The organism is Sphingomonas sp. ABOLE (assembly GCF_003950455.1).
Taxonomy (GTDB): domain Bacteria; phylum Pseudomonadota; class Alphaproteobacteria; order Sphingomonadales; family Sphingomonadaceae; genus Sphingomonas; species Sphingomonas trueperi.
The window spans coordinates 57,672-115,342 of sequence record NZ_QQWY01000010.1 but is presented as its reverse complement, the minus strand read 5'-3'; the positions used below and the strand labels follow the sequence as shown (position 1 = coordinate 115,342).

45 protein-coding genes (2 of these 45 cut by a window edge) are annotated in these 57,671 nt (G+C 68.7%); 27 read left to right on the top strand and 18 right to left on the bottom strand.

Going from position 1 to position 57,671, the window contains the following annotated elements; translation table 11 throughout:
* A protein-coding gene (locus tag CA234_RS08370; protein WP_126001358.1) for an error-prone DNA polymerase crosses the window boundary here: on the top strand, window positions 1–3,346 show its 3' portion. 113 nt of this gene lie to the left of the window's left edge; only the last 3,346 of its 3,459 coding nucleotides appear in the window; its start codon lies beyond the left edge, outside the window; the stop codon is at window positions 3,344–3,346.
* 42 nt (window positions 3,347–3,388) lie between these two features.
* On the opposite strand, the gene CA234_RS08365 is transcribed toward CA234_RS08370, so the two are convergent.
* The gene (locus tag CA234_RS08365) at window positions 3,389–4,396 is read right to left on the bottom strand and encodes a fumarylacetoacetate hydrolase family protein (RefSeq protein ID WP_125974984.1); all 1,008 of its coding nucleotides are present in this window, start codon (window positions 4,394–4,396) and stop codon (window positions 3,389–3,391) included.
* A 124-nt stretch (window positions 4,397–4,520) separates the two neighbouring features.
* On the opposite strand from CA234_RS08365, the gene CA234_RS08360 reads away from it, so the two are divergent.
* The gene (locus tag CA234_RS08360) at window positions 4,521–7,883 is read left to right on the top strand and encodes a PAS domain-containing protein (RefSeq protein WP_241213370.1); all 3,363 of its coding nucleotides are present in this window, start codon (window positions 4,521–4,523) and stop codon (window positions 7,881–7,883) included.
* Between the two features lie 142 nt (window positions 7,884–8,025).
* A complete protein-coding gene (locus CA234_RS08355) occupies window positions 8,026–9,315 on the top strand; it encodes an adenylosuccinate synthase (RefSeq protein ID WP_126001357.1) in 1,290 nt (429 codons plus the stop codon).
* Between the two features lie 95 nt (window positions 9,316–9,410).
* On the opposite strand, the gene CA234_RS08350 is transcribed toward CA234_RS08355, so the two are convergent.
* From CA234_RS08350 to CA234_RS08340, 3 genes are all read right to left on the bottom strand, one after another.
* Window positions 9,411–9,740, bottom strand: coding sequence for a hypothetical protein (locus CA234_RS08350; protein ID WP_126001356.1), 330 nt, complete (start codon window positions 9,738–9,740; stop codon window positions 9,411–9,413).
* A gap of 124 nt (window positions 9,741–9,864) precedes the next feature.
* On the bottom strand, window positions 9,865–10,935 hold the full coding sequence (gene aroC / locus CA234_RS08345) for a chorismate synthase (protein ID WP_125974992.1): 1,071 nt from the start codon (window positions 10,933–10,935) through the stop codon (window positions 9,865–9,867).
* A 123-nt stretch (window positions 10,936–11,058) separates the two neighbouring features.
* Window positions 11,059–11,835, bottom strand: a complete 777-nt coding sequence (locus tag CA234_RS08340) for a crotonase/enoyl-CoA hydratase family protein (protein ID WP_126001355.1) — start codon at window positions 11,833–11,835, stop codon at window positions 11,059–11,061.
* A 79-nt stretch (window positions 11,836–11,914) separates the two neighbouring features.
* Here CA234_RS08340 and CA234_RS08335 point away from each other — a divergent pair, with 79 nt between their 5' ends.
* On the top strand, window positions 11,915–12,367 hold the full coding sequence (locus CA234_RS08335) for a PaaI family thioesterase (protein WP_125974996.1): 453 nt from the start codon (window positions 11,915–11,917) through the stop codon (window positions 12,365–12,367).
* Window positions 12,364–12,741: a PaaI family thioesterase gene (locus tag CA234_RS08330; RefSeq protein ID WP_126001354.1), complete on the top strand. Its 378-nt coding sequence runs from the start codon at window positions 12,364–12,366 to the stop codon at window positions 12,739–12,741. The genes CA234_RS08335 and CA234_RS08330 overlap by 4 nt, the downstream gene beginning before the upstream one ends.
* Window positions 12,742–12,927: 186 nt before the next feature.
* Here CA234_RS08330 and CA234_RS08325 read toward each other — a convergent pair whose 3' ends face one another.
* Window positions 12,928–14,208 (bottom strand): PQQ-dependent sugar dehydrogenase, encoded by a 1,281-nt coding sequence (locus CA234_RS08325; protein WP_126001353.1) that lies wholly within the window; start codon window positions 14,206–14,208, stop codon window positions 12,928–12,930.
* Window positions 14,209–14,432: 224 nt separating this feature from the next.
* Between CA234_RS08325 and rimP the strand changes: the two genes are divergently transcribed.
* The 6 genes from rimP (at window position 14,433) to CA234_RS08295 (ending at window position 21,677) form a co-directional block, all read left to right on the top strand.
* A complete protein-coding gene (rimP, locus tag CA234_RS08320) occupies window positions 14,433–14,981 on the top strand; it encodes a ribosome maturation protein RimP (protein ID WP_125975002.1) in 549 nt (182 codons plus the stop codon).
* A gap of 6 nt (window positions 14,982–14,987) precedes the next feature.
* Window positions 14,988–16,607: a transcription termination factor NusA gene (gene nusA / locus CA234_RS08315; RefSeq protein ID WP_126001352.1), complete on the top strand. Its 1,620-nt coding sequence runs from the start codon at window positions 14,988–14,990 to the stop codon at window positions 16,605–16,607.
* A 57-nt stretch (window positions 16,608–16,664) separates the two neighbouring features.
* Complete coding sequence (locus CA234_RS08310; RefSeq protein ID WP_126001351.1) at window positions 16,665–17,369, top strand: DUF448 domain-containing protein; 705 nt, start codon at window positions 16,665–16,667, stop codon at window positions 17,367–17,369.
* 4 nt (window positions 17,370–17,373) lie between these two features.
* The gene (infB, locus tag CA234_RS08305) at window positions 17,374–20,280 is read left to right on the top strand and encodes a translation initiation factor IF-2 (RefSeq protein ID WP_126001350.1); all 2,907 of its coding nucleotides are present in this window, start codon (window positions 17,374–17,376) and stop codon (window positions 20,278–20,280) included.
* A 350-nt stretch (window positions 20,281–20,630) separates the two neighbouring features.
* Window positions 20,631–21,032 carry a 30S ribosome-binding factor RbfA gene (rbfA, locus tag CA234_RS08300; RefSeq protein WP_125975010.1) on the top strand — a complete coding sequence of 134 codons (402 nt, stop codon included), beginning with the start codon at window positions 20,631–20,633 and terminating at the stop codon, window positions 21,030–21,032.
* A 60-nt stretch (window positions 21,033–21,092) separates the two neighbouring features.
* Window positions 21,093–21,677, top strand: coding sequence for a thymidine kinase (locus CA234_RS08295; protein WP_126001349.1), 585 nt, complete (start codon window positions 21,093–21,095; stop codon window positions 21,675–21,677).
* Window positions 21,678–21,760: 83 nt separating this feature from the next.
* On the opposite strand, the gene CA234_RS08290 is transcribed toward CA234_RS08295, so the two are convergent.
* On the bottom strand, window positions 21,761–24,031 hold the full coding sequence (locus tag CA234_RS08290; RefSeq protein ID WP_125975014.1) for a TonB-dependent receptor: 2,271 nt from the start codon (window positions 24,029–24,031) through the stop codon (window positions 21,761–21,763).
* Between the two features lie 209 nt (window positions 24,032–24,240).
* Between CA234_RS08290 and truB the strand changes: the two genes are divergently transcribed.
* The 5 genes from truB (at window position 24,241) to CA234_RS08265 (ending at window position 29,454) form a co-directional block, all read left to right on the top strand.
* Complete coding sequence (truB, locus tag CA234_RS08285; RefSeq protein WP_125975016.1) at window positions 24,241–25,251, top strand: tRNA pseudouridine(55) synthase TruB; 1,011 nt, start codon at window positions 24,241–24,243, stop codon at window positions 25,249–25,251.
* A 23-nt stretch (window positions 25,252–25,274) separates the two neighbouring features.
* On the top strand, window positions 25,275–25,544 hold the full coding sequence (rpsO, locus tag CA234_RS08280; RefSeq protein ID WP_010544825.1) for a 30S ribosomal protein S15: 270 nt from the start codon (window positions 25,275–25,277) through the stop codon (window positions 25,542–25,544).
* A gap of 181 nt (window positions 25,545–25,725) precedes the next feature.
* Window positions 25,726–28,077, top strand: a complete 2,352-nt coding sequence (pnp, locus tag CA234_RS08275; protein ID WP_126001348.1) for a polyribonucleotide nucleotidyltransferase — start codon at window positions 25,726–25,728, stop codon at window positions 28,075–28,077.
* 156 nt (window positions 28,078–28,233) lie between these two features.
* A complete protein-coding gene (locus CA234_RS08270; protein WP_126001347.1) occupies window positions 28,234–28,671 on the top strand; it encodes a hemerythrin domain-containing protein in 438 nt (145 codons plus the stop codon).
* A 96-nt stretch (window positions 28,672–28,767) separates the two neighbouring features.
* Window positions 28,768–29,454: a DUF805 domain-containing protein gene (locus tag CA234_RS08265; protein ID WP_164521749.1), complete on the top strand. Its 687-nt coding sequence runs from the start codon at window positions 28,768–28,770 to the stop codon at window positions 29,452–29,454.
* Window positions 29,455–29,535: 81 nt separating this feature from the next.
* Here CA234_RS08265 and smc read toward each other — a convergent pair whose 3' ends face one another.
* Genes smc through CA234_RS08245 form a run of 4 tightly spaced genes read right to left on the bottom strand, consistent with a single transcriptional unit; the run spans window position 29,536 to window position 34,976 of the window.
* Entirely contained in the window at window positions 29,536–32,943 is a 3,408-nt protein-coding gene (smc, locus tag CA234_RS08260) for a chromosome segregation protein SMC (protein ID WP_126001345.1), read from the bottom strand.
* A gap of 13 nt (window positions 32,944–32,956) precedes the next feature.
* Window positions 32,957–33,718: a thioredoxin domain-containing protein gene (locus CA234_RS08255; RefSeq protein WP_126001344.1), complete on the bottom strand. Its 762-nt coding sequence runs from the start codon at window positions 33,716–33,718 to the stop codon at window positions 32,957–32,959.
* 24 nt (window positions 33,719–33,742) lie between these two features.
* Window positions 33,743–34,438, bottom strand: coding sequence for a thioredoxin domain-containing protein (locus CA234_RS08250; RefSeq protein ID WP_126001343.1), 696 nt, complete (start codon window positions 34,436–34,438; stop codon window positions 33,743–33,745).
* 1 nt (window position 34,439) lies between these two features.
* Window positions 34,440–34,976, bottom strand: coding sequence for a DciA family protein (locus CA234_RS08245; RefSeq protein WP_125975028.1), 537 nt, complete (start codon window positions 34,974–34,976; stop codon window positions 34,440–34,442).
* A gap of 28 nt (window positions 34,977–35,004) precedes the next feature.
* Between CA234_RS08245 and CA234_RS08240 the strand changes: the two genes are divergently transcribed.
* The 3 genes from CA234_RS08240 to nudC are packed head-to-tail and all read left to right on the top strand — an operon-like array spanning window position 35,005 to window position 38,182.
* The gene (locus CA234_RS08240; RefSeq protein ID WP_125975030.1) at window positions 35,005–36,048 is read left to right on the top strand and encodes an A/G-specific adenine glycosylase; all 1,044 of its coding nucleotides are present in this window, start codon (window positions 35,005–35,007) and stop codon (window positions 36,046–36,048) included.
* The gene (locus CA234_RS08235) at window positions 36,045–37,316 is read left to right on the top strand and encodes a serine hydrolase domain-containing protein (protein WP_125975032.1); all 1,272 of its coding nucleotides are present in this window, start codon (window positions 36,045–36,047) and stop codon (window positions 37,314–37,316) included. The genes CA234_RS08240 and CA234_RS08235 overlap by 4 nt, the downstream gene beginning before the upstream one ends.
* On the top strand, window positions 37,313–38,182 hold the full coding sequence (gene nudC, locus CA234_RS08230) for an NAD(+) diphosphatase (protein WP_126001342.1): 870 nt from the start codon (window positions 37,313–37,315) through the stop codon (window positions 38,180–38,182). Before CA234_RS08235 ends, nudC begins: the two co-directional genes overlap by 4 nt.
* Window positions 38,183–38,234: 52 nt before the next feature.
* Here nudC and CA234_RS08225 read toward each other — a convergent pair whose 3' ends face one another.
* Entirely contained in the window at window positions 38,235–39,125 is an 891-nt protein-coding gene (locus tag CA234_RS08225; protein ID WP_125975036.1) for a prephenate dehydratase, read from the bottom strand.
* A 102-nt stretch (window positions 39,126–39,227) separates the two neighbouring features.
* Between CA234_RS08225 and CA234_RS08220 the strand changes: the two genes are divergently transcribed.
* Window positions 39,228–39,905 (top strand): cytochrome c family protein, encoded by a 678-nt coding sequence (locus CA234_RS08220; protein WP_125975038.1) that lies wholly within the window; start codon window positions 39,228–39,230, stop codon window positions 39,903–39,905.
* A gap of 59 nt (window positions 39,906–39,964) precedes the next feature.
* On the opposite strand, the gene prsR is transcribed toward CA234_RS08220, so the two are convergent.
* The 3 genes from prsR to CA234_RS08205 are packed head-to-tail and all read right to left on the bottom strand — an operon-like array spanning window position 39,965 to window position 44,744.
* On the bottom strand, window positions 39,965–41,317 hold the full coding sequence (gene prsR / locus CA234_RS08215) for a PEP-CTERM-box response regulator transcription factor (RefSeq protein ID WP_125975040.1): 1,353 nt from the start codon (window positions 41,315–41,317) through the stop codon (window positions 39,965–39,967).
* A complete protein-coding gene (gene prsK, locus CA234_RS08210; protein ID WP_125975042.1) occupies window positions 41,314–43,356 on the bottom strand; it encodes an XrtA/PEP-CTERM system histidine kinase PrsK in 2,043 nt (680 codons plus the stop codon). The genes prsR and prsK overlap by 4 nt, the downstream gene beginning before the upstream one ends.
* On the bottom strand, window positions 43,356–44,744 hold the full coding sequence (locus CA234_RS08205) for a TIGR03013 family XrtA/PEP-CTERM system glycosyltransferase (protein ID WP_126001341.1): 1,389 nt from the start codon (window positions 44,742–44,744) through the stop codon (window positions 43,356–43,358). The genes prsK and CA234_RS08205 overlap by 1 nt, the downstream gene beginning before the upstream one ends.
* Before the next feature lie 159 nt (window positions 44,745–44,903).
* Here CA234_RS08205 and CA234_RS08200 point away from each other — a divergent pair, with 159 nt between their 5' ends.
* Entirely contained in the window at window positions 44,904–45,962 is a 1,059-nt protein-coding gene (locus tag CA234_RS08200) for a mannose-1-phosphate guanylyltransferase/mannose-6-phosphate isomerase (RefSeq protein ID WP_206431128.1), read from the top strand.
* 91 nt (window positions 45,963–46,053) lie between these two features.
* On the opposite strand, the gene CA234_RS08195 is transcribed toward CA234_RS08200, so the two are convergent.
* Entirely contained in the window at window positions 46,054–46,392 is a 339-nt protein-coding gene (locus tag CA234_RS08195; protein ID WP_164521748.1) for a PEPxxWA-CTERM sorting domain-containing protein, read from the bottom strand.
* A gap of 55 nt (window positions 46,393–46,447) precedes the next feature.
* On the opposite strand from CA234_RS08195, the gene CA234_RS24285 reads away from it, so the two are divergent.
* Window positions 46,448–46,672: a hypothetical protein gene (locus tag CA234_RS24285; protein WP_164521747.1), complete on the top strand. Its 225-nt coding sequence runs from the start codon at window positions 46,448–46,450 to the stop codon at window positions 46,670–46,672.
* Between the two features lie 41 nt (window positions 46,673–46,713).
* Here the strand turns inward: CA234_RS24285 and CA234_RS08190 are convergent, their stop codons facing one another.
* The gene (locus CA234_RS08190) at window positions 46,714–47,349 is read right to left on the bottom strand and encodes a trimeric intracellular cation channel family protein (RefSeq protein ID WP_126001340.1); all 636 of its coding nucleotides are present in this window, start codon (window positions 47,347–47,349) and stop codon (window positions 46,714–46,716) included.
* An 81-nt stretch (window positions 47,350–47,430) separates the two neighbouring features.
* On the opposite strand from CA234_RS08190, the gene CA234_RS08185 reads away from it, so the two are divergent.
* Complete coding sequence (locus CA234_RS08185) at window positions 47,431–48,102, top strand: YoaK family protein (RefSeq protein ID WP_126001339.1); 672 nt, start codon at window positions 47,431–47,433, stop codon at window positions 48,100–48,102.
* 4 nt (window positions 48,103–48,106) lie between these two features.
* Here the strand turns inward: CA234_RS08185 and CA234_RS08180 are convergent, their stop codons facing one another.
* The gene (locus CA234_RS08180; RefSeq protein WP_241213368.1) at window positions 48,107–48,910 is read right to left on the bottom strand and encodes an oxygenase MpaB family protein; all 804 of its coding nucleotides are present in this window, start codon (window positions 48,908–48,910) and stop codon (window positions 48,107–48,109) included.
* Window positions 48,911–49,024: 114 nt separating this feature from the next.
* Between CA234_RS08180 and ppc the strand changes: the two genes are divergently transcribed.
* The 4 genes from ppc to CA234_RS08160 all read left to right on the top strand — a co-directional run bounded on the left by ppc (window position 49,025) and on the right by CA234_RS08160 (window position 56,736).
* Complete coding sequence (gene ppc, locus CA234_RS08175) at window positions 49,025–51,691, top strand: phosphoenolpyruvate carboxylase (RefSeq protein ID WP_126001338.1); 2,667 nt, start codon at window positions 49,025–49,027, stop codon at window positions 51,689–51,691.
* 111 nt (window positions 51,692–51,802) lie between these two features.
* Complete coding sequence (locus tag CA234_RS08170; protein ID WP_241213367.1) at window positions 51,803–53,479, top strand: hypothetical protein; 1,677 nt, start codon at window positions 51,803–51,805, stop codon at window positions 53,477–53,479.
* Window positions 53,476–54,987, top strand: a complete 1,512-nt coding sequence (locus CA234_RS08165) for a hypothetical protein (RefSeq protein WP_126001336.1) — start codon at window positions 53,476–53,478, stop codon at window positions 54,985–54,987. The genes CA234_RS08170 and CA234_RS08165 overlap by 4 nt, the downstream gene beginning before the upstream one ends.
* A 63-nt stretch (window positions 54,988–55,050) precedes the next feature.
* Window positions 55,051–56,736 carry a hypothetical protein gene (locus CA234_RS08160; RefSeq protein WP_125975058.1) on the top strand — a complete coding sequence of 562 codons (1,686 nt, stop codon included), beginning with the start codon at window positions 55,051–55,053 and terminating at the stop codon, window positions 56,734–56,736.
* Between the two features lie 18 nt (window positions 56,737–56,754).
* On the opposite strand, the gene CA234_RS08155 is transcribed toward CA234_RS08160, so the two are convergent.
* A protein-coding gene (locus CA234_RS08155; protein WP_126001335.1) for a GNAT family N-acetyltransferase crosses the window boundary here: on the bottom strand, window positions 56,755–57,671 show its 3' portion. Its footprint extends 223 nt past the window's final position; the window shows 917 of its 1,140 coding nt (coding positions 224–1,140); its start codon lies off the right edge, out of view; it ends in the stop codon at window positions 56,755–56,757.

Sequence of the window (57,671 nt, the reverse complement as noted above, 5' to 3'; positions counted from 1 at the left end):
CGATCACAACAGCGTCGGCGGCATCGTCCGCGGGCTGGTCGCGGCGGAGGCAACCGGCGTGCGGCTGGTCACCGGCTGCCGGCTGGACCTGACCGACGGCAGCGGGGTGCTGGTCTGGCCCGAGGATCTCGCCGCCTGGTCGCGGCTCACCCGGCTGCTCAGCATCGGCAAGGCGCGGGCGGATGCGCAGCATGGCGAGAAGGGGCAGTGCTTCCTCCATTGGGAGGATGTCGCGGGGCATGCCGACGGACTTGTCGCCGCGCTGGTGCCCGGCATGGCGGATAGCGGCGACCCGGCGGCGCTGCGCTGGATGGCGGATGTGTTCGGGGAGCGCGGCCATGTCACGCTCACCCGCCATCGCCGGCCGCAGGAGGCGATGCGGCTGCATGGCCTGGCAGAGGCCGCCGCCGCGCATGGCCTTACCCCGCTCGCCACCGGCGACGTGCTCTATCATCATCCGGACCGGCGGATGCTGCACGACGTGATGACCGCGATCCGCCACACCAGCACGGTCGACGATCTCGGCTTCCGCCGCGCCCGCAGTGCGGATCGGCACCTCAAGCCCCCGCACGAAATGGCACGCCGCTTCGCCGCCTGGCCCGAGGCGCTGCAGGCGGTGGAGGCGATAGTCGAACGCTGCGCCTTCAATCCCCGCGAGCTCGGCAAGCTCTATCGCTACCCGGACGAAGTGGTGATGTCCGGCCGCAGCCCGCAGGCGGCGCTGGCCAAGCTCGCCCGCGATGCGCTCGCCGCGAAGTTCCCGGAAGGGCCACCGGTCGAATATGCCGAACTGCTGGAGAAGGAACTGCGGCTGGTCGAGAAATGCGGCTACGCGCCCTATTTCCTCACCGTCCACTCGATCGTCCGCTTCGCCAGCGCGCAGGAGATTCTGTGCCAGGGGCGCGGGAGCGCGGCCAATTCGCTGATCTGCTTCCTGCTCGGCGTCACCTCGATCGATCCGGTGGTGCACAAATTGCTGTTCGAGCGATTCATCTCCGAGGACCGCGACGAGCCCCCCGATATCGACGTCGATTTCGAGCATGAGCGGCGCGAGGAAGTGATCCAGTGGATCTACGAGACCTATGGCGAACGCCATGCCGCGCTCACCGCCGTGGTCAGCCGCTATCGTACGAGGGGGGCGGTGCGCGAGGTCGGCAAGGCGCTGGGGTTGCCCGAGGACGTCACCGCCGGGCTGGCGGGGCAGGTCTGGGGCTGGTCGAACGAAGGCGTGAGCGAGGCCGATGCCGCCGCGCTCAACCTCGACGCCAGCGAACCGCGCCTCGCGCTGACGCTCGACCTTGCCCGCCAGCTGATCGGTACGCCGCGCCACCGTTCGCAGCATCCGGGCGGCTTCGTGCTGGCCCAGGCCAATCTCGACGAGATCGTGCCAATCGAACCGGCGGCGATGGTCGACCGGCGGGTGATCGAATGGGAGAAGGACGATATCGAGGAGCTCGGCCTGATGAAGGTCGACATTCTTGGGCTCGGCATGCTCGGCTGCATGCGGCGCGCGTTCGATCTGCTCGAGCAGCACAAGGGCGTTAAGCTGACGCTCGCTTCGGATGCGATGCAGGAGGACGATCCCGCGACCTTCGCGATGATCCAGAAGGCCGACACGCTCGGCACCTTCCAGATCGAGAGCCGCGCGCAGATGTCGATGCTGCCGCGGTTGAAGCCCAAGGAGTTCTATGACCTCGTCATCCAGGTCGCGATCGTGCGGCCGGGGCCGATTCAGGGCGACATGGTGCATCCCTATCTGCGCCGGCGCGAGGGCAAGGAAGCGGTCGAGTATCCGAGCGAGGAACTGCGCGACGTGTTGGAGAAGACCTTCGGCGTGCCGCTGTTCCAGGAACAGGCGATGAAGGTCGCCATCGTCGGCGCGGGCTTCAAGCCGGCCGAGGCCGATGCCCTGCGCCGCGCGATGGCGACGTTCAAGTCAACCGGCGGCGTCACGCATTTCAAGGAGAAGATGATCAGCGGGATGCTGGAGAAGGGCTATACCCAGGACTTCGCCGAGCGCACCTTCAAGCAGATCGAGGGCTTTGGCAGCTACGGCTTTCCCGAGAGCCATGCGGCGAGCTTCGCCAAGATCGCCTATGCGTCGAGCTGGATGAAGTGCCACCATCCCGACATCTTCTGCGCGGCGCTGCTCAACGCGCAGCCGATGGGCTTCTATGCCCCGGCGCAGATCGTCCGCGATGCGCGGGAGCATGGCGTCGAGGTGCGCGCGGTATGCGTCAACGACAGCGACTGGGATACGCGGGTGTTGGGGGCCACCATTCCTCCCCGGGCGAAGCTCGGGGAGGGGGACCATGTGCGCCAGCACATGGTGGAGGGGCCGCCGCGCCAGCGGCGGTGGGACGACGAGGTCGGCGAGACCCGCGCCTTCGGCGCGGCCCCTCCACCCCTCGGCTCCGCCGAGCGGTCCCCCTCCCCCAGCAAGCTGGGGGAGGATCTTGGGTTGCTCCCCCTTCGCCTCGGCATGCGGGTGGTGCAGGGCCTCTCCGCCCGCGATGCCGAGGCGATCCTCGTCGCGCGCGCCGAGCGGCCCTTCACCTCGATCGAGGATGTGTGGCGCCGCGCCCGCGTCTCCCCCGCCGCGCTGGAGAAGCTCGCGCGCGCCGATGGCTTCCGCTGCTTCGGCCAGGATCGCCGCCAGGCGCTCTGGGCGATCAAGGCCCTCGACCAGACGCCGCTGCCGCTGTTCGCCGGGATCGAAGGCCCGATCCAGGCGGCCGAGCCCGCGGTGACGCTGACCCCGCTCACTGCCGGGCGCGAGGTGGTGGAGGACTATCGCGCTACCCAGCTGAGTCTCCGCGCGCACCCGCTGCACTTCCTCCGAGGGACGCTCGCCGCGCGGCGGATCCGGCCGTGCGGCGACCTCAGGACGCTCAAGGACGGTGCGCGCGTGGAAGTTGCAGGTATCGTCCTCGTCCGCCAGAAGCCGGGCAGCGCCAAGAGCATCTTCCTGACGCTGGAGGACGAGAGCGGAATCGCCAATGCGATCGTCTGGCCGGCGCGCTTCGCGCTCTACCGCCCGATCATCCTCGCCGCGCCGATGATTGCGGTGCGCGGCCGGCTCCAGCGTGAGGGCGAGGTGCTGCACCTGATCGCCGAGACGATCACCGACCTGACCGACCTGCTGCGCAGCGTCGGTGCGCTCGACCTGCCGCGGATGACGATGCCGGGCGACGGCGCGACGCATGGCGGCACGATCGACTCGCGTGATCGGAAGGTCATCCGCGCCACCGATCCCGCCCATGCCTATCCCAAGCAGCGGACCCCAGAGAGCTGGCCATCGCGGCGCGAGGACCTCATTCCCATCAAGTCGCACGATTTCCACTGATGGCGGGAGCGGCTTTCCCGCTGGAGACCGCTCCCGCGCAGATCAGTCCGCCACCACCGTCTGCTCGATCGTGCCGAAGATCGGGTGGTGCTTGTCGTCCTCTGCCCAGATGCGGATCGTGTCGCCCGCCTTGAGGAACGGCGTCTCGGCCGCGCCGCGCAGGATCGTCTCGACGGTGCGCACCTCGGCGAGGCAGCAATAGCCCTTGCCGCCCTCGCCGATCGGCTTGCCCGGGCCGCCATCGGCGTCGCGGTTGGAGACGGTGCCCGATCCTATGATCGTGCCTGCGCCCAGTGCGCGCGTCTTGGCGGCATGGGCGATCAGCGTGCCGAAATCGAAGGTCATGTCCTCGCCCGCCGCGACACGGCCGAAGGGCTTGCCGTTGAGGTCGACCATCAGCGTGCGGTGGAGCTTGCCGTCCTGCCACCAGTCGCCCAGTGCGTCGGGCGTCACGAACACCGGCGAGAAGGCGCTGGCCGGCTTGGACTGGAAGAAGCCGAAGCCCTTGGCGAGTTCGCCGGGGATGAGGTTGCGCAGGGACACGTCGTTGGTGAGGCCGATCAGCCGCACCCCCGCCAGCGCCTCTTCACGGCTGGCCCCCAGCGGCACGTCGCCGGTCACGACCACCACTTCGGCTTCGAGGTCGCAGCCCCAGCTCTCGTCCTTCAGAGGAATCGAATCGCGCGGGCCCAGGAAGCCGTCCGATCCGCCCTGGTACATCAGCGGATCCTGCCAGAAGCTCTCGGGCAGCTCGGCACCGCGCGCCTGCCGCACCAGCGCGACATGGTTCACATAAGCCGAGCCGTCCGCCCATTGATAGGCGCGGGGCAGGGGTGCCGATGCCTGGCGCTCGTGGAAGCGCATCATCGGGATGGTCTCATGCTCGAGATCGGTGGCGAGATTGCGCAGATCGCCTTCCACCCGCGCCCAATCGTCGAGCGCGGCCTGCAGCGTCGGGGCGATGTGGCTGGCGTCGGCGCACCAGGCGAGATCGTTCGAGACGACGACGAGCTTGCCGTCGCGGCCCTGCTTGAGGCTGGCTAGTTTCATTTGACACCATCTCCTTCGGCGGTCGCCATAGGGCAACTTCGCTCGCCACGGAACCGTACCCCGTTGCTACGTATTTTGCCCAGTCGCATTGACTTAGGGGCGGGCCATGATCAACGAATTGCACATGGCCGCCCCGCTTCGCTTTTTGGATCATAGCGGCGAGATGGCCGAACGCCTCCGCACGTTCGACTGGTCGCGCCATCCGTTCGGTGCGCCCGACACCTGGTGCGAGCCGCTGCGCATCACCGTCGACATGATGCTCGCCTCGCGTTTCCCCAAAGCGCTCTATTGGGGGCCCGAGTTCCGCCTGCTCTACAACGATGCCTGGGCGCCGATCGCGGCGGATCGCCATCCCTGGGCGTTGGGGCGTGCGGGAGGCGAGGTCTGGGCGGAGATCTGGGACGTGGTCGGCCCGCAGATGGAGGACGTGGTCGCCACCGGTCGCGGTTTCGCAGTCTACGACCAGCTGCTGCGGATGGCACGCGACGGCGTGCCGTGCGATACGTGGTGGAACTACAGCTTCACGCCGATCCGCGACGCCGAGGGCCGCGTGCTCGGCATTCTCAACCAGGGCAACGAGACAACGCGGGTGGTGCTCGCCGAGCGCGCCCAGCAGGCCGAGATCGAGCGGCTGCGCGACTATTTCGCGCAGGCGCCCGGCGCGGTGGCGCTGCTCGACGGGCCGGAGCATCGCTTCGTCCTCGCCAATCCCGCATATCTGGACCTGATCGGCCGCGAGGCGGTGGTGGGGCAATCGGTTGCCGAGGCCCTGCCCGAGGTGGTCGAGCAGGGCTATGTCGCGATCCTCGACCAGGTCTATCGCAGTGGCGAGCCCTATCGCGCGCTCGGCCGCGAGATTTTGCTCCAGCGCCGGCAAGGCAGCCCGCCCGAGCGCCGCGTACTCGATTTCGCCTATCAGCCGATCAAGGATTCGCTCGGCGCCTGCACCGGCATCTTCGTCGCCGCCGCCGACATCACCGAGCGCGCCGCCGCCGAAGAAGCGTTGCGGCGGAGCGAGGAGCGGCTGCAGCTCGCGCTCAACGCATCGACGGGGATCGGTACCTGGGACTGGACGGCGGAAAGTGGCCGGGTGACCGGCGACGAGCGTTTCGCCGCGCTGTTCGGCATCGACCCGGAGCGCGTCGCCCGTGGCGGCGCGTTCGATGCGGTGCTCAACTTCATCCATCCCGACGATCGCGCGCGCATCGCGATGGAGGTACGCCAGTCGATCGCCGACCGCGCACCGCTCAAGCTCGAATTCCGCGTATTGCGGGCCGATGGCGAGGTGCGCTGGCTGCTCACCCAGGGGCGCTGCACCTTCGATGCCGAGGGGCATCCGGTCCGCTTCCCCGGCGTCAGCTTCGACATTACCGACCGCAAGCTTGCCGAGGAAGCCGCGCAGGACGCCGCAGACGATCTGCGCTCCGCAACCGAGTCGCAGTCCTTCCTGCACGGCCTGGCCGAGCGTCAGCGCGCGCTCGACATGCCCGACGCGATCATGGAACTCACCGCGGCCGAACTGGGGGCCAGGCTGGGCCTCGCGCGTGTCGGATTCTACCGGGTGGCGGGCGAAGTGATCCACCTGGGCCCGTGCTGGACCGACGGCAGCCTGCCCAAGCTCGCGGGCCAGTGGCGGCTGGATGCGGTGGCGCCGCTGGTCGAGCGCTATCGGCAGGGCCGCACCATCACCTTCGACGACAGCAGCACCGAATTCCCGCATACCGAGCTGAGCAAGCTTTCGCCCTCGGCGATCGGCGTGCCGTTGCTGCGCGGCGGGCAGTGGGTGGCGACCTTCTACGCCAATGGCGCGGGGCCGCGGGCTTGGCGGCCGGAGGAGATCGCCTTCGTCGAGACAGTGGTCGAGACCACCTGGGATTCGGTCGAGCGCGCCGGTGCGGTGCTGGCGCTGCGCGAGAGCGAGGCGAAGTTCCGCGCGATCACCAATTCGATCGATCACATGGTCTGGTCGGCCGATGCCGAAGGCGCGGTCGATTTCTACAATGATCGCTGGTACGATTATACCGGCGTCGAGCGCGGCAGCACCGATGGCGATGCATGGGGGACGGTGCTTCACCCCGGCGACCAGCGCCGCGCGGCGGCGGCGTGGCAGCATTGCGTTCAAACCGGCGACCTCTATCGCATCGAATATCGCATGCGGCACCATAGCGGCATCTATCGCTGGGCGCTGGGCCGCGCGCAGCCGCTGCGCGACGAGACCGGCCGCATCGTGCGCTGGTTCGGCACCAGCACCGACATCCAGGACATCGTCGACGCGCGCGAAGTGCTCGCCCGCTCGCGCGAGGAACTGGAGGCCGCCGTGCGCGAGCGGACCGAGCGGCTGATGGCCGCCGAGGCGCAGCTTCGCCAGGCGCAGAAGATGGAGGCGGTGGGGCAGCTGACCGGCGGCATCGCGCATGATTTCAACAATATGCTCGCGGTGGTGATCGGCGCGCTCGACCTGATGGAGCGCCGCGTCGCGCAGGGGCGGACCGATATCGACCGCTATCTCGTCGCGGCGCGCGACGGGGCGAGCCGCGCGGCGGCGCTGACCCAGCGGCTGCTCGCCTTTTCGCGCCGCCAGCCGCTGGCGCCGACCGCGCTTGACGTCAACGACATGCTCGGCGGGATGATCGAGCTGCTGGTGCGCACGCTGGGCGAAGGCGTGGTGATCGAGACGCAGTTCGCCCGTCGGCTCGATCCTGTGGTGGCAGACCGCAACCAGCTGGAAAATGTCGTGCTCAACCTTGCGGTCAACGGCCGCGATGCGATGCCCGAGGGCGGCACGCTGACGATCGAGACCGAGCAAGTGGCGATCGGGGCCGACGAGGCTGGCCGCTACGAGATCGCCGCGGGCGATTTCGTCGAGATCCGCATTCGGGACACGGGCGTGGGCATGCCGCCCGAGGTGGCGGCGCGCGCCTTCGATCCGTTCTTCACCACCAAGGGCGTCGGCAAGGGCACCGGGCTGGGGCTCAGCCAGGTGTTCGGCTTCGTCCGCCAGTCGGGCGGGCATGTGACGATCGAGAGCGAACCCGGTAAGGGTACCTGCGTGCGGGTGCTGCTGCCGGCGCAGCCCGAGGCGGTGCCTACGCCCGCCGCAAGCGGCGTCACGCGCGAGCTTCCGCGCGGGCAGTCCAGCGAAGTGATCCTCGTCGTCGAGGACGAGGACCGCGTGCGCACCTATTCGGTCGAGGCGCTGCGCGAGCTCGGCTACGGCGTGGTCTTCGCGCGCGACGGGATCGAGGCGCTGCGGCTCCTCGAGCGCGGGCAGAAGGTCTCGCTGCTGTTCAGCGACGTGGTGATGCCCGAGATGAGCGGCCGCGAGCTGGCGACGCGCGTGCGCGAGCGCATGCCCGAGTTGAAGGTGCTGCTCACCAGCGGCTATGCCCCCGATTCGCCCGATCCGGGTGCCGACGAGAACATCCTGCCCAAGCCGTTCGACATCGCCGCGCTGGCCACCGCGATCCGCGCCGCACTGGACGGCTGACGGCAGGAAAGGCTTGACCTTCGGGCGTGCGTTCGCCATTCGCGCCGCGGCTTCGGGCGACGCGTCCGGTTGACCAGTCCCTGCCGCCGAGTCCTGTCGAAGGGCGGCCAGGGTCCGCCCGGCAGGCGGAGGACGTGTATCCATGGCAAATGTGGCAGTGATCGGCGCCCAATGGGGTGACGAAGGCAAGGGCAAGATCGTCGACTGGCTCGCCGAGCGCGCCGACGTGGTCGTCCGCTTCCAGGGCGGGCACAATGCCGGCCACACGCTGGTGATCGGCGAAAAGGTCTACAAGCTCTCGTTGCTCCCCTCGGGCATCGTCCGCGGCACGCCGAGCGTGATCGGCAACGGCGTGGTGCTCGATCCCTGGGCGCTCAAGGCCGAGGTGGAGAAGCTGCGCGAGCAAGGGGTCGACGTGACCCCGGACACGCTCAAGATCGCGGATACCTGCCCGCTGATCCTGCCCTTCCACCGCGATCTCGATGCGCTGCGCGAAGATGCCAGCGGCGCCGGCAAGATCGGCACCACCCGCCGCGGCATCGGCCCCGCCTATGAGGACAAGGTCGGCCGCCGCGCGATTCGGGTGTGCGATCTCGCCAATCTCGACTTGATCGGGCCGCAGGTCGATCGCCTCGCCGCGCACCATGATGCGCTGCGCGCCGGCTTCGGCCAGCCGCCGATCGACCGCGAGGGCCTGCTCAACGAGCTGCGCGGCATCGCCGGCTTCGTGCTGCCCTTCGTCCAGCCGGTGTGGAAGATGCTCAACGAGGCGCGGTCGCGCGGCCGCCGCATCCTGTTCGAAGGCGCGCAGGGCGTGTTGCTCGACATCGACCACGGCACCTATCCGTTCGTCACCTCGTCCAACACCGTGTCGGGCACCGCGGCGAGCGGCAGCGGCATGGGGCCGGGTGCGGTGGGCTTCGTGCTCGGCATCGCCAAGGCCTATACCACCCGCGTCGGATCGGGCCCGTTCCCGACCGAGCAGGATAACGACGTGGGCGAACGGCTCGGCACGCGCGGCCACGAGTTCGGCACCGTCACCGGGCGCAAGCGCCGCTGCGGCTGGCTGGATGCGGTGCTGCTGCGCCAGTCGGTCGCGGTCTCGGGCATTACCGGCATCGCGCTGACCAAGCTGGACGTGCTCGACGGGTTCGAGGAGATCCAGGTCTGCACCGGCTATCGGCTGAACGGTGAGGTTCTGGATTACTACCCCGCCAGTGCGCCCGACCAGGCGGCGGTGGAGCCGATCTACGAGACGATGGAAGGCTGGTCCGAATCGACCTTCGGTGCGCGCAGCTGGGCCGATCTGCCGGCGCAGGCGATCAAGTATATCCGCCGCGTCGAGGAGCTGATCCAGTGCCCGGTGGCGCTGGTCTCGACCAGCCCCGAGCGCGAGGACACGATCCTCGTCCGAGATCCCTTCGCCGACTGACGCGAAAACGCCCGGCCCTCGAGGGAGGGCCGGGCGTCTCGGAGCTCGAGGCGAGGGGCTGAAAGGGGGAAAGGCCCCGCGCCGAACTACGCTGATTAGCGCGGACGCTTGCGCTTCGGCTTGTCGCCGGTCTGGTCACCCATGGTCGAATCCGTGGTGGTCGTGCTCGGATCGGTGGGCGAGGTCGTCGTCGTGGTCGACGAATCCGGCGTGCTCATCGTGCCCGAACCGGTCGTGCCGCCCGGCGTCGTCGTGGTCGACGGGTTCATCGACGGATCGGTCGGCGATGTCGACGGCTGGCCCGGCGTGGTGCTCTGGTCCATGGTCGAGCCGCCCGGCGTCGTCTGGCCCGGCGTGGTCTGCTGCGCGAAGGCGGCCGGTGCGGCGATCAGCGTAGCAGCGGCAAGAATGGTCTTGATGTACATTACACGGCATCCTTCTGTTGATTATGCCAACGGAAGGTTAACCATCAAATGCCCAAGAAGTCTCATCGGTTGATTTCGATTAGCCGATAAAAGCGAACGTGTCAGGGCCGAGTCGAGCGCAAGATCAGCCGACCTGCGCCCGATGCAGCAATTTCTGATCCGCCAGTACCAGCGCGACCATTGCTTCGACCACAGGTACGCCGCGGATGCCGACGCACGGGTCGTGGCGGCCCTTGGTGCGGATCTCGCTGGCCTCGCCCTCGCGGGTGACGGTCTCGACCGGGATCAGGATCGAGCTGGTCGGCTTGAACGCGACGCGCATCCGCACCGGCTGGCCGGTGGCGATGCCGCCTGCGATGCCGCCTGCATGGTTGGCGAGGAAGTCGACGCCGCCATCGCCGCGCGGCCGCATCGCATCGGCATTCTCCTCGCCGCGCAAGCCTGCCGCCGCGAAGCCGTCGCCGATCTCGAAGCCCTTCACGGCGTTGATCGACATGCAGGCCGCCGCCAACTCGCTGTCGAGCTTGGCGTAGAGCGGCGCGCCCCAGCCGGCGGGCACGCCGGTGGCCTCGCAAGTGACGACGGCGCCGAGCGAGGAGCCGTCCTTGCGCGCGGCATCGACCAGCGCTTCCCAGCGGGCGGCCGCCTCCGGATCGGGGCAGAAGAAGGGGTTGTTGGCGATCTCGGCCGCGTCGAACTTCGCATAGTCGATCGCGTCACCGCCGATCGCTTCGACCCAGGCGGTGATCGTCACCTCCGGGATCACCAGCCGCGCGACCGCGCCCGCTGCTACCCGCGCCGCGGTCTCGCGCGCCGAGGAACGGCCGCCGCCGCGATAGTCGCGGAAGCCGTATTTCTGGTCATAGGCAAAGTCGGCATGGCCGGGGCGATAGGCCCTGGCGACCTCCGAATAGTCCTTGGAGCGCTGGTCGACATTGTCGATGTGCAGCGCGATCGGGGTACCGGTGGTGCGCCCCCCGAACACGCCGGAGAGGATGCGGACCTGGTCCGGCTCCTGCCGCTGCGTGGTGAAGCGCGACTGGCCGGGGCGGCGGCGATCGAGAAAGGGCTGGATGTCGCCCTCGCTCAAGCTCAGCCCCGGGGGGCAGCCATCGACCACCGCGCCGAGCGCGGGGCCATGGCTCTCGCCCCAGGTGGTGAAGCGGAACACGCGACCGAAGCTGTTGAACGACATCGGCGCACGCCCTCCGTCTGGGTTGAAACCGCGGGCCGTTTCGCAGGTGTCGCGTGCGGCTGCAACCCGTTCGGCGGGGGCGGGGCGAGCAGCGCGAGCTTTTGAAGTTGCGGTATGGGCGTGTTAGTCGCGGAACTGGGGGCTGCGCTTCTGCAGGTTGGCTGTCACCGCCTCGATCTGGTTCGGCGTGCGGAGCAGCGCCGCCTGCTCGACGCTCTCGGCCAGCAATACCGCGGCTGCGTCGCCTTCGTGATTGGCGAGGCGCTTGGCGGCGCGGATCGCGTCCGGATTGCGAGCGGCGATCGCATGGGCGAGCGTCATTGCTTCGGCATGCGGATCCTCCGCCAACCGGGTGACGAAGCCGAACGTATGCGCGTCCGCCGCATCGAACTCGCGGGCGGTATAGGTGAGCTCGCGCAGCACGTCGTCGCGCACGGTGCCGCGCCAAAGCACGAAGCCGCCCATGTCCGGCACGATGCCCCATTTCAGCTCCATCACCGACAGCCGAGTCTCGGGTGCGGCGACCCGGATGTCGGCACCGCTCGCAATCTGCAGCCCGCCGCCGAATGCGACGCCGTGCACCGCCGCGATCACGGGCACTGGCAGCGTCCGCCAGCCCCAGGCGACCTGTTGGAAGCTGTTGGCCAGTCCGTGCGTCCGCGCCGCGATGTCGACGCCCGCGCCGACATTGGCCATGCTCGCCATGTCCAGCCCCGCGCAGAAGGCGCGGCCTTCGCCGGAAAGGACCGCCGCGCGCAGGCCGGCGGTCTGGCCGAGCGTGTCGATCGCCGTCAGCAGTCCTTCGATCATGGCGGGATCGAGCGCGTTCATCTTTTCCGGCCGGTTCAGCCGCACATCGGCGACGCCGCCCTCGATGGTCCAGGTCACGCGCTCGCTCATTCCGGCATCCTCTCTTGTTGCCCGCCAATGTGCGGCGAAGCATTTGCGCGGGCAAGATGGTGGCGCTAGAAAAACGGGTATGTCCCAGTCCAGCGATCCCCCGGCGCCGCCCCGGTTCGATCCGCGCGCCTTCTTCGCGCTCCGCTTTCCCAACCATGGCAGCCGCCTGGGTGTCGCGCACCGCGATCATGGCGACGACTGGTCCGAGCTGGAGCTGCCCTGGCGCGCCGACCTGGTGGGGCAGGAGGAGACCGGCGTGCTCGCCTCGGGGCCGATCCTGGCGCTGATGGACATGGCGAGCAGCGTCGCCGTGTGGCTCAAGGTCGGCAAGTTCCTGCCGCATGCGACGCTCGACCTCCGGATCGACTATCTGCGGCCGGCGCGGACGGGCCAGACGGTGATCGGGCGCTGCGAATGCTATCGGCTGACGCGTTCGATCGCGTTCGTCCGCGGGCAGGCGCATGACGGCGATCCGGCCGATCCGCTCGCGCATGTCGCCGGCACCTTCATGGCGGCGGAGGGATACTGGTGAAGCTGCCTCCTTATGCCGAGCTGCTGGGGCTTACCGTCGAGCCGGGCGCGGATGCGCCGGTATTGGTCATGCCCTTTTCCGGCGATGTCGTCGGGCGACCGGGGTTCCTGCACGGCGGTGCGATCGGCGGGTTGCTCGAGATGGCCGCGGTCGGCGCGCTGCTCCAGGCGCTGGAGGCGGAAGGCGGGGCGAAGGTGAAGCCGGTCAACGTCACCGTCGATTACATGCGCGGCGGGCGCGAGAAGGAGACGCGGGCCAGGGGCACGGTGACGCGGCTGGGCAACAGGGTGGCGAATGTCAGCGCGGTGGCGTGGCAGGACGAGGAAGACCGCCCGATCGCCGCCGCGCGGATGAACTTTTTGATCGTGCGGTAATGCAAATCCTCCCCCGGCGGGGGAGGGGGACCGCGCTGCGCAGCAGCGTGGTGGAGGGGCCGCGCCGCCAGGCGCGCTTCGCCTTGGCATTGAGCGGAAACCGCCGCTTGCGCGGCGGCCCCTCCACCACCGCCTGCGGCGGCGGTCCCCCTCCCCGAGCTGCGCCCGGGGAGGAATGTCACGGCTTCACTTCTTCGGAGTCACCCGCATCAGCCAGCCGCCATCGCCCTTGGCGCCGTCCTGCAGCAGCCAGAGCGAGCCGTCCGGCCCCTGCGCCACGTCGCGGATGCGCATGTCGAGGTTCCACTGGTCGGCCTTGCGGGCATTGGTGCCGTCGAGCGCGATGCGGATGAGGGCTTGGCCGGACATCGCGCCCATCAGCAGCGAGCCCTTCCACTGCGGGAACTCGCTCCCGGTGTAATAGATCAGCCCCGAGGGCGAGATCGACGGCGCCCAGTGGAGCTTGGGCAGCTCATAGCCGTCGCCCGCCTTGGGCTTGGGGATCGGCTTGTTGTTGTAATTCTCGCCGAACGAGACGTTGGGCCAGCCATAGTTGCGACCCTTGACGATCAGGTTTAGCTCGTCGCCGCCCTGCGGGCCCATCTCGTGCTCCCACAGATTGCCCGACGCATCGAAGACGAGGCCATAGGGATTGCGATGCCCGCTGCTCCAGATCGCGGCCGGCGCCGGGTTGGGGCCGTCGAAGGCGAAGGGGCGGCCCTTGGCGGTCTTGGCGGCTTCGGTGTCCTCGGGGGGATCGATAACCTGCACGCTGGTGGCGCCAACCTTGCCCGCATCCGGATTGTCCGAGGCCGGCTTGCCGTCGAGCGTCAGGTGCAGGATCTTGCCGATCGCCTGGTTGGGATCCTGCGCGGGGGTGAAGCGCTGGCGCTCGCCCGAGGAGAGGAACAGCGACTTGCCGTCGGGTGCGAAGGCGATCACCGCGCCGAACTGGCCGCCGTCGCCGTCCGCGCCCGAGCGGAACAGCACCTCCACATTGTCGAGTCGCGGCGCCATCGCCTTGCCGCGGGTAAGCTTGGCGCGGGCGAGCGCGAGCGCGCTGCCGTTGGCGCGCGGCTCCGAATAGGTGAAGTAGATGGTGTTGCTGCTGGCGAAGTCCGGTGCGGGCGCCACGTCGAGCAGGCCGCCCTGGCCGCCGGCGGCGACCTTGGGCACCCCGGTCACCGCCTGCGCCTTCTGGTTGACCTCCCAAACTTGCAGCTGCCCGGCCTTCTCGGTCACGAGTGCGGCGCCGTCGGGCAGGAAGGCGAGCGCGAAGGGCGAATCGAAATCGGCGACGCGGATCGCGGTGAACGGCACGCCCTCCGGCAGCGGGGCGGGCGTGCCGCTCGGCACCGGCAACGGTGTCGGCGTGTCGGCCGTCCCGGTCGGCTGCTGGGCATTGGAGCCGGGCGACGAGCAGGCGGTGGCGAACAATATCGGTATCAGCAACAGCGAACGGGGCATGGGGAATCCTCTCCGGCGATGGTTCGGTCGCGAACGCAGCCGGTTTTACAGCGCGTTGCAACGACTTTCGTTCGCGAAAAGATGCAAGGTGCGAGGCGCCCCCTTGCTCCGGCGCACGTGATTGCGTATATCGCGGATGCTTTCTCGGACATCGTCAAACATGATCGAGGTCGGCGCCGCCAGGCACCGGCACCGAAGCTGCTTGATTTCAACCGGAGACGTGTGTGGCGAATCTCGCCGAACTGGCCAAGATGATCGAAACCGAAGCGCAGGCGCTGGGCTTTGCCCTGGTGCGCGTGAAGATGTTCGGCGGCCAGAGCGATCCCACGCTGCAGATCATGGCCGAGCGTCCGGATACGCGCCAGCTGACGATCGACGATTGCGCCGATCTGTCGCGCCGCATCTCGGACCTGCTCGACCGGCTGGAAGCCGAGGGTCGCGATCCGATCGACCATGCCTATCGGCTGGAAGTCAGCTCGCCGGGCATCGACCGGCCGCTCACCCGGCTGCAGGATTTCGAGGACTGGAAGGGCCATGAGGCCCGCATCACGCTCGCCGAGAAGCTTGACGGGCGCAAGCAGTTCAAGGGCGATCTCGCCGGCATCGACAAGGACGCGGGCACCATCACGATCGTGACGCAGGACGAGACGCACCATGTGCTCCCGTTCGCGGCGATCGAGGATGCCAAGCTGACGATGACCGATCGCCTGATCGCCGCCACCGCGCCGCTCTCTGCCGAGGGCGCCGACAAGATTATCGAAGTAGAAGGATAAGCCCGGATGGCCACCGCCATTTCTGCCAACAAGGCCGAGCTGCTCGCGATCGCCGATTCGGTCGCGAAGGAAAAGCTGATCGACAAGGCCATCGTCATCGAGGCGATGGAAGACGCGATCCAGCGCGCCGCGAAGAACCGCTACGGCGTCGAGAACGACATTCGCGCGAAGCTCGATCCGGTTTCGGGCGATCTGCGCCTGTGGCGCGTCGTCGAAGTGGTCGAGCAGGTCGACGATTATTTCAAGCAGGTCGACCTCAAGGGTGCCGAGAAGCTCCAGAAGGGCGCGAAGGTCGGCGACTTCATCGTCGATCCGCTGCCCCCGATCGAGTTCGGCCGCATCCAGGCGCAGGCCTCGAAGCAGATCATCTTCCAGAAGGTTCGCGACGCCGAGCGCGAGCGCCAGTATGACGAGTTCAAGGACCGGGTGAACGAGATCATCACCGGTGTGGTGAAGCGCGTCGAGTTCGGCCATGTCGTCGTCGACCTGGGCCGCGCCGAAGGCGTGATCCGCCGCGACCAGCAGATCCCGCGCGAAGTGGTGCGCGTCGGCGATCGCGTCCGCTCGGTGGTGCTCAACGTCCGCCGCGAGAATCGCGGGCCGCAGATCTTCCTGAGCCGGGCGCACCCCGAGTTCATGAAGAAGCTGTTCGCGCAGGAAGTGCCTGAAATCTACGACGGCATCATCGAGATCAAGGCCGCCGCCCGCGACCCGGGCAGCCGCGCCAAGATCGGCGTGATCAGCCATGACGGCTCGATCGATCCGGTCGGCGCCTGCGTCGGCATGAAGGGCAGCCGCGTGCAGGCCGTCGTGCAGGAGATGCAGGGCGAGAAGATCGACATCATCCCCTGGTCGCCGGACACCGCCACCTTCGTCGTCAACGCGCTGCAGCCGGCGAACGTCAGCCGCGTCGTGATCGACGAGGAAGAGGACCGCATCGAAGTGGTCGTCCCCGACGATCAGCTGAGCCTGGCGATCGGCCGTCGCGGCCAGAATGTGCGCCTGGCGTCGCAGCTGACCGGCAAGGCGATCGACATCCTCACCGAGGCGGATGCGAGCGAGAAGCGCCAGAAGGAATTCGTCGAGCGTTCGGAGATGTTCCAGAACGAGCTCGACGTCGACGAGACGCTGGCCCAGCTGCTGGTCGCCGAAGGCTTCGGCGCGCTGGAAGAAGTCGCCTATGTCGAGATCGAGGAGCTCGCGACCATCGAGGGCTTCGACGAGGACCTCGCGCAGGAACTCCAGAACCGCGCCCAGGAAGCGCTGGAGCGCCGCGAGGAAGCCAATCGCGAGGCACGCCGCGCGTTGGGCGTCGAGGACGCCCTCACCACCATGCCGTACCTCACCGAAGCGATGCTGGTCACGCTCGGCAAGGCGGGCATCAAGACGCTCGACGACCTCGCCGACCTGGCGACCGACGAGCTGGTCGAGAAGAAGCGCGCCGAGCCGCGTCGCCGCGGCGACGACACCCCCCGCAAGGAGCCCAAGGGCGGCATCCTGGCGGAGTATGGCCTGAGCGACGAACAGGGCAACGAGATCATCATGGCGGCCCGCGCCCATTGGTTCGCCGATGAAGAACCTGCGGAAGCAGGCGAGGAGGACGCAATTGCGGACTCCGAACAATGATACGCGCCGACTGACATTGGCACCGGTCATCCCCTCTCTCGGCAACGGGAGGGGACGATGACCGACGCGGTTCGCACCTGCATCCTGTCGCGCGAGGAATCGCCGCGGGAAGGGCTGATCCGACTCGTGCTTTCGCCCGAGGGCGAGGTGCTGCCCGACATTCGTGCCAAGGCCCCCGGCCGCGGCGCCTGGATCTCCGTCGACAAGGCGGGGCTGGCGGCGTCGCGCGACAAGGGCAAGCTGAAGGGCGCCCTCTCGCGCAGCTTCCGCACCGGCGAGATCCGCATTCCCGACGATCTGGAAGACCGGATCGCCGCCCAGCTGCAGCGCGCCGCGCTCGACCGGCTGGGGCTGGAGGCGAAGGCTGGCTATGTGGTGATCGGCGCCGAGCGGATCGAAAAGGCCGCGCGCAGCGGCCGACTCCATCTGCTGCTCCACGCATCCGACGCCCGCGACGACGGCAGCCGAAAGCTGGCCCAGGCGTGGCGGGTTGGCTCGGATCGGGAAGGTTCTGCCCTCAAGGGCTTAACATTGCCGGTCTCGCGCACCATATTGTCCTTGGCGTTAGGCCGCGAAAATGTGGTACACGCCGGACTCATCGACGCCCGGGCGGCGCAACGGACGAGCGAAGCGCTCGATCGCTGGCTGCACTTTATCGGACCCGAACCTGATCCCGTGTCTTGCGATTCCGAATCGCAAGGCGCATCGGCTTTGCCGTCCGCCGTGCCATTGACGACGAACATTATCGAGGAACTTGAGTAGCCGCATGAGCGACACCGAAAACGACAAGCCGAAACTGGGCATGCGCGCACCGCTGGGTCTGAAGCGCACGGTGGAAACCGGCAAGGTGAAGCAGAGCTTCAGCCATGGCCGTTCCAACACCGTGGTCGTGGAGGTCAAGCGTCGCCGTGTTCTCGGCCCGCAGGGTGCGCCGATCGACGAGTCGACGCCGGCCCCTGCCGCTGCGCCCGAGGCTCCGGCTGCTCAGGCTCCCCGTCCCGCTGCCCCGCAGCAGCAGGCGCCGCGTGCCGCTGCCCAGCCGCCGCGCAAGCCGATGGACAATCTCTCCCCGCAGGAGCGTCAGGCCAAGCTGCTCCGCGAGGCCGAGGAACAGCGCATGCAGGCGCTGGAGGAAGCGCGTCGTCGCGACGAGCGCCTCCGTGCCGAGGCGCAGGAAGAAGAGCGTCGCCGCGCCGAAGAGCGTGCCCGTGCCCAGACCGAGGCGGCTGCCGCCCCGGTTGAAGCCGCCGCACCCGAGCCGACGCCGGCTCCTGCGCCCGCCCCGGAACCGAAGCCGAACGTGGTAGCGGAGGCTCCGGCCCCCGCGCCCGCTCCGACGCCGGAACCGACTCCCGCGCCCGCGCCTGCTCCGGCGGCACCTCCTGCCGCTGCCCCGCAGCAGCCGGCGGCGCCCAAGCCGGCCCAGCCGCAGGCCGCAGCGCCGAAGCCTGCCGCGCCCGCGCAGCCGCCGCGCCGTCCGATCCCGCAGGGTCCGATCACGCTGCAGCTCGATGCGTCGCTGCCCGCGCCGCGCCGCTTCACGCCGGTCGTGCGTCCGGAAATTCCCAAGCCGCAGCCCAAGCCCGAGCCGCAGCAGGCAGCCCCTGCCGCGACCCAGCAGACGCAGCAGGCACCGCAGCAGAACCAGAACCAGCAGCGTCCCGCCGCTGGCGCCGGTGCCGCGCGTCCGGCCCCTTCGGGTCCCGGCGCTGCGCCGCGCCGCCCGGGTGCCGATCCGGCCAAGCCGTCGCGCGACCGCAAGGGCGACGATCGCCGCCAGTCGGGCAAGCTCACCGTTACGCGTGCGCTCGGTGGCGACGATGGTGCGCGTGCGCGTAGCCTCGCGGCGCTGAAGCGCGCCCGTGAGAAGGAGCATCGCCGCTCCTATGGCGGCCCGCGCGAGCCGCAGGTCAAGCAGGTCCGCGACGTGGTGGTGCCCGAGGCGATCACCGTGCAGGAACTCGCCAACCGCATGGCCGAAAAGGGTGCGGACCTGGTGAAGGCCCTGTTCAAGATGGGCATGATGGTCACGGTCAATCAGTCGATCGACCAGGATACCGCCGAACTGCTGGTCACCGATTTCGGTCACAACGTGCAGCGCGTCAGCGAGAGCGACGTTGATCTCCAGATCGATACCGAGCTCGATCCCGAGGACAAGCTGCAGCCGCGCCCGCCGGTCGTCACGATCATGGGTCACGTCGACCACGGCAAGACCTCGCTGCTCGACGCGCTGCGCGGCACCGATGTGGTGCGCGGCGAAGCCGGTGGCATCACCCAGCATATCGGCGCCTATCAGGTCACCCTGAAGGACAAGTCGAAGATCACCTTCCTCGACACGCCGGGCCACGAAGCCTTCTCGGAGATGCGCGCACGCGGTGCCAACGTCACCGACATTGTGGTGCTGGTGGTGGCCGCGAACGACGGGCTGATGCCGCAGACGATCGAGGCGATCAATCACACCAAGGCGGCTGGCGTGCCGATGATCGTGGCGATCAACAAGGTCGACCTCGACAGCGCCAACCCGCAAAAGGTGCGCGAGCGCCTGCTCGAGCACGAGGTGATCGTCGAGGAGATGGGTGGCGACGTCCAGAACGTCGAAGTCTCGGCGCTGAAGAAGATCGGCCTCGACGCGCTGATCGAGAAGATCCAGCTCCAGGCCGAACTGCTTGAACTGCGCGCCAACCCCGATCGCGAGGCCGAGGGCACCGTGATCGAGGCCAAGCTCGACAAGGGCCGCGGCCCGGTCGCGACGATCCTCGTCAACCGCGGCACGCTGCGCGTGGGCGACGTGTTCGTCGTCGGCGCGGAGAGCGGCAAGGTCCGTGCGATGATCGACGACAAGGGTCGCCAGATCAAGGAAGCGGGCCCGGCGATGCCGGTCGAGGTGCTCGGCATCTCGGGCGTGCCGTCGGCCGGCGATCCGATGCAGGTGGTCGAGAGCGAAGCGCGTGCCCGCGAGGTTGCGGAATATCGCCAGGGCGTGCTGCTCCAGAAGCGCACGACGCAGGCACCGGCGAGCCTGGAGAGCATGTTCTCCGCGCTCAAGGACAAGCAGGCGATCGAATATCCGGTGGTGGTCAAGGCCGACACGCAGGGTTCGACCGAAGCGATCGTGGGTGCGCTCGGCAAGCTGGGCAATGACGACATCCGCGTGCGCATCCTGCACTCGGGCGTGGGCGGCATCACCGAGAGCGACGTTTCGCTGGCAGCGGCCAGCGGTGCGCCGATCATCGGCTTCAACGTCCGTGCCAACGCCAAGGCGCGCGAGATCGCCGAGCGGAACAAGGTGGCGTTGAAGTATTACGACGTCATCTACGACCTTACCGACGAGATCCGCGCCGGCATGGCGGGCGAGCTGGGTCCGGAAGCGTTCGAGACCGTGGTGGGCCGTGCCGAGATCAAGGAAGTCTTCTCGGCGGGCAAGCACGGCAAGGCAGCCGGTCTGCTGGTCGTCGACGGCTTCATCCGCAAGGCGCTCAAGGCACGCATCACGCGCAACGACGTCATCATCTACACCGGCGAGATCGCTTCGCTGCGTAGGTTCAAGGACGACGTCGCCGAAGTACGCGCAGGTCTCGAGTGCGGCGTGACGTTCACGCAGAACTTCGTGGACATCAAGGCCGGCGATTACCTCGAAACCTACGAAGTCGAGCTGCGCGAACGTACGCTGTAATCGGGCAGGCCGTCGATGGACACCTTTTGTTCCTCGACAGCTTTGCCTGTGATACGCTTCCTTTTCGGCTGAACCTGCGGCCGAAAAGGAGGTGGTTCATGTGCCAATAGAAGCAGTTGCAGGTCTGGTTCTGGGTTTCGCGACGTTCACCGTCGCGTTGCTCGGATTGGTGGCGAAGCTCATTGAGCTAAGCCGCAAGTAACCCAGTGCGGGCTCCCGGTGCTGGAACGCCGGGAGCCCAAAATGCTTTGAGCCCGGGCGCTGGAACACCCGGGCTCAGGAGGTGACGTTGTACCAACGGTCACAGTTGCAGTGCTCTTTAGATAGCGAAAACCGGTCAGAATCACAAGATGCGCCAGAACGACACCGATGAAACCCGCTCCGTCCGCGTGCTGCGCGTGGGCGAACAGGTGCGTCATATCCTCAGCGAGATCCTCCAGCGCGGTGACGTGCATGACGAGGTGCTGGCCAAGCACATGGTCTCGGTGACCGAGGTTCGGATGTCCCCGGACCTGCGCCATGCGACGGTGTTCGTGAAACCGCTGCTCGGCAAGGACGAGGAAGCGGTGCTCAAGGCGCTGCGTACCAACACCGCGTTCCTCCAGCGCGAAGTCGCGCACCGGGTGAAGATGAAGTACGCGGCAAAGCTCAAGTTCCTGGCGGACGAGAGCTTCGACGAGGGCAGCCATATCGATCAGCTGCTGCGCGCGCCCAACGTGGCACGCGACCTGGGCGACAGCGAGCAGGACTGATCCGGCCGCCCGCACCCGCGACGCACTGGACATCGGCGGCACTTTCGGTGTGATGCCGCCATGGCCAAGCTCTATTTCTACTATGCCTCGATGAATGCGGGGAAATCGACCACGCTGCTGCAGGCCGATTTCAACTATCGCGAGCGCGGCATGCGCACCTTGCTGTTCACCGCCGGCGTGCACGATCGCGGCGGGCATGGCGTGATCGACTCGCGGCTCGGCATCCACGCCGATGCCATTCCGTTCGAAGCCGCGACGGACCTCCGCACCATCGTCCAGGACGCGCATTTCGCGGCGCCGCTCGCCTGCGTGCTGGTCGACGAGGCCCAGTTCCTCTCCGCTGCGCAAGTGCGGCAATTGGCCGCCGTGTGCGACGAGGACGAGGTGCCCGTGCTCTGCTACGGCCTGCGCACCGATTTTCGAGGGCTGCTGTTCGAAGGCGCGGCGGCGCTACTGGCGATCGCTGACTCGCTCGTGGAGATCAAGTCGGTCTGCGAATGCGGGCGCAAGGCGACGATGAACCTGCGCGTCGATGCCGAGGGCCGCGCCGTGCGCGAGGGCGCGCAGCGCGAGATCGGCGGCAACGATCGCTATGTCGCGCTCTGCCGCCGCCATTTCGTCGAGCGACGCGGCGCGATCGGCTGACATAGCAAAAGGGCGCCGCGAGGATCCCTCGCGACGCCCCTGGAACCGAATGCGCGGCCGGGAGCCAACCACCGCGCCTCCGATCAGAAATGGAACCGGATCTCGCCGCCGATGATGCGCGGCTCGTTGATCATGCCGGTCAGGTTGTTGAAGTCGATCGCGCTTTGCGCGCGGATTTGGTTGAGGATGTTGCGGGCGAACGCCGCCACCTCATAGCCTTCCGGCGCGCGATAGCCGATGCGCAGCCCGCCCTCGACCAGTGAACGCCCGCGGAACTCCTTGGCCTCGTAGAGGAAGTAGTTGATCTCGCTGCGATACGCCCAGTCAGTATAGGCATAGACCTCGCCGCCATTGGCCAGCGGCACGCCGTAGCGGGCGGTGGCGTTGAGCACGAAGCGCGGCGCCTGGGGCAGGCGGTTGCCGTCGATCCGCGCGAAGGTGCTGGTGCCGACGGTGAAGGTCGGATCGGTCATCGTGCACAGCGAACCGCACGCCGCCACGACCAGCTTGGGATCGCGGATTTGGGTGAAGTTGTAGCTGCCGCTGGCGGTGAGATCGAGACCGCGCACAGGACGGTAGCTGAACTCCGCCTCGACGCCATAGCCGTTGACGTGATCGGCCGAGAGCAGCTGGTTGGCGTTGCTCGCGCCGCCCACCGCAGTCAGCTGCAGATCGTCGGTGCGGAACCAGTAGCCCGTCAGCGCATAGTTGAGCCCCTTGGCCGGCAGCGCGCCCTTGACGCCGGCTTCGGCCGACTTGGTGAACTGCTTGCCCGCGGTGGTCGGCACCGAGCCGAAGGTCACGCGGTCCTGGATCGCCGGGCCGAGATAGCCCGTGGCGAAGCGCGCATAGACGTTGACATCGGGGGTCAGCGCGTAGGTGGCGCTGGCATCCCAGGTCACCGCCTCGCCCTGCACCTTGGTCTGCAGCGGCAGGGTGAGGCCGCCGGTCAGCGGGCCGAAGCCGAAGATCACGTCGTTCTTGCGATCGTGCGAGTAGCGCACGCCGGCGCGCAGCGTCAGTGCGTCGGTCGCCTTGAATTCGCCCGAGGCGAACACGCCGAGATTCTCGTTGATGTTGCGGTGGCCGATATTCTGGGTCTGCGCGCCGCCGCCCAGGTCATAGCCATATTCGCTATAGTCGAGATTCTGGTCGAAATAATAGACGCCCGCCTGCCCGCGGAACGCGCCGAACTGGTCGGTCGCGAAGCGCAGTTCCTGGCTGAACTCCTTCGGGCTGGTGATGCCGCCGGTGTTCGACGGGAACAGCGCCTTGTTCAGCCCGAGCGCCGGGAAGCCATAGCTGTCGCCGCCGTCGACGTCGCCGGTGCTCTGCACCTTGGCACGCTCATAGGCAGTCACCGAGTAAAGCGTGCCGAGGCCCTCGAAGTGATAGTCGAGCTGGAGGCTGCCGCCCCACTGTTCCAGCCACTGGCTGGTGTAGCCGTCGAGCTTGACGTGCTTGGGGTCGAAACCGGGCGAGAAGTCGTTCGAGCCCTGCTGGAACAGGCCGGCGCGGAACACGCGCGGCGTGCCTTCGAGGTCGCGGCCGTGAACGTTGATCAGCGCGTTGAAGTCGCCGCTGGTGTAGCTGAGCTGCACGCGGCCGGCGCGATCGGTATAGCCTTCGAGCTTGCGGTTCGCGACGCTGAGCAGGCTGGTGCTGTCGTTCACCACCCAGTTGTCGCGGTGCTGCACCAGGCCCGAGACGCGCAGCGCGAAGCCGTTGCCGAGCGGCGCATTGAGCGCGAGATCGGCGTTGATCGTGTTGTAGGTCGCCCAGCTGACGCTGCCCTGTGCTTCATACGTGTCGGTCGGACGCTGCGATTCGAGCTTCACCACGCCGGCCGGCGTGTTGCGGCCGAACAGCGTGCCCTGCGGCCCGCGCAGCACTTCGACGCGCGCGAGATCGAACGCCGGGAACGCCTTCAGCATCGGGTTTTCGAGCGCGACGTTATCGTACACCACCGACACCGGCTGCGCGGCGTTGGGGTCGAAATCGGTGTTGCCGAGGCCGCGGATGTAGAAGCGCGGGAAGGTGCGGCCGAACGAGCTTTCGATCTGCAGGCTGGGCGTGCGCGCCGAGAGGAAGCGGATGTCGAGGCCCGAGGAATTGAGCACGTCGAGCTTCTCGCCGCTGATCGCGGTGACCGCGACGGGCACGTCCTTGGCGGCTTCGGTGCGGCGCTGCGCGGTGACGACGATCTCGCCGGTCTGCTGCGGCGCGGCGTCTTCGGGCTGCGCGCCCTGGACGGGTGCGGGTGTCTCGTTGCTGTGGGCGGCGGCGAGCGCGGAAGGCGTGGTGAGCGCGGCGCTGGCGAGCAGCAGGCCGCGGAGAAGGGCGGAAGTGGTCATGGCTGAGTCGAGTCCCCGTGAAAAGATGGCTCGTCCTCTCCAGCGAGGTGTCGCGATTGATTCTTATCAATGTCGCTGATTTTTCGCGCGCCTGTAGCGGAACCGTCATCCCGGGCAAGCGTTTCGGGCCACGCCCGAACGGATTGCTGCGGTGTGTTGCAATTATGTCGTGATTTGCGCGGGCCGCGAAGCCCACCTATGGCGCGGCGATGCATGGCTGGATCCTTCTCGACAAACCTTTGGGCCTCGGCTCCACCCAGGGCGTGAGCGCGGTCAAGCGCGCGCTGCGCGATGGCGGCTATGCCAAGGTGAAGGTGGGCCATGGCGGTACGCTCGATCCGCTGGCGAGCGGCGTACTGCCGATCGCACTGGGCGAGGCGACCAAGCTGGCGGGCCGCATGCTCGACAGCGATAAGGTGTATGACTTCACGCTCCGGTTCGGCGTGGAGACGGATACGCTCGATGCCGAGGGAAAGGGCATCGCGGAGTCCGCGGTGCGGCCGACGCTGGCGGAGCTGGAGGCAGTATTGCCGCGCTTCACCGGGCCGATCGAGCAGGTGCCGCCGGCCTATTCGGCGCTCAAGGTGGACGGCGAGCGGGCGTACGACCTGGCGCGTGCCGGCGAGACGGTGGTGCTCAAGAGCCGGGCGGTGACGATCTTTGCTCTCGAAATCCTCCCCCAGCTTGCTGGGGGAGGGGGACCATCGGCGCAGCCGATGGTGGAGGGGCTCGGCGGGCAACCGCCGCGTGCCGCGGCGGCCCCTCCACGGTCGCTGCGCGGCGGTCCCCCTCCCCGAGCGGAGCTCGGGGAGGGTCTGGAAGAAATCACCCTCCGCGCCCATGTCTCCAAGGGCACGTACATCCGCAGCCTCGCCCGCGACATCGCGCATGCCCTTGGCACCGTCGGCCACGTCACCTATCTCCGTAGGATCAAGGCGGGGCCCTTCACCCTGGATCAGGCGATTTCGCTGGACTCTTTGGCGGATGCCGCTAAGGAGCGGCGCCTTGAAGACATTTGCCTGCCGCTGAGGGCGGGGCTGGACGACATCCCGGCTCTACCCCTCACCCCCGATCAGGCAGGGCTGCTCCGCCAGGGGCGGGTCTTGGTCGGGATTGCCAAAGACGATGGCCTGTATTTCGCGTTGCTCGGGGACACCCCTGTCGCGCTGGTAGAGGCGGAAACCGGAAGCATCCGGGTCGTACGCGGCTTCAACCTGTAGCCTTAGATGTCGAAGGAAACGCCATGTCGATCACGCAGGAGCGCAAGGAAGCGCTCGTCAAGGAACACGCTCGCAACGAGGGTGACACCGGCAGCCCCGAAGTGCAGGTCGCGATCCTCTCGGAGCGCATCGCCAACCTCACCGAGCACTTCAAGACCCACGCGAAGGACAACCACTCGCGCCGCGGTCTGCTGATGCTGGTCAACAAGCGCCGCAGCCTGCTGGACTATCTGAAGAAGAAGGACCAGGCGCGCTACGCAGATCTCATCGCGAAGCTCGGTCTTCGCAAGTAACACGGAAAGGCGACCTTCGGGTCGCCTTTTTGTCATTCCGGTGCGATAACGCACCGGCGGTCCCGGGCGAATGGCGCCGGGGACGAACGGGGGATCCGGCAATACGGTCGGTCCCACGAGCCACATACGGCTCACGCATAGGCCCCCCGCGTGATTGGCACCGGGGAGTGAAGGAAACGACATGTTCGACAAGAAGACTGTATCGATCGAGTGGGGCGGCAAGACGCTGACTCTCGAAACGGGCAAGGTTGCCCGCCAGGCCGACGGCGCGGTGATCGCGACCCTCGGCGAAACCGTCGTGCTGTGCGCGGTCACCGCCGCCAAGTCGGTGAAGGAAGGCCAGGACTTCTTCCCGCTGACCGTCCACTACCAGGAAAAATTCTCGGCCGCCGGTCGCATCCCGGGTGGCTTCTTCAAGCGCGAGCGCGGCGCCACCGAGAAGGAGACGCTCGTCTCCCGCCTCATCGACCGCCCGATTCGCCCGCTGTTCCCGGAAGGCTTCTACAACGAGATCAACGCCATCGCTCAGGTGCTGAGCTATGACGGCGAGAACGAGCCCGACATCCTCTCGATGATCGCCGCCTCGGCAGCGCTCACCCTGTCGGGCGTACCCTTCATGGGCCCGATCGGCGCGGCCCGCGTCGGCTACGTCAACGGCGAATACATCCTCAACCCGACCGACGCGCAGGTTGCCGAGGGCGAGCTCGATCTCGTCGTCGCCGCCACCTATGACGCGGTGATGATGGTCGAATCCGAAGCCAAGGAGCTTTCGGAAGAGGTCATGCTCGGCGCCGTGCTGTTCGCGCACGATGCCTGCCGCGAAATCGTCAAGGCGATCGTCAAGCTCGCCGAGCAGGCCGCCAAGGACCCGTGGGAAATCGCGTCGTCTAACGACAACGCGAAGCTCAAGGACAAGATCAAGAAGCTGATCGGCAAGGACATCGCCGCCGCCTACAAGCTGACCGACAAGTCGGCCCGCTCGAACGCGCTCAACGAAGCGCGTGCCAAGGCCAAAGCGCAGTTCGTTGAGGACGGCCTCGACCCGCAGCAGGTGATGGCCGGCATCAAGCTGACCAAGAAGCTGGAAGCCGAGATCGTCCGCACCGCCATCCTCAAGGACGGCAAGCGCATCGACGGCCGCACCACCACGCAGATCCGCCCGATCGAGGCGGAGACGCACTTCCTGCCGCGTGCGCACGGCTCGGCGCTGTTCACGCGCGGCGAGACCCAGACCATCGCCACCTGCACCCTCGGCACCAAGGACGCCGAGCAGATGATCGATGGCCTGAACGGCCTTAGCTACCAGAGCTTCATGCTGCACTATAACTTCCCGCCCTATTCGGTCGGCGAAGTGGGCCGCTTCGGCGCGCCGGGCCGTCGCGAAGTCGGCCATGGCAAGCTGGCGTGGCGCGCGCTGCACCCGGTGCTGCCGTCGAAGGAAGACTTCCCCTACACGATCCGCCTGACCAGCGACATCACCGAGTCGAACGGCTCGTCGTCGATGGCATCGGTGTGCGGCGGCAGCCTCGCGATGATGGACGCCGGCGTGCCGATCAAGCGCCCGGTCTCGGGCATCGCCATGGGCCTGATCCTCGAGGGCAAGGAGTATGCGATCCTGTCCGACATCCTGGGTGACGAAGATCACCTGGGCGACATGGACTTCAAGGTCGCCGGCACGTCCGAGGGCATCACCACGATGCAGATGGACATCAAGATCGCCGGCATCACCAAGGAGATCTTCGAGGCGGCGCTCAACCAGGCGAAGGCCGGCCGCGCGCACATCCTGGGCGAGATGAACAAGGCGCTGGGCGAAGTCCGTGCCGAGCTCTCGGCGCACGCCCCGCGCATCGAGACCTTCACGATCGACAAGTCGAAGATCCGCGAAGTGATCGGCACCGGCGGCAAGGTGATCCGCGAGATCGTCGCCACCACCGGCGCCAAGGTCGACATCGACGACGAGGGCGTTATCAAGGTCAGCTCGTCGGATCCCGCGCAGATCGAAGCCGCGATCAAGTGGATCAAGGGCCTCGTCGAGGAAGCTGAAGTCGGCAAGATCTACACCGGCAAGGTCGTCAACCTCGTCGATTTCGGCGCGTTCGTGAACTTCATGGGCGGCAAGGACGGTCTCGTCCACGTCTCGGAGATCAAGAACGAGCGCGTCGAGAAGGTCTCGGACGTCCTGAGCGAAGGCCAGGAAGTCAAGGTCAAGGTCCTCGAGATCGACCCGCGCGGCAAGGTGCGCCTGTCGATGCGCGTCGTCGACCAGGAAACCGGTGCCGAGCTGGAAGACTCGCGTCCGGCCCGCGAACCGCGCGAGCCGCGCGGCGACCGTGGCGACCGTGGCGACCGTGGTGACCGCGGTGACCGCGGCGGCGACCGCCGTCGCGAGGGCGGCCGTGGCGGCGAGCGCGGTGGCGAGCGTGGCCCCCGCCGCGACCGTGGCGACAAGCCGCGCGGCGAGCGCAGCGAAGGCGGCAAGGACGACGGCGGCGATATCGGCCTGCCCGCGTTCCTGACCGGCGATCGCGACTGATCACCGGCGTTTCGCACAAGAAATGAAGGGGGGTCCGGCACTGCCGGGCCCCTTTTTCATTAACCCATTCCCGCATTCCACTTTGCGAAAAATCGCGCTATGCAGTCGCCGGGGGATCGAACGGAGCAGACGACGCTAAAGGGTGAGGGCCGACCGATGATGGCAACGACGACGATCGCAGAATTGCGGCACGATCACGAGATGATCGACATTCTCGCACGGCGCCTGTCGGGCCTCCTCGAAAGCGAAGCCGCTCCCGTCGAGCTTTCCACCGCGCTCGACCATCTGCTCAATTGCGTCGCCGAGCATCTCGCCCGCGAAGATACCACCATCTACACGCTGACGCTCTCGGCCCAGCCGGGCATCTCGCGCACGAAGGTCGACCAGGTCCGCGAGGATTTCGAGCGGCTCAAGGCCAACTGGCAGGACTATCTGCTGTTCTGGACCCCCGAGCAGATCGCCGCCGACCGCCAGGGCTTCGCTGACGCCAGCCGCGCGATGCTGCCGCGCCTGCGCGACCGGGTGAAGCTGGAGGAAAGCCTGCTGGTCGCCGCCGCGCTGCAGGGCGAGCCGAGTTTTCAGACCAGGCACTAGGATAGGCGGCTTGCGCTAGGTCCGCTGTCGCCCACTTGCGGACATTCAGCAGATCTACGATCCTGTGGTGATGAAACTAAATCCTCAGCCTAGATCGTGAGCAGCGTCGCAGCCGCCAGTCGTCTTTCGGTGCGATCGGCTCTCAAGCCCGTCGCCGGTGCACTGGCATTTGATGGTCGCTCGACGCGAAGTGAAGTCTGGTCATTTTGGCTGCTTACGGCCGCACTTAGCTTGGTCAGGGTGGATGTGACTTCAATACCGCTGTTAACCGTCGTCTACACCCTGTTGTGCGGCTTCTGGAGCTGGCTCTGGATTCCTTTGACGGTTCGACGACTCCATGATCAAGATCTGTCAGGCAAGCTTGCGTGGTTCCTCCTGATCATTCCAGCAGGATTCGCCCTAATTTGGATCACCGCTCCCCATGGAGCTGATTACACCTTAGCCTTCGATAATGGGATCGTGAGTTTGAGGAGGACAGCTGCATGGAGCCCTCTGGCGGCCGTCATCGTCGCGATTATCGCTGCGGGCGCCGTCCTCCAAATGATCATTTTGATGAGACCTGGGACGGTTGGGGCCAATCGGTTCGGCCCTGACCCTCGATTAGTTCCGGCCCGGCCAGATTATACGGGCATGTCCCTTTACGAGCGCCTTCATCACAGTGATAAGCGAGAGGCATTTGACCGGGCTATTGCACGAGGCGATCGTAGTGCTCTGACCGCGTTGCTCCGCGAGCTTGATATGGAGAACGTCGACTGGGTCGTGGATGCGGCAATGAAGCGCTAAGGAGCCTACGTCCGCTTCCCACCAAACTCCGCCATCCGCGAATCTGTTTGAACAGGGTCGGCCTCCCGTGGGGGGGCTCCGCTACTCCGCCGCCAGCAAACTCGTCGCGCCGCCCAGATCCACCGACACCAGCCGGCTGACCCCGCGCTCGACCATCGTCACCCCGAACAGCCGGTGCATCCGCGCCATGGTCGCGGCATTGTGGGTGACGATCAGGTAGCGGGTCGCGGTTTCGCGGGTCATCGCTTCCAGCAGGTCGCAGAAGCGATCGACGTTGGCGTCGTCGAGCGGCGCGTCGACTTCGTCGAGCACGCAGATCGGCGAGGGCTTGGTGAGGAACAGCGCGAAGATCAGCGCAACCGCGGTCAGCGCCTGCTCGCCGCCCGAGAGCAACGTGAGCGACTGCAGCTTCTTGCCCGGCGGCTGGGCCAGGATCTCCAGCCCCGCCTCCAGCGGATCGTCCGAATCGATCAGCGCGAGATGCGCCTGGCCGCCGTTGAACAGCGTGGTGAACAGCCGCCGGAAATGCTGGTCGACCGCCTCGAACGCAGCGAGCAGCCGCTGCCGCCCCTCGCGGTTGAGCGTGCCGATCGAGCCGCGCAGCCGGTTGACCGCCTGGAGCAGCTCGTCGCGCTCCTTGGCATTGGTGCCGAACGCGGCTTCTATCTCGGCCAGCTCGGTCTCGGCGACGAGGTTGACGGGTCCTAGCCGCTCGCGATCGGTGGTGAGCTTTTCCAGCGCGGCGGATTCGTCTTGCGGGCTTCGCACGCTGTCGGCGTCGAAGTTGAGCCGCGCAGGGAGCAAGGGCGGCGGGCATTCGAACCGTTCGCCCGAGAGGCGCCCCATCTCCACCCGGCGCACGTCCTGGTTCTCGGCGCGTGCGGCGGCGCCGGCACGGCGCTCGCGGGCTTCGGAGAGCGACTCGCTTGCCGCGCGCAGTGCCGCCTCGCTGGCGCGCAGCCGGGCGTCGGCCTCGCGCTCGGCGACCTGGGCAGCAGCGGATTCCTGCTGCATCCAGGTGTCGGCGGCCTCGGCATCGGCGAGCTGGGCGGCGATCTGGGCGGGACGGGCGGCGATCGCCTCGCGCTCCTGCGCCAGCGTGGCGGCGCGCTCGTCCATCTCGGCGGAGCGGCGGGTGGCATCGGCGGCGCGGGCCGACCAGCTCCTGGCCTCGGCCCCGGCGGCGGCGAGCCGCTCGCGGGCCTGGGCGAGGTCGCGGTCGAGGCTGGCGCGTTCGGCACGGGCGCTGGCCACGGCGGCGCGGGCATGGTCAGCTTCGCGGGACAGTGCCGCGACCTTGGCGCGGGTTTCTGCCCCGTCGGGCAGCGCGGCCTTGGCCGCCTCGGCGCGGGCGAACTCGGCGGCGGCTTCCTCCGCCTCGGCGGCGATGCGGGCGCGGCGGGTATCGAGATCGGCGCGCTGCGCCTCCAGCCGTTCAAGCTGGTTGGCGACGCGATCCTCGGCACGGGTCGCCTCGCGCGCGGCGAGATCGGCCTGATCGAGCCGCTTGCGGTTCTCGGCGGCGCTGCGGCGCGCTTCGGCGATGCTCGCCTCGATCCGGCTGAGTTCCGCCGCGGCGGCTTCCAGCGCCGCCTGCGCCGCGGGGCGGGCCCGTTCCAGCGCGGCGAGCCGGTTGACCCGCTCCAGTCGCTCCGCCGCCGCCGCGCCGCCCGAGCGCGCGCGATAGCCGTCCCAGCGGCGCAGCACGCCCTGCAGCGTCACCAGCCGCTGGCCGACCGCGAGCGGCGCACCGTCATCCGCCTCGCACACCAGTACCTGCGCCATCCGCCGGGCGAGCGCAGACGGGGCGGTGACGTGCTCGGCCAGCGGGGTTGTGCCCGGCGGCGGCGAAGGGTCGGCGGGCGATGCATCGGCACCGCTCCAATGGCGTTCGGCGCCCGCATCTAGCCCGGCTTCGAGATCGTCCCCCAGCGCGGCGGCGAGCGCGCGCTCATAGCCCGCGGCGACGGTTACCCGGTCGAGCAGCCGGTCCTTGCCCGAGGGCCTGGTCGCCTTGGCGAGCGCCGTTGCCTCGCTGTCGATCTGGGCGAGTTCGGCATGTGCCGCCGCACGCGCGGCCTGGGCGGCGTTGCGGGCCTCGATCGCGGCGCGCTCCTCGGCATCGGCGCGGGTGAGCGCGTCGCGGGCGGCTTCGGCCTGGCGCTGCGCCTCTGCACGCGCTTCGCTCGCGCGTTGGCGCTCGGCATGGAGCGGTGCGGCGTCGCCGAGCGCGCGAGCCTCGGCCTCGATCCGCGCCTGATCGCGCTGGCTGCGTTCCACCCGCCCGCGCGCGGCGGACAGCGCGGCATCGGCGACGCGCACCTCGGCGGCTTCGCTGGCCTGCTGCGCCAGCGCCTGCGACAGCGCGACTTCGGCATCGCGCGCGGCGCGTTCGGTATCGGCCAGTGCTGTGTCGAGCAGGGGCACCCGCGCGGCGGTCTCGGCGATCCGTGCCTCCAGCGTCGCCTGTTCGTCGGTCAGCCGCGCGATTGCCTCTGCGGCGTCGCGCGCGAGGGAGGCTTCGCGCGCACGGTCGGCCTCCAGCCGCCGGCTCGCCTCGGCCAGCTCGGCGATCCGCCGCTCGACGCCGTGGCGGGCGCTGCGCAGTGTCTGCAGCCGGTGCTGGGCGTCGCTGGCGGCATCGCGCAACCGCAGCGACTCGGCGCGGAGCGTGCCGACCGCCTCGGCCGCCGCCATCTGCGCGGCCTCGGCCTCGGCCTGCGCGGCGGTGCGCTCGGCGACCAGCGACTCGGCCTCGGCGGCCTCCTTGCGCGCGATATCGGCGGCCAGCGCCGCGTCGCGCCAGCGGGCGAAGATCATCCGTGCCTCGGCGACGCGGATGCGGTCGGACAGCTCGCGATAGCGCTCGGCCTGCCGCGCCTGGCGCTTGAGCGCGGCGGCGCGCTGCTCCTGCTCGCCGATCAGTTCGTCGAGCCGGGTGAGGTTGGTCTCGGTCGCGCGCAGTTTCTGTTCGGCGTCGCGGCGGCGGACATGGAGACCGGCGATCCCGGCGGCTTCCTCCAGCATCGCGCGGCGTTCGCCCGGCTTGGCGGCGATGATCGCGCCGATCCGCCCCTGGCTGACCAGCGCGGGCGAATGCGCCCCGGTCGCGGCGTCTGCGAAGGCGAGCGCCACGTCCTTGGCGCGCACGTCGCGGCCGTTGATGCGATAGGCGGAGCCGGCGCCGCGCTCGATGCGGCGGATGATCTCCAGCTCGTCCTGCTGGTCGTCGAGGTCCGCGACCACCGCCACTTCGGCGAAGTCGCGCTGGGGACGAGTCGCGGTGCCGGCGAAGATCACGTCTTCCATGCCGGCGCCGCGCATCGACTTGGCGCTGGTTTCGCCCATCACCCAGCGCAGCGCTTCGAGCAGGTTGGACTTGCCGCAGCCATTGGGGCCGACGATTCCCGTCAGCCCCGGTTCGATCCGCAGATCGGCCGGGTCGACGAAGCTCTTGAAGCCCGTCAGCCGCAGCCGCTTTATCTGCATGGGGTGTCGTCGATCAGCGTGCGCCGGCCTTCTGGAGCAGCGGCTCCAGATCGGCCCAGGTGTTCACGTCGGTCTTCTGGCCGTTGATGAAGAAGGTCGGGGTCGAGTTCACGCCGTAGACGTTGGCGCCATCGGCATTGACCTTGGCGATCGTCTCGATCTGCTTCTGGTCGGCGAGGCACGCCTTGGCCTGGGCCTCGGGCAGGCCGCGCTGCTTCATATAGTCGACCATGCCAAGCGCCTGGGCGAAGCCGGCCGCGGCCTGGGGCGGCGGCATCTGCTGGATCTGGTCGAGCACCTGCGGGTTGGTCTGCTGGAGCGCCATGATCTTCTGGTTGAACGCGTCCGTGCCGGCATAGATCTGGTCCAGCATCGGGAAGAAGGCGTCGGTGGGCACGCACTGGTTGAGCAGCGCGAGTGCGAGGTCGGGGGCGCCGTGGATCAGGAAGTCGCGATATTCGTAGCTGACCTTGCCGGTCGCGATGTACTTCTCGCGCAGCGGGCCGACGCCGGTGGTGCCGAACTGGGCGCAGAACGGGCACATGCGCGAGCCATATTCTACCAGCTTGATCGGCGCGTTGGGGTTGCCCTGGCGGAAGCCGTTGTCCTTGGTCTTCTCGACTACATCGGCCCATTGCTTGCCGGCGGGGGCGGGGACGCCCGCGACGGGCGCCGAGGCCTGGACCGGCGCGCTGCCGTTGCCGCCGGCGGCCTTGTCACCGCCGTTGCAGGCGGCGAGCGCCAGGAGGGGAAGAAGCGCGAGGGCGAAACGCATGGAAGTCTCCGGGTTACGAAAGGGTCAGGCGCCGGCGGCGCGCAGTTCGGGCTCGAGATAGGGCCAGCTATAGGCCCGCACCTTGCGGCCGTTGACGAAGAAGCTGGGCGTGCCATCCACCTTGTAGAGATTGGCGCCGTCCGCCTGGGTCTTGGCGATGCGGGCGATCGCCTTGGGATCGGCGAGGCACTGGCGGGCCTTGGCCTCGGCCAGGCCCTGCGTCTTGAGGAAGGCGATCATGCCCATATTCTCGGCGAAGCGTGTCGCCATCTGCGCCGGCGGCAGCTTCTGCCACGCCTCCAGCGTGGCGGGCGTCTTCTCCAGCGCGATCAGCTTTTCCTCGAACTGGGGCTGGTTGGCGTAGATCGCGTCGAGCACGGGGAAGAAGCGCTGGGTGCCGACGCACTGGTTGAGCAGCGCCAGCGCCAGATCGGGCGCGCCGTGCACGAGGAAGTCGCGATACTCGTAGCTGACCTTGCCGGTGGCGATATACTGGTCGCGCAGCGGCTTCATGCCCTCTTCGGCGAAGCGACCGCAGGTCGGGCAGGTGCGCGAGCCATATTCGACCAGCTTCACGGCCGCGTTAGGGTTGCCCTGGCGATAGCCGCCCTCGGGCGTCTCCACCACGGTGGTGAGCCAGTTGGCCTGCGGGGCGGGGGCGGCGCCGAGCGCGAAGAGCGGCACCAGCGCGAGCATCAGGGTAAGGAGTCGCTGCATCATCTCAATCGATCCGGCCGAATACCGGGGTTTCGTCCTGCGCCGCGACGCCTGCCGCGAGCGATTCGAGCACCGCGCGCAGCTCCGGATCGGCGATGCCGCGCAGGCTGTCGCCCATCGCTTCCGGGATCGGCTTGAGGCTGGGCGGCGGCGCGGGCTTGGCCTTGGGCGCGCGCAGGTCGCCGTGGCGGATCGCCAGCTTGGCGACGGCGGGATAGCCGAAGAAGCGGTTCACCCGCTCGATGATCTCGGGTGAGATATGCTGCATCATCGGCGCGAACGCACCCGAGACGGTGAGCGCCAGCACGCCTTCCTCGCGCTTGCCGCGCGGGAAGCGAATCGATTCGGGTGCGGAGACGCGGGCATAGCGCTCGCCTACGATCTCGCCCCAGCGGCTGACCACGGCGGACTGGACGAAGCCGAACTTGCGGAAAGCCGCGCCGCCCACGTCCGGCAGCAGCTCGGACACCGCACGGACGCGGTTCGAGCGCTGCGGCTCGGGGCGCGGCTGGCGGGTGGTGGCACGGGGGGGCTTCGTCATACTGGGTCCCCCATGCCATAGGCGGGGCGTGCCCGACAACGCTCCTGAATCGATCGCCCCCGCGCTTCTCGCTTGGTACGACGCCAATGCCCGCCGCCTGCCCTGGCGCGCGCCGCCCGGTACCGATGCGACGGAGCCGTACCGGGTGTGGCTTTCCGAGGTGATGCTGCAGCAGACGCAGGTCGCGACGGTCATCCCGTACTTCGAGAAATTCACGTCGCGCTGGCCGAGCTTCGCAGCGATGGCGGCGGCCGAGGATGCCGATGTGATGGCCGCCTGGGCGGGGCTCGGCTATTATGCCCGGGCCCGCAACATGCTCGCCTGCGCCCGCGAAGTCGCGCGATTGGGCGAGTTGCCGGACACCGAGGCGGGGCTGCGCGCGCTTCCCGGTATCGGCGACTATACCGCCGCCGCGATCGCCGCGATCGCCTTTGGCCGGCGGGCGGTGGTGGTCGACGCCAATGTCGAGCGCGTGGTGACGCGGCTGTTCGCGCTCGCCGATCCCCTGCCGGGATCGCGCCCGGCGATCCGGCGGCTGACCGACACGATCACGCCCGATGCCCGCGCCGGGGACTTCGCCCAGGCGATGATGGACCTCGGCAGCGGCATCTGCACGGCGCGTGCGCCGAAATGCCTGCTCTGCCCGATCGCCTTCGGCTGCACCGCGCGGACACAGGGCGATCCCGAGACCTATCCGGTCAAGGCAAAGAAGGCGCCCAAGCCGCAGCGCCACGGCACGATGTTCTGGCTGGAGCGCGACAATGCCGTGCTGCTGGTCCGCCGCCCGGACAAGGGGCTGCTCGGCGGCATGCGGGCGCTGCCCACCGGGCCCTGGGGCGAGTCGCCGCCGGGCGCCGTCGACGCACCCGCCGCCGCCCACTGGCGGATGTTGAACGAAACCGTCCGCCACGGCTTCACCCATTTCGATCTCGAGGTGGCGCTTGCGACTGCAACAATCCCTCGCCATGCAAGCGCACCCCCCGGCGAGTGGTGGCCGATCGCCGACATCGAGTCGGCCGGTCTGCCCACCGTCTTCGCCAAGGCGGCAAGAGCGATACGGAGACTGCGATGACGGCCAAGCGAGTGTTCGGACTTTTCGGGGCGGCACTGCTGCTCCAGGCGCCTGTGGTGCAGGCCCAGACGGCCCCCAGCCAGGTCCAGAGCTTCGCGCGCCAGACCGTCGCCTCGGGCAAGGTGCCCGGCATCGTCGTCGCCTATGCCAAGGGCCAGGCGCCGACGACGATCGTCGTCGATGGCCGCATGTCCGACGAGCCGACGTCGCCCAAGGTCAATGGCGACACGCTGTGGCGGGTCTATTCGATGACCAAGCCGATCACCGGCATCGCGGCGATGATCCTGATCGAGGAAGGCAAGCTCAAGCTCGACCAGCCGATCAGCGACTTCATCCCGGCGTTCAAGGACATGAAGGTGCTGGTCGATCCGAACAAGGACCTGACCAGCCGCCCCGCGACCAGGCCGATCACGGTGCGCAACCTGCTGACGCACACGGCGGGGCTCGGCTACAACATCATCACCAAGGGGCCGCTGCTCAACGAATATAACCGCCTCGGCATCAACCCGGCGCAAGTGAGCGATTCGTTCGAGGCGACAGCGCGGCCGGCGCGCCCCGCGACGCTGGAGGAGTTCGCCAACCGCACCGCGACGCTGCCGCTGATCGCCGAGCCGGGCGCCAAGTTCAGCTATTCGATCGGTCTCGACGTGCTCGGCCGCGTGATCGAGGTGGCGAGCGGCATGCCGTTCGACAGCTTCGTCAACACCCGCATCCTTGCCCCTCTCAAGATGACCTCCAGCTACTGGACGGTGCCGGCCGGCGAGGCGGGGCGGCTTGCGACCGAATATGCGATCGCGGGGGGCAATCGCCTGCCGATCGATCCGGGCGCGACCTCGGTCTATCTCAAGAAGCCGAGCTTCCCCTATGGCGGCGCGGGCCTCGCGATGTCGGCGCGCGACTATGATCGCTTCCTCCACATGCTGCAGAATGGCGGCACGCTGGACGGCGTGCGCATCCTCAAGCCCGAGACGGCGGCGCTCGCCATGTCCGACCTGCTGCCGGCGGGCGTCGACAAGACGATGCTCGCGGTGATGGCGCGCGACACCGGCGTGCCGATGGGCTTCGGCGCGGGCGGATCGGTGTTCCTCGCCGACCAGCCGGGCGGCGCGGGGAAGGGCACGTTCGGCTGGTCGGGCGCTGCCGGCACCTTCGCCTGGGTGGACCCCAAGAACCAGGTCCGCGCGACGATGATGGTCAACATCCTGCTCGCCGAACTCGGCCTCAAGGTGCCGGTGCGCACCGCCGTCTACGCCGATCTGAACAAGTGATCGCGCCCGGTTTCACCGGCGGCACGCTGGACCGCGACGACCGCGTCCGCCACGAGCCCGAACTGCTGGCGGCGGCGCTCGCCGATCCGCGGGCGCGGCTGCTGGTGATGGACGGGCTGGTGCCGACGCTGGATGGCGACGGGCGGCTGGTCTGGACCGGGCTCGACGCCGCGACCCAGCCCTTGCTGTTCCTCGGCTTCCTCGACGGCGAGCCGCGCTTCGTCGAGACGCTGGCGCCCGGCACGCCGCTGCCGCCGGGCCGCCCGCCCGAGCTGTCGGCGATCCTCGACGCCTTCCGGCCCGAGGATGCCGCCAACTATGCCGCGGCGCGCAGCCTGATCGACTGGCATGCCCGGCACGGCTTCTGCGCGCGCTGCGGCACGCCGAGCGACATCTTCCGCGCGGGCTGGGGCCGGCTCTGCCCGAACTGCGGGGCCGAGCATTATCCGCGCGTCGATCCCGTGGTGATCATGCTCGCCGAGCATGGCGACCGGGTGCTGCTCGGCCGCCAGCCGAGCTGGCCGCCGGGGCGCTATTCGGCGCTCGCCGGCTTCTTGGAGGTGGGCGAGAGCATCGAGGATGCGGTGCGCCGCGAGACGCTGGAGGAATCGGGCGTACATGTCGGCGCGGTCCGCTATGTCGCCAGCCAGCCCTGGCCGTTCCCGTCGCAGCTGATGATCGCGTGCATCGGCGAGGCGCTCGACGAGGAGATCGCGATCGACGCGCACGAGCTGGAACATGCCGCCTGGTTCGATCGCGCGCAGGTGCAGCAGGCGTTGGCGCGCGATCCGAACGCGCCATTCCTGGCGCCGCCGGGCTATGCGATCGCGTATACGCTGCTCAAGGCCTGGGCGGAGGGGGTGTAGCCTTCTATCCCCCCTCCCGCCTTCGGGAGGGGAGCAAGAATGCGGGAAGATTTTACGGCCGCGGCCGTGCCTGCGGGTAGGTCCCCAGCAGCCGCACCCATTTGGAATGGAAGCCCAGTTCCTCCAGCGCGCGGATCACGCCCGCGTCCTCGGGGCTGCCGACGATGTCGGCATAGAATTCGGTCGCCGAGAAGCTCGCCTCGCGCTGGTAGCTCTCCAGCTTGGTCATGTTGACGCCGTTGGTCGCAAACCCGCCCAGCGCCTTGTAGAGCGCGGCGGGGATGTTCTTCACCTCGAAGATCAGCGAGGTCATGAACGGCCCTTCGCCGGTGACCCCCGGCGCGTCGCGCGACAGCACCACGAAGCGCGTCATGTTGTGCGCGGCGTCCGCGATGTCGCTGGCCAGCACGTTGAGCCCGTACAGCTCGGCCGCATGCGCCGGGGCGAGTGCGGCCACCTTGGGATCGGCCAGCTCGGCCACCATCGCTGCGGCACCCGCAGTGTCGGGGTAGGCGACCTGGGCGATGCCGTGCGCCTTCAGCCAGTGGCGGCACTGGCCGAGCGCCTGGGGATGGCTCATCGCCTCGCGCACGCCGTCGATGGGGCCGGTGCCCATCAGCGTGTGGCGGATCGCGAGGAAATGCTCGCCGATGATCGACAGGCCGGATTCGGGCAGCAGGAAATGGATGTCCGCCACGCGGCCGTGGAGCGAATTCTCGATCGGGATCATCGCGCGGTCGGCGCGGCCTTCCTTTACGGCGTCGATCGCGTCGTCGAACGAGAAGCAGGGCAGCGGCAGCGCGTCGGGGAAGGCTTCGCGCACCGCGACATGCGAATTGGCGCCGGGTGCGCCCTGGAACGCCACCGCCCGCGCCGGTGCCGCATCGGCCTCGGCGAGCATGCGGGCGACGATCGGGCGGGCGGGGGCGGCGAAATTCTCCATGGGCGGCGGCGCTAGCCTCCGTAGAACTCCGCCGCAAGTGTGCTTGCCTTCGGAGCCGGGCGCGCTCTAAAGATGAACCAAAGCACAGGTGGGAGCGGATGAATGCAAGATCGCTTCAATACGATCGCAGGTTGGGCGCTGGCGGGTGGTATCGCCGCCCTGGGACTTTCGATCGCGAGCGCGAAGTATTTCCACTCCGAAAAGCCTGAACGCCCCGGCTATGTCGTCGAGGCGGTTGAAGATGCGGCCGGCGGTGCCGCGGCGGCCGAGCCGCTGCCGGTGCGCCTGGCCAAGGGCGACGTCGCCAAGGGCGAGAGCGGCTTCAAGCAGTGCGCCTCGTGCCACACCATCACCCAGGGCGGCGCCAACGGCATCGGCCCCAACCTCTACGCCACGCTGGGCGAGGGCATCGCGCAGGGCAAGGGCGGCTTCGCCTTTTCCGACGCGCTGAAGGGCGTCGGCGGCAGCTGGGACCTCGACAAGATGGACGCCTGGCTGGCCAATCCGCGCAAGTTCGCGCCCGGCACCAAGATGACCTTCGCCGGCATCTCGGACCCGCAGCTGCGCGCCGACGTGATCCTGTACCTCAACAAGCAGGGCTCGAACCTGCCGCTGCCGGCGGCGCCCGCCGCGGGGTCCGAGCCCGACAATGCCGGGGTGCAGAGCAATAGCGCCGTCGAAGGCGCCGACGTGTCGGTGAACGTGCAGCAGGCGACGCCGGGCGAGGGCACGCCGGCGAAGGACCCGCAGGCGGCGGTGCAGGCCGAGAAGAAGAAGTAAGCTTCGTTTCCTACTCTCCCGCCGCTCCAAATCCCCCTTCCCGCAAGCGGGAGGGGGGCTCAGGCTTGCAGATCATAGGCCTTCAGCAAGTCATACAGCGTCGGCCGGCTGATCCCGAGAAGTCGCGCGGCCGCTGACACATTGCCATCGCTCCGCGCCAGTGCATGGCGGATCGCCTGCCGGTCGGCCGCCTCGCGCACCGCGCGCAGGTTGATCGCCGCGGCGTCGCCCGGCGCCAGATCGAGGTCTTCGGCGTGCACCGTCTTGCCCTCGGCCATGATCACCGCGCGCTTGATCCGGTTCTCCAGCTCGCGGACATTGCCGGGCCAGCCCCAGGCGTCGATCGCGGCGAGCGCATCGGGGGCGAAGCTCTTCGGCCCGGTTTTCATCTGCTCGGCATAACGGGTGAGGAAGTGCCGCGCGAGCAGCCCCGCATCGCCCGGCCGCTCGGCGAGCGAGGGGATGCGCACCACGATCTCGGCCAGGCGGTAATAGAGATCCTCGCGGAAGCGGCCCTCCGACACCATCGCGTCGAGGTCGCGGTGGGTGGCGCAGACGATACGCGTGTCCACGGCAATCGGTTTCCGCCCGCCGATCCGCTCGATCACCCGCTCCTGCAGGAAGCGCAGCAGCTTGACCTGGAGCGGCAGCGGGATGTCGCCGACTTCGTCGAGGAACAAGGTGCCGCCCTGAGCGAGCTCGATCTTGCCCTCGGTGGTCTTCACCGCGCCGGTGAACGCGCCCTTCTCATGGCCGAACAGCTCCGATTCGAGCAGCGTCTCGGGAATCGCCGCGCAGTTGATCGCGACGAAGGTACCGGTGTGGCGCGGGCTCGCCTCGTGCAGCCCCCGCGCCAGCAGTTCCTTGCCGGTGCCGCTCGCCCCCAGCAGCATCACCGAGACATCAGCACCCGCCACCCGCTCGATCGTGCGGGTGACCTTGAGCATCTCCGGCGCCCCGGTGAGCATGCCGCCCAGTACCGCCTTGGTTTCGGCCTTTTCGGCGAGGCGGCGATTCTCGGCCTCCAGCGCATGGACGTGGAAGGCGCGGGCGACGATCAGCCCCAGCGCGTCGATGTCGATCGGCTTCTGGTAGAAGTCCCAGGCGCCGAGTTCGATCGCGCGGCGCATCGACTCGCGCTCGAAATGCCCCGAGGCGACGATCACCTTGGTGGCGGGCGCGAGCTTGAGGATCGCCTCCAGCGTCGCGAAGCCTTCGCTGGTGCCGTCGGGATCGGGCGGCAGGCCCAGGTCGAGCGTCACCACCGGCGGCTCCTCGGCGCGGAGTATCGTGATCGCCTCGTCGCGGGTGGTGGCGGCGAGGATCGTATAGCCCTCATAGGCCCAGCGCAGCTGGCGCTGGAGCCCGGCATCGTCCTCGACGATCAACAGCTTGGGCAGCGCCTCGCTCATGCCGCCGCCTCCACCGCGGGCGCCGCGCGCAGCACGACGCGGAAGCGCGTGCCCTGGCCCTCGCGCGAGCTGACCTCGATCCGCCCGCCCATGCCCTGCACCAGCTGCTGCGCCTCGAAGGTGCCGAGCCCGAAGCCGCCCGGCTTGGAGGAGGTGAACGGCTTGAACAGGCGGTTGCGGACGAAGCCGGGCGACATGCCGCAGCCGCGATCGATCACGTCGATGATGGCGTTTTCCTCGTCGGTGGCGAGCGCGAGCGTCACCGGCGCGTCGGCCGGGCTCGCCTCGATGGCGTTCTGGATCAGATGGACGAGCAGCTGCTCGAGCGCGGCGGGCTCGGCGAGCGCGATGGCCGGCTCGGCGCCCGACACCAGCCGCACCTGCCTGGGCTGGCGCGCGACGAGTCGTTCGAGCAGCGGCAGCAGCGGGGTGGGACGCGGCGGCTCGCTGCGCCCGCGATGGTGCTGGCCCAGCCGGGCGAGCAGCGCGTTAAGCCGGTCGGACGAATCGCGCAGCGTCGCGATCATGTCGGCGCGGAAGGCGGGGTTGTCGGCATGGCGCTCGGCGTTGCGCGCGGTGAGCGCCAGCTGGCTGACCAGGTTCTTGATGTCGTGGAGCAGGAAAGCGAAGCGGCGGTTGAACTCGTCGAAGCGCTGCGCCTCGGCCAGCGCTTCCTGCGCCCGCGCCTCGGCGAGATAGCTCGCCACCTGCCGCCCGGCGGCCTTGAGCAGGTCGAAATCCTCCCAATCGAGCCGCCGTGCCAGCGCCGGGCGGCCGAGCAGGATCGCGCCGACCAGCGCGCCGCGGTGGAGCAGCGGCACCACCACCCAGGCAGCGTCGACCTCGCGCATCCAGTCGGGGGTCGCATCGGCATCGGCGGCATCGGCCTGGGCGAGGCGCACCGCATCCACCTCGATGATCCGGCCGGTCGTCTCCAGATGCGTCGCGAGCGGCTGGTCCGCGGACAGCGGCAGCGTCGCCCGGTCCCAGTGCCAGCCGGCACCCGCCACCAGCCCGCCCTCCTCGGCGACGAGCAGCAGGCCGGAGGGCGAGGCGGTGAGGTCGGCGAGGGCGCGGACGATGCGCTGGTCGAGCGGCGCGGCGCCCGGCGCGCCCAGCGTCTCGGTGAAGCGCAGCCATTCGGCGCGATAGTCATAGCGGTGGCGGAACAAATGCTTGGCCAGCTTCACCTTCACCCAGCCGCGCAGTCTGGAATTGGAGACCAGCGCCAGGATCGCGGCGGTGGCGCCGAACACGAAGGCGGTCTGGAGCAGCCGGGCATGCGCCCCGCCCAGCGTCGCCAAGGCACTCGTCGCCAGCGCGAGCAGCACGAAATAGGCGCCGACCGCGACCAGCGTCAGCGACTGATAGGCCACGGTGCGCGACATCCGCACCCGCCAGTCGCCGCGCCGCTGCAGCCCGAGCCCCATCGCGGCGGCGACGCAGACCAAAGCCGCACCCCGCGCGACGAGCAGCAGGCCGTTCATCGGCACGCCGAGATAGGCGAGCGTCAGCACCGCGAAGTCGATCAGCCAGAAGCCGCCGAGCGCCGCCACCGTCCAGCGCAAGCCCCCGCCCGCGGTGTGGGCGAGCGCCGAATGGAGCGCCTGCACCATCACCAGCACGCCCACCGCGACCAGCAGGTGCAGCAGCAGCGCCACCGATGCGGCATCGGCGGTGATCGGCGACGGGCTGGTCACAACCATGTCGAGCGCCATGGCGGCCACGGTGACCAGCGCGACCACGCCATAGACGGTGCCGAGCGCCAGCGGCGGGCGCGGCTCGCCCGCGCGGCGGTGGAGCAACAGCAGGAAGGCGAGCCAGGCGAGCGTGCGCAGCGTCTCGACGAAGCGGGTGGCGATCTCCTCCGCGCCGATCCCGGCGGTGGCGAGCGCGGCGAGCGCGGTCAGTCCGAGCGCCGCCGCCAATGCCTGACGCGGCAGCGGGTCGCCGCCAGTGCGCGATGCCGCGAAGGGCAGCAGCGCGAACAGCAGCGCCGCCAGAGCGTGCAGCCACAGGCTCAGCGCGGCGGTGAGCATCAGCGCGCCCCGCTGGGGAATAGGATGACGCGGGCGGTCTGCAGCAGGATCAGCAGGTCGAGAAAGGGCGAATAGTTCTTGGCGTAGAACAGGTCATATTCGAGCTTCTGGCGGGCGTCGTCGATCGAGGCGCCGTAGGGATAGTTGATCTGCGCCCAGCCGGTGATGCCCGGCTTCACCATGTGTCGCTCGGCATAATAGGGCAGCGCCTGCTCCAGATCCTCGACGAACTTCGGCCGCTCGGGCCGGGGGCCGACGAAGCTCATCTCGCCCTTGAGTACGCTCCAGCATTGCGGCAGCTCGTCGATGCGGATCTTGCGGATGATCCGGCCGATGCGGGTGATGCGCGGGTCGTTCTCCTCCGCCCACACCGCCTCGCCGGGCGCCTCGGCATCCTGGCGCATCGAGCGGAGCTTGAGCACGTCGAACGCCTGGCCATAGAGGCCGACGCGCTGCTGGCGATAGAGCGCGGGCCCGCGGCTCTCCAGCTTGATCAGCACTGCGGTGACGATCACCAGCGGGAAGGCGATCACCAGCAGGATCAGGCTGGCGGTCACGTCGAACAGCCGCTTGAACAGCCCCGACATCATCCGCCCCGACGAGAAGCCGTCGGAGAAGATCAGCCAGCTCGGGTTGACGCTGTCGAGATCGACGCGGCCGGTGACGCGCTCGAGGAAGGTCGAGAATTCGTTGACATGGACGCCGGTGGTCTTGATCCGCAGCAGGTCCTTCAGCGGCAGCGCGTTGCGGCGCTCCTCGAGCGCCAGCACCACTTCGCTGGCGTTGAGCAGCACGACATGATCGGCGAGGTTGTAGATCGCGTCGCGGGCGATCGCCTCGGGGATCACGCGGTTGGCGTCGCTCATCGCGACATAGCCGACGATGGCGAAGCTGGCGCCGGGCGCCTTGGACAGCTGCTTGAGCCGCGCCGCACGCGGGCCGGCGCCGAGCACGACGATGCGCCGCTTGAACGCCGCGCCGCCCAGCGTCTTGCCGAGCAGCACCCGCATCAGCAGCAAGAGCACGAACGCGCTGACCGCCGCATAGAGCAGGTTGGAGCGCCAGAAGCCGATCGGCGGGACCAGGAAATAGAGGAAACCGAGACCCAGCACGCCCAGTGCGATCGACACGAGCAGCCGTACCAGCGCGTGGCGGAGCGACTGCAGCGCCTCCGCGCCGTACGCGCCGAGCGCCACCAGCGCGGTTTCGAGCACCAGCGCGAAGCTCGCCAGCTGGGGCACGCGCTCGCCGATCGGGCCGACGTCGATGCCGGCTTGGTGCGCGCGCAGCTGCCAGCCCAGCTCGCCTGCCGTCACCAGCAGAAGCATGTCCAGCAGGCCGAGCAGCAGCACGGTGTTCGGGACATAATGCTTGAACAGGCGGATCATGGCGGCGCCGGGTGTAGCGCAGAAGGGTAAACGAACGGCCAAGCCCGCGCCGTCGCATCAAATTTGCTTCGTATCGCAACCGTTTCGGCGCATCCTTGTTTCAGAGGGCAAGACCGCCCAGCTATTCTCCACAGCACCGAACCAGGGAGCCTTTTCCGCATGCCGGATTCGAAGCCGATCACGCCTGTCATTCTCTCGGGCGGCTCGGGCACGCGCCTCTGGCCGATGTCGCGGCCCGAGCGCCCGAAGCAGTTGCTCTCGTTGACTGCCGAGGAGACCATGCTCCAGCTCACCGCGCGGCGCGCTTCGGGACCGCGGTTCACTGCGCCGATTGTCGTCGCCAACGCCTTCCATGCCGATCTCGTCGAGGAGCAGCTTGCCCAAGTCGACCTGTCGGTACGCGCGCTGATCCTCGAACCGATCGGCCGCAACACCGCGCCGGCGATCGCCCTGGCGGCGGTGGCGGCGGGCAGCGGCAGCGAGCCGATGCTCGTCATGCCGTCCGACCACGTGATCTCGGATGTCGACGCCTTCCACGCCGCGATCGATTCGGCGCTGCCGCTGGTCAACGAGGGCTGGCTGGTCACCTTCGGCATCACGCCGGACTCGCCCGAGACCGGCTATGGCTGGATCAAGATCGGCGAGGAGGAACTCGCCCCTGGCGTCCACCGCGTCGATCGCTTCGTCGAGAAGCCGCCGCGCGACCGCGCCGAAGCCATGCTCGCCTCGGGCGATCATGCCTGGAACGGTGGCATCTTCCTGTTCCGTGCGGACATGTATCTCGGCGCGCTCAGCGTATTCGCGCCCGAGATGCTGGTCGCGGCGCAGCAGGCCATGGACAAGGCGCGGCGCGAAGGCGTGCGGATCTTCCCCGATGCGGAAAGCTTCGCCGCCTGCCCGTCCGACTCGATCGACTATGCGGTGATGGAAAAGGCGCCGCGCGTCGCGGTGGTGCCGGTGGCGATGGGGTGGAGCGACGTCGGCAGCTGGGATGCGCTGCACGCGATCAGCAACCCCGATGCCGGCGGCAACGTCGTGCGCGGCGATGTGGTGGCGATCGAGGCGACCAACTGCCTGGTGCAGAGCGAGCCCGGCAAGCGCGTCGCGCTGGTCGGGGTTCAGGACCTGATCGTCGTGGTCTCGGGCGCCGATGTGCTGGTGCTGCCGCGCGGGCGCAGCCAGGATGTGAAGAAGCTCATCGATGCGATGAAGGACTGAGGCTGCCAGGCCCGCAGGACGCTTTCGGATGCCGTTGACCGCAACGCAGCCGATCGTGCGGAGCGGCTGCGTTGCGATCGGATCCGGACGGTCAGCCGCCGAAGCGCACCCGCACGGTCACGTCGCGGCGCCGGCGGACCATCGTACCGAGCGCGCCGAAGCCCGCGAGCAGCATCGCCCAGCTCGCGGGTTCGGGAACCGCCGAGATGGTGAGGCTGTAGGCCGGACCGGGCGTGTTCGGCGTGAGGGTGAACGTCCCCAGCTTGAAGGTCGGCGCGGCCTCGGTACCCGTGTAGAGGCTGAGACCCGTCGAGACGAAACCGGTGGGGGTGTTGATCAGGCCGAAATTGAAGAAATAGCTCGGGCTGCCGAAGCCCAGGTCGAACGTCGCGGCGACGTTGTCGATGGTGCCGCTGACTCCGGCGAGCACGAAGAAATTCCCTGGATCGACGACCGGCGGAGTCGGCGAGGCATCGAGAACGAACTTGATCGTCTGGCTGCCGGTGATCGAGAATCTGTACTGCGCCGCATTGGCGGGTGAAGTAGCTGCAATTGCTGCAGCACAGCAAGCGCTCAAGAAGAGCGTGCGTTTCATGCAAACCTCCACTAAGTATCTGTTTCCGCGAGATCGTACGCAGTACAAGCGTAAAAGCGCTGTAGTTGTAGCAGATATGCTCGGCAATTTGCAACAAGTGCGCTGGTATTTGTAACCGTTGTGGTGCTGTTGCCGACCGGTCCGGTGTGGGCGGCGTCAGTTCTTGCTGCCGCGATAGGCGGGCAGTCCCCATTTCCAGAGCATCGCCGCGCCGCGCAGCGCGAAGCCCGCAGTGGCGGAGGCGAGTCCTGCCGCATAGGGCGGCAGCCCGAGCAGGCTGAGCAGCACGTACAGCGATGCGGTGAGCGCGGCCGCCGTCACATAGAGTTCGGGGCGCATCAGGATTGACGGCTCGCCGGCCAGCACGTCGCGGATGATGCCGCCGACGCAGGCGGTCACCACCCCCATCACCGCCGCCGGCACCGGCGGGATGCCATAGCCGAGCGACTTGGCGGCGCCGAACGCGGCATAGGCGGCCAGCCCCAGTGCATCGAGCCAGGCGAAGGTACGATCGCTCCACCAATACTGCGGCGTGATCCACACGATCGCCGACATGCCCAGGCACAGCGAGGCGACGGTGGCGTCGTGTACCCAGAAGACCGGCGCGCCGATCAGCAGGTCGCGCACCGTGCCGCCGCCGACCCCGGTGATCAGCGCGAAGAAGGTGGCGGTGACGATGGTCTGCTGGTGCCGCGTCGCGGCGAGCGCGCCGGTGGCGGCAAACACCGCGATGCCGAACAGGTCGAGCCAGGGCAGGATGGGACCGATCTGGGCGGCGACCGAACTGTTCATGTCCTCGCTTTGCCGCGCGGCCTGCCCCCAAGTCAAACACGGGCCTTGGCGAGGAGCCGCCGCTTGGGGCAGAGAGGGGCCATGCAACGTACCGAGTCCCCGCTGATCGCGCTCGCGATCCTCCTGGCGGCGCTCGCCGGCTTCGTCGATGCGCTCGCCTTCACCAGCCTGGGCGGTTTCTTCGCCTCGTTCATGAGCGGCAATTCGACGCGTCTGGGCGTTGGCCTCGGCAGCGGCTCCAGCTATGATGCCGCGATCGCCGCGTCGCTGGTGATGAGCTTCGTGGCGGGCGTGATCCTGTCGAGCGTGATCGGCCGCGCTCGGCCGCATCGCCAGCAGCCGGTGGTGATGGCGGCGGTGACGCTGCTGCTGACGCTTGCCGCGATCGTCGCGACGCTGATGCCCGGGCCCGTCGTGCTGCTGCTGCTCGCCGCCGCGATGGGCACCGAGAACGGCGTGTTCCAGCGCGACGGCGAAGTGACGATCGGCCTCACCTACATGACCGGCTCGCTGGTCAAGATGGGGCAGAAGCTTGCCGGCGCGCTGATGGGCGATGCCGATCGCTTCGGCTGGCTGCGCTATTTGGCGCTGTGGCTCGGCTTCGTCAGCGGGGTGGTGATCGGCGCCGAGAGCCAGTTCCGCTGGGGCTGGAACGCGCTGTGGCTGGCGCCGCTGTTCGCTGCGGTGCTGACGCTGCTGCTGGCGAGCATGACCCGGCCGCGCGGGCGGCCCGATCTCACGCTGGTGCGCTGAGCCGTCAGCGAAACGCCCAGCGCAGCGTCTCCGCGACGCCGCGGGTGCCCAGCCGCACGGCCGGCGCGGCGAGCGGCGGGGTGGAGCGATGGTGCATCTGCCGCGCCCAGCCAGGCAGCAGGTCGATCGCGGCGGCGAAGGTCATCGCCTGGAAGGGCTTGGTCGCGAGATTGGGCGCGGGCTGGTCGAGCAGCAGCCGGGCAACCTCGCGGGTCCGCGCGTCGTAGCGCAACTCGCCCCGCATCGCGGCGATCAGCGCCAGTGCCTCGGCGCGGCTGTGCGGCACCGGATCGGCACCCAGCGCCTCGGCAACTTGTGCGAACTCGGCGAAATAGCGATCCTGATCGGCGCGCGACATGCCGGGCTCGGCATAGCGGATCCAGCTGTCGAGGAAGCTCACCGCCTCGGTCACGTGCACCCAGGCGAGCAGCCGAGGATCGTCGGCACGATAGGGCGTGCCGTCGGGCAGGGTGCCGCGGATATGCGCGTGGATGTTGCGCACCCGCGCGATCGCCGCCTCGGCCTCGTCGCGCGCCGCATAGCTGGTCTGGGCGATGAAGCGCGCGGTGCCGCGCAGCCGACCGAGCATGTCGTGGCGGAACTTCGAGTGATCCCACACCCCGGCCAGCACCGCCGGATGCAGCATCTGGAGCAGCAGCGCCGCGACCCCGCCGACCATCATCGTCGTCACGTCGCCATGCACCCGCCACAGCACCGAATCGCGGGGGAACAGCGCGTCGTCGCTCGGCTGTACCGGCGCTTCGCCACGTGCGGCATCGTTGAACACGGCACGCACCTGGCCGATCATCGCCCGCCGTACGCTGTGGGTTGCAAATGCAACGAAATCCATCTTGCTAAGCTAGGTACTCTGGTAGCGCGAACAAGTTGACCGGGTTCGCTTTGCAGTGCAGCAATCGCGCCCATGGCCACACTCGCGATCACCAACAACCCCGACATCCGCTTCCTCGGACGGCTGCTCGGCGACGTCATTCGTGCCTATGGCGGCGAGGCATTGTTCAAGCGGATCGAATATATCCGCGCGACCTCGGTCGACCGGCATCGCGGCGTGGCGGGGGCGGGGGCGATCGATTCCGGACTGGACCGGCTGAGCCTGGACGAGACGCTCGACTTCGTCCGCGGCTTCATGCTGTTCTCGATGCTCGCGAACCTCGCCGAGGATCGCCAGGGCGTCGCCACCGAGAAGGATGCCGATGTCGCCGCCGCGCTGGAGCGGCTGGCCAAGGCCGGGATCGGCCGCGAGCCGGTGATGGCGCTGCTGGAGCATGCGCTGGTCAGCCCGGTGCTCACCGCCCACCCCACCGAGGTGCGGCGCAAGTCGATGATCGACCACAAGAACCGGATCGCCGAACTGATGCGGCTGCGCGACCAGGGCGTCGCCGAGACGCCCGACGGCGACCAGGTGGAAGAAGCGATCCTCCGCCAGATCGCGCTGCTCTGGCAGACGCGGGTGCTGCGCCGCGAAAAGCTGGGCGTGCCCGACGAGGTCGAGACCGCGCTCTCCTATTTCCGCGACGTGTTCCTGCCGGTGCTGCCGGCGCTCTACGCCCGCTGGGACCGCGCGCTGGGCGACCGCGCGCCGAGCTTCCTGCGCCCCGGCAGCTGGATCGGCGGCGACCGCGACGGCAATCCCTTCGTCACCGCCGAATCGATGCGCTTCGCGCTCGCCCGCGCGGCGGAGACGGTGCTCGACCATTATCTCGAGTCGGTCCACGCGCTCGGCGCCGAGCTGTCGATCTCGACCGAGCATAGCGAGGTGCCCGAGGCGGTGCTGAAGCTTGCCGAGGCCAGCGGCGACACCGGCAAGAGCCGCAGCGACGAACCCTATCGCCGCGCGCTGACCGGCATCTACGCCCGCCTCTCCGCCACGCACGCGCAGCTGGTCGGCAAGAAGCCGGGTCGCCCATCGCCGATCCCGGCCAAGCCCTATGGCCATCCCGCCGAGTTCCGCGAGGATCTAGTCGCCATCGCGCGCGGGCTGGCCGATGGCGGCCCGCTCGCCACCGGCGGCGCGCTCGGCCGGCTGATCCGCGCGGTCGAGACCTTCGGCTTCCACCTTGCCACGCTCGACATGCGCCAGAACAGCGCGATCCACGAGCGCGTGGTGGCGGAGCTGCTCCGGTCGGCAGGCGTGTGCGACGACTATGCCGCGCTCGACGAGCAGGCGCGCATCGACCTGCTCCGTGGCGAGCTCGCCAATGCCCGGCCGCTGACCAGCCCCTATGCCGTCTATTCGGAGGAAACCGCCTCCGAGCTCGCCATCGTGCGCGAGGCGGCGGCGGCGCATGCCCGCTACGGACGCGACTGCATCCGCCATTACATCGTCTCGATGGCGCAGTCGGTGTCGGACCTGCTCGAGGTCCATATCCTGCTCAAGGAAGCCGGGCTGTACGTGCCGGGCGACACGCCGCAGGCGCATATCATGGCGATCCCGCTGTTCGAGACGATCGCCGATCTCGAAGCCGCGCCGCCGATCATGCAGGCCTGGCTCGGCCTGCCCGAAGTCGCCGCGATCGCCGCAGGGCGCGGGCACCAGGAAGTGATGATTGGCTATTCCGATTCGAACAAGGACGGCGGCTATCTCACCTCCACCTGGCAGCTCAGCCGCGGTTCGACCGCGCTCAAGCCGGTGTTCGAGAAAGCTGGCATCGCGATGCAGCTGTTCCATGGCCGCGGCGGCGCGGTGGGGCGCGGCGGCGGGTCGAGCTTCTCGGCGATCCTCGCCCAGCCGCCGGGTACGGTGCAGGGCCGCATCCGCATCACCGAGCAGGGCGAAGTGATCGCCGCCAAGTACGGCAGCCCCGAAAGCGCGATGACCAATCTGGAGGCGATGACTTCGGCAACGCTGCTCGCCAGCCTGGAGCCCGAACAGCTGGCACCTGCCGATGCCGAGCGCTTCGCCGCGGCGATGGACCAGCTCTCCGACAACGCTTTCCGTGCCTATCGCGGGCTGGTCTACGAGACGTCTGGCTTCACCACCTTCTTCCGCCAGATGACGCCGATCGCCGAGATCGCCGGCCTCAAGATCGGCTCGCGCCCGGCGAGCCGCAAGAAGAGCGACGCGATCGAGGATCTGCGCGCGATCCCCTGGGTGTTCAGCTGGGCGCAGGCGCGCGTGATGCTGCCGGGCTGGTACGGCGTCGGCGCGGCGCTCGACGCGTTCGAGGACAAGGGGCTGCTGCGCGAGATGGCCAGCGCCTGGCCGCTGTTCCGCGCGACGCTCGACAATATGGAGCAGGTGCTCGCCAAGTCCGACATGGGCATCGCCAGCCATTATGCCGCGCTGGTCGAGGATGCCGAGCTTCGCGACGCCATCTTCGGCCGGATCAAGGACGGCTGGCAGCAGACGCAGGACGGGCTGCTCCAGGTGACGCGCCAGACGCGGCTGCTGGAGAAGCACCCGCTGCTCGATACCTCGATCCGCTTGCGGCTGCCCTATATCGAGCCGCTCAACCTGCTCCAGATCGAACTGATGAAGCGCCACCGGGCGGGCGAGGCGGATCCGCGGATCGGCGAGGGCATCCTGCTTTCGATCAACGCGATCGCCACCGCGCTGCGCAATAGCGGGTAACCGCCCGGAGCCGGTCCGAAACGCCTGATTAACCATGGTGCCCTAGCGCTGGTCTGCATGGGACCAGGGCACCTCCGCAACGTACGACGCGATTCGCTGCTCGCCATTGGTATGGCGTTGCTGATGGGAATCGCCTGGACGCTGCGCGATCATGCTGCGCTGGGCGCCTTGCGGCTGCCCGATACCGACGATCTGATGCGCCTCCAGCAGATCCGCGACTGGCTGGGTGGGCAGGCGTTCACCGATCTCGCCCAGCACCGGCTGGGCCCGGCGCCGGGGCTGCAGATGCACTGGTCGCGGCTGGCCGATCTGGTGCCCGCGGCGCTGATCCTGGCGCTGACGCCCTTGCTCGGAACGCACGCGGCGAGCGTCGTCGCCGTGGTCGTCTCGCCGCTGCTGCTGTTCGCGGCGATGCTGATCGTGATTGCCGCGATCGCGCGTCGCCTCGGCCAATCCGGATTCGTCGCGGTCATCCTCGGCGCGCTGGCCTTTCCCGCGATCACCCTGTTCACGCCCGGGCGGATCGATCATCACGCGCTGCAGATCGTGCTCGTGCTCGCGCTGCTCCATGCCTGTGTCGGGCGGGGCACGCTGGGGCAAGGCGCGATCGCCGGCATGGCGACGGTGCTGTCACTCATCGTCGGCATGGAGACGGCGCCGCTGCTCGCCGCCGGTGGTGCCGCCATCGCGCTGCGCTGGCGGCTCGATGCCGCCGCGGGCCAGGCGCGGATGGCGGGTTATGCGACCGCGCTGCTGCTGGGCCTGAGCGCTGCCGCCGCGGTCTTCCGGACAAGCGGCTGGGACGTTGCCGCCTGCGACGGCTTCACCGCGATCCTGTGGCGCGCGGCGATGCTGGCGGCGCTGGCGCCCGCGACGATGGCCGTGGGCGGCTTCACGATCCAATCCGTCGCGGGGCGCACCGCGGTGCTGATTGTCGGCGGAGGGCTCGCGCTGGCGGCTGCCGTCGTGAGCGCGCCTGCGTGCCTCCATCCCTATGGGCAGGTCGACCCGCTGCTCGCCCGGCTGTGGCTCGCCCATGTCAACGAAGCGCAGTCGCTCCTCGCGCTGCCGCTCGGCAAGGCGGTCGCCGCCGGGGGCATGGCGCTGGTCGGGCTCGGCGCCGGCATCTGGTTCGCCTGGACGACGCGGACGGCCGCAGCGTGGATCATCCTCGGATTCCAGGTGACGGCGGTCGCGGTTACGCTGGTGCAGGTGCGCGGTGCGCCGCTGGCGGCGCTGACCGCGGTGCCGGCGCTCGCCGCGATGATCGCCGCCGCCCGGCCGCGGGGACCGCTCGCGCTGGTCGTCGCCTGGCTTGCCGCCAGCGGGATCGCCCATGCGGGGCTCGGCGACCGGCTGACCCCCGCCGCGCCTGTCACGGCCGGGCATGGCTGTACGGCTGCCGCCGCCGCGGCGCGCCTCGCCGCGCTGCCCCCCGGCATGGTCGCTGCGCCGATCGATTTCGGCCCGACGCTGCTCGCCACCACCCGCCATCATGTCCTCGCCGGACCCTATCACCGCGACACGCAAGGAAATCGTGCCATGTACGACCTGTTCCGCAGCCCCACCCCCCAGGCGGAAGCGCTCGCGCGGCGCTGGGGGGTGGACTATGTCGCCCTATGCAAGGACGGCTTTGCCGAACTGGGCGCGCGTTCGAAGGATCGCCAGTTGCTCGCTGACAGCCTGATGGCGGGCCAGGTGCCGCCCTGGCTCCGCCAGATCTCCCCGCCGGGCGCGAGCACCCGCGTCTACACCCTCACCCAGCCGGCGCGGCGCACCACCCAGTGAGCGACCGCTGCTGGTGGGAGCGGCGCTGGTTCGCGCTGGCGGCGGTGCTGCTCGGCGCGGTGCCGCTGCTCTGGCCTGCACTTCCCCCGCTGCTCGACCTGCCGGGCCACATGGCGCGCTACCGGGTGATGCTGGACGGCGGCACGTCGGTGCTGGCGACATGGTATGATTTCCACTGGCGGTTCGTCGGCTATCTCGGCGTGGACCTGCTCGTCGCTGCCCTGGCCCCCTGGTTCGGCCTCGAGCCGACGGTCAAGGCGATCGCGGTCGCGATCCCGATGCTGACCGCGACGGGCATCTTGTGGCTTTCGCGCGAGGCGCATGGCCGGGTGCAACCGATGGCGCTGCTCGCGCTGCCGCTCGCCTGCACGCTTCCCTTTCTCTACGGCTTTCTCAACTACACGCTCGCCATGGCGCTGGCGCTCAACGCCTTCGCGCTGTGGCTGCGGCTGACGCGGCAGGGCCGCTTCCGGCTGCGCGCCGGGCTGTTCCTCGGTATCGCCTGGCTGGTGTGGACGGCCCATCTGTTCGGCTGGTTGACGCTGGGTGTGATGGTCTTCGCTTCCGAGCTTGCGCGACACCGCGCCGCAGGATCGGGCTGGAGCCGGGCGATTCTGGGGGCGGGCGTTGCCTGCCTGCCGCTGGCGCCGCCTTCGCTGGTGCTGCTGCGCTGGCATCCCGGTGACGGGGCAGGGGGCAGCGATCTCTGGACCCGCTTTCCGATGAAGCTCGGCTGGTTCGTAACGCTGCTGCGCGATCGCTGGCAATGGCTCGACCTCGCCTCGCTGCTGCTGGTCGTGCTGCTGCTCTATGGCAGCTGGCGCCGGCGCGGGCAGCCGCGCTCGGCCAGCCTCGCCGCGGCGGCGCTGGCGATGGCCGCGCTGTTCCTGCTGCTGCCGTTCGGCACCGCCTATGTCGATGCGCGGATCCTGCCCTATGCGGTGATCCTCGCGCTGCTGGCGGAAGGCACGATGCCCGACCACCGCCGCCTGCTCGCCTGGGTCGGCCTCGGCTTCCTGCTCGTCCGCACGCTGGCGGTGACCGCCGATCTCGCGATCGAGGGGCGCGACTGGCAGCGGCGGCTGGTCGCGCTGGAGCATCTGCCCTTCGGCGCACGCGTCGCCGCCTTCGTGCACAACCGGTGCGCGGCGGGATGGCCGATCGCGCGGCTGAACCACTTGCCGAGCATGGCCGTCGTTCGCCGTTCGGCTTTCGCCAACGACGAGTTCGATCTCGGGTCCACCGGCCTGATGCAGGTGCGCCGCGAAGGGTTCGGCGCGTTCGCCACCGATCCCTCGCAGATCGTCGCCGAGGAAAGCTGCGCCGCCGCCGCGGGCATCCCGACGCTCCGCGCGGCCCTTGCGCGGCTGCCGCGGGGCGCCTTCGACCATGTCTGGCTGATCGATCCGCCCGCCAGCATGCGCGTCGTCGGGGCCGTCCGCGTCTGGAGCGATGGTAGGGACGCCTTGTACCGGCTTGAACCGCAAGGCGGCGCGGCCGCGCGCTAGCCGCCGCCGCGCCTCGCCGACAAGCGCTTGCCGTACCGGCCGCTGGCACACTAAAGCGGCGCGATGGATAACGGGGTTTCGCTGCGCTGGTGGCAGACGCGCTGGTTCGTATTGTTCGCGACGCTGGTGGCGACGGTGCCGCTGCTGTGGCCGGACATCCCGCCGCTCGTCGACCTGCCCGGCCATATGGGCCGCTACCGGGTGCAGCTGGTCTATGACGAGGTGCCGTGGCTGCACGAATGGTATGATTTCCGCTGGCAGCTGATGGGCAATCTGGGGGTCGACCTGCTGGTCTTCCCGATGTCCAAGATCTTCGGGCTCGAACTGGGCGTGAAGCTGATCGTGATCACGATCCCGGCGATGACCGTCGCCGGCTTCCTGATGATCGCGCGCGAGGTGCATGGCCGCATTCCGGCGACCGCGCTGTTCGCGCTGCCGCTCGCCTATGCCTTCCCCTTCCATTTCGGCTTCGTCAATTTCGCGCTGTCGCTCGGCATGGCGATGCTGGCGTTCGGCTGGTGGCTGCGGCTGGCGCGGCTGGGCAAGTTCCAGTTCCGCTCGATGGTGTTCGTGCCGCTGTCTGTGATCATCTGGATCACCCACACTTTCGGCTGGGGCGTGCTTGGCGTGCTTGCCTTCTCGGCCGAGCTGGTCCGCCAGCACGACCTGCGCCGCAACCGCGCGCTGCCCTGGTACAAGGATCTGAAGGACGGCTGGATCGCGCCCCTGTTCTTCGCCGGGCTGCAATGCCTGGTGCTGGCGCTGCCCGCGGTGCTGATGGTGATCTGGCGCGGCGGCGAGCATGTCTCCGGCCAGACCTTCGACTGGTTCAACTGGCGCGCCAAGACCCTGTGGGTCACCCAGGTGTTCCGCGACCGCTGGCAGTTGTTCGACCTCGCCAGCGTCGGCGTGATCTTCCTGCTGATGCTCAAGGCGGTGCGCGATCCGAACCTTCAATATTCGCGCAACCTGGGCCTGTCGGCGCTGTTGCTGCTGTTGGTCTATCTGTTGCTACCGCGCGTGGTGTTCGGATCGGCCTATGCTGACATGCGGATGGTGCCGTTCCTGATCGCGATCGCGATCCTGGCGATCCGGCCCAAGCCCGGCCTGTCGATGCGCGGCGCGACGCTGGTGGCGGTGCTCGGCCTCGCCTTCTTCCTCGCCCGCATCGGCGCGACCACGGCGAGCTTCTACCTCTACGACAAGGCCTATGACCGCGAGCTCAAGGCGCTGGACCATGTGCCGATCGGCGCGCGGCTGGTGAGCTTCGTCGGCGAGACCTGCTACAACGAATGGGCGATGACCCGGCTGCAGCACGTCCCCGGCCTCGCGCTCGAGCGGCGGCTGGCCTATACCAACGACCAATGGTCGATGCCCGGCGGCCAGCTGATGACGGTGCACTACCGCGCCGCCAAGCGCTTCGCCCACGATCCGTCGGAGCTGGTGACCAACGTCCAGTGCCCGCGCGAATGGTGGCGCCCGATCGCGCGTAGCCTGGCGCTCTTCCCGCGCGACGCGTTCGACTATGTCTGGCTGATCCGTCCGCCGGCGTACGACAAGCGCTACGAGCAGGGGCTGATCCCGGTGTGGCGCGACGGACCGAGCGTGCTCTACCGGGTGGACCATGATGTGCCGGGGCCGGGGCTCAACCCCGGCGACCTGCCGATCCCGCGGCCCGAGGCGGTGCTGATCCGCGAGGCCGAAGCGGCGGGCGAACTGCCGGGCAACGGCACCGCACCGCCCTCCTGAGGGCGATCCTCCGTCGCCCTACTCCGCCTTTTTGAACGGCGTCAGCTCTTCCAGATATTCCTGTTCGCGCTCCACCGCCTGCTGCTCGCGCACGAGGAAGTCGGCGACGGCGCGGCGGAAGCCGGGGTCGGGAAGGTAATGCGCCGACCAGGTCGTCACCGGCACATAGCCGCGCGCCAGCTTGTGCTCGCCCTGCGCGCCGGCCTCGACGCGGGGCAGGCCGCGTTCGATCGCCGCGTCGATCGCCTGGTAGTAGCAGAGCTCGAAGTGAAGGAACGGCACGTCTTCCGTGCAGCCCCAATAGCGGCCGTAGAGCGCATCGCTCCCGATCAGGTTGAGCGCGCCGGCGATCGGCCACCCGTCGCGCTCTGCGAAGATCAGCAGCACCTTGTCGCCCAGCGCTTCGCCGAGCATCGAGAAGAAGGGCCGGGTGAGATAGGGGCGGCCCCACTTCCGGCTGCCGGTATCCTGGTAGAAGGCCCAGAAGGCGTCCCAATGCGCTTCGGTGATCTCGGCGCCGGTGAGGCGGCGGATGGTCAGCCCCTCGACCGCGGCGGCGCGCTCCTTGCGGATCGCCTTGCGCTTGCGGCTGGTGAGCGCGCCGAGGAAATCGTCGAAGCTCCCATAGCCGTCATTCTGCCAGTGGAACTGGGTGCCCGTGCGAATCAGCCAGCCTGCCGCTTCGAACAGCGGGACCTGCGCTTCCTCGACGAAGGTGGCGTGGGCCGAGGAGAGGCCGTGCTGGTCCACCACCGCCTCGATGGCGGCGATCAGCGCGGGGGCCTGTTCGGGATCGCGCAGCAGCAGGCGGGGGCCGGGAACGGGGGTGAACGGCACCGCTACCTGCAGCTTGGGGTAGTAGCGTCCGCCGGCGCGCTCCCAGGCGTCGGCCCAGCTATGGTCGAATACATATTCGCCCTGGCTGTGGCTCTTGG

What these genes read in the sequence shown, in the direction of transcription:
- CA234_RS08365 (WP_125974984.1), bottom strand. Translation starts at nt 4,396, where the DNA reads ATGAAACTAGCCAGCCTCAAGCAGGGCCGCGACGGCAAGCTCGTCGTC.
- CA234_RS08360 (WP_241213370.1), top strand. Translation starts at nt 4,521, where the DNA reads ATGGCCGCCCCGCTTCGCTTTTTGGATCATAGCGGCGAGATGGCCGAA.
- CA234_RS08355 (WP_126001357.1), top strand. Translation starts at nt 8,026, where the DNA reads ATGGCAAATGTGGCAGTGATCGGCGCCCAATGGGGTGACGAAGGCAAG.
- CA234_RS08350 (WP_126001356.1), bottom strand. Translation starts at nt 9,740, where the DNA reads ATGTACATCAAGACCATTCTTGCCGCTGCTACGCTGATCGCCGCACCG.
- aroC (WP_125974992.1), bottom strand. Translation starts at nt 10,935, where the DNA reads ATGTCGTTCAACAGCTTCGGTCGCGTGTTCCGCTTCACCACCTGGGGC.
- CA234_RS08340 (WP_126001355.1), bottom strand. Translation starts at nt 11,835, where the DNA reads ATGAGCGAGCGCGTGACCTGGACCATCGAGGGCGGCGTCGCCGATGTG.
- CA234_RS08335 (WP_125974996.1), top strand. Translation starts at nt 11,915, where the DNA reads ATGTCCCAGTCCAGCGATCCCCCGGCGCCGCCCCGGTTCGATCCGCGC.
- CA234_RS08325 (WP_126001353.1), bottom strand. Translation starts at nt 14,208, where the DNA reads ATGCCCCGTTCGCTGTTGCTGATACCGATATTGTTCGCCACCGCCTGC.
- nusA (WP_126001352.1), top strand. Translation starts at nt 14,988, where the DNA reads ATGGCCACCGCCATTTCTGCCAACAAGGCCGAGCTGCTCGCGATCGCC.
- CA234_RS08310 (WP_126001351.1), top strand. Translation starts at nt 16,665, where the DNA reads ATGACCGACGCGGTTCGCACCTGCATCCTGTCGCGCGAGGAATCGCCG.
- infB (WP_126001350.1), top strand. Translation starts at nt 17,374, where the DNA reads ATGAGCGACACCGAAAACGACAAGCCGAAACTGGGCATGCGCGCACCG.
- rbfA (WP_125975010.1), top strand. Translation starts at nt 20,631, where the DNA reads ATGCGCCAGAACGACACCGATGAAACCCGCTCCGTCCGCGTGCTGCGC.
- CA234_RS08295 (WP_126001349.1), top strand. Translation starts at nt 21,093, where the DNA reads ATGGCCAAGCTCTATTTCTACTATGCCTCGATGAATGCGGGGAAATCG.
- CA234_RS08290 (WP_125975014.1), bottom strand. Translation starts at nt 24,031, where the DNA reads ATGACCACTTCCGCCCTTCTCCGCGGCCTGCTGCTCGCCAGCGCCGCG.
- truB (WP_125975016.1), top strand. Translation starts at nt 24,241, where the DNA reads ATGCATGGCTGGATCCTTCTCGACAAACCTTTGGGCCTCGGCTCCACC.
- rpsO (WP_010544825.1), top strand. Translation starts at nt 25,275, where the DNA reads ATGTCGATCACGCAGGAGCGCAAGGAAGCGCTCGTCAAGGAACACGCT.
- pnp (WP_126001348.1), top strand. Translation starts at nt 25,726, where the DNA reads ATGTTCGACAAGAAGACTGTATCGATCGAGTGGGGCGGCAAGACGCTG.
- CA234_RS08270 (WP_126001347.1), top strand. Translation starts at nt 28,234, where the DNA reads ATGATGGCAACGACGACGATCGCAGAATTGCGGCACGATCACGAGATG.
- smc (WP_126001345.1), bottom strand. Translation starts at nt 32,943, where the DNA reads ATGCAGATAAAGCGGCTGCGGCTGACGGGCTTCAAGAGCTTCGTCGAC.
- CA234_RS08255 (WP_126001344.1), bottom strand. Translation starts at nt 33,718, where the DNA reads ATGCGTTTCGCCCTCGCGCTTCTTCCCCTCCTGGCGCTCGCCGCCTGC.
- CA234_RS08250 (WP_126001343.1), bottom strand. Translation starts at nt 34,438, where the DNA reads ATGATGCAGCGACTCCTTACCCTGATGCTCGCGCTGGTGCCGCTCTTC.
- CA234_RS08245 (WP_125975028.1), bottom strand. Translation starts at nt 34,976, where the DNA reads ATGACGAAGCCCCCCCGTGCCACCACCCGCCAGCCGCGCCCCGAGCCG.
- CA234_RS08235 (WP_125975032.1), top strand. Translation starts at nt 36,045, where the DNA reads ATGACGGCCAAGCGAGTGTTCGGACTTTTCGGGGCGGCACTGCTGCTC.
- CA234_RS08225 (WP_125975036.1), bottom strand. Translation starts at nt 39,125, where the DNA reads ATGGAGAATTTCGCCGCCCCCGCCCGCCCGATCGTCGCCCGCATGCTC.
- CA234_RS08220 (WP_125975038.1), top strand. Translation starts at nt 39,228, where the DNA reads ATGCAAGATCGCTTCAATACGATCGCAGGTTGGGCGCTGGCGGGTGGT.
- prsR (WP_125975040.1), bottom strand. Translation starts at nt 41,317, where the DNA reads ATGAGCGAGGCGCTGCCCAAGCTGTTGATCGTCGAGGACGATGCCGGG.
- prsK (WP_125975042.1), bottom strand. Translation starts at nt 43,356, where the DNA reads ATGCTCACCGCCGCGCTGAGCCTGTGGCTGCACGCTCTGGCGGCGCTG.
- CA234_RS08205 (WP_126001341.1), bottom strand. Translation starts at nt 44,744, where the DNA reads ATGATCCGCCTGTTCAAGCATTATGTCCCGAACACCGTGCTGCTGCTC.
- CA234_RS08200 (WP_206431128.1), top strand. Translation starts at nt 44,904, where the DNA reads ATGCCGGATTCGAAGCCGATCACGCCTGTCATTCTCTCGGGCGGCTCG.
- CA234_RS08190 (WP_126001340.1), bottom strand. Translation starts at nt 47,349, where the DNA reads ATGAACAGTTCGGTCGCCGCCCAGATCGGTCCCATCCTGCCCTGGCTC.
- CA234_RS08185 (WP_126001339.1), top strand. Translation starts at nt 47,431, where the DNA reads ATGCAACGTACCGAGTCCCCGCTGATCGCGCTCGCGATCCTCCTGGCG.
- CA234_RS08180 (WP_241213368.1), bottom strand. Translation starts at nt 48,910, where the DNA reads ATGATCGGCCAGGTGCGTGCCGTGTTCAACGATGCCGCACGTGGCGAA.
- ppc (WP_126001338.1), top strand. Translation starts at nt 49,025, where the DNA reads ATGGCCACACTCGCGATCACCAACAACCCCGACATCCGCTTCCTCGGA.
- CA234_RS08170 (WP_241213367.1), top strand. Translation starts at nt 51,803, where the DNA reads ATGGCGTTGCTGATGGGAATCGCCTGGACGCTGCGCGATCATGCTGCG.
- CA234_RS08160 (WP_125975058.1), top strand. Translation starts at nt 55,051, where the DNA reads ATGGATAACGGGGTTTCGCTGCGCTGGTGGCAGACGCGCTGGTTCGTA.